A 57,671-nucleotide genomic window follows, 5' to 3' on the forward strand; every position below is an offset into this window, starting at 1 on the left:
TTAATTCAGGTAAAACCTTATTTTTCTTGGTTTTCATTATTTTTTTTAATAAAAATTGTTGCTATGCAAACTAGCACAGCAAATAAAGAAAAAGCTTGTTCTAACACTTGCATTTGATATCCTTTCATATTGCAGGATATCAAAAGCAAAAAGTATTCCTAATCTTGTATTTTAAAATCATTAGGGTGGTCTAGTGCGTAGCGGAATTTTTCCATATCTATTTGTTTATTCCATATAGCAACTATTAAGCAAGCAACAGAGTTACCGCATAAGTTTCCACACGCTCTCATCTCACTCATAAACTTATCAACTCCTAATAAAACGGTGATTGTTGCAACAGGGATTAAATTATCTCCTAATGAGCTAAGAGTTCCTGCTAAAACGATAAAGCCGCTTCCTGTTACTCCAACAGCACCTTTACTAGTAACCATTAATATAAGTAAAATTGTAATTTCTTGCCATAGGCTAATATCTATATTAAATGCTTGTGCTAAAAATATTACAGCCATAGCTAGATAAATATTTGTACAATCTAAGTTAAAGCTATATCCAGTAGGTAAAACTAAACCAACACAGCTTTTATCAATTCCTGCTTTTTCTAATTTTTTCATAAGTGGTAATAATGCACTCTCGCTTGAGCTTGTTGTAAATACGATTAATAATTCTTTAGCTATAAATCTAATGAATTTAAATATATTTACTTTAGCTACATAACAAATTATTCCTAAAACTCCAAATATAAATACACAACAAGCAGCAAGCATAACAAATAATAAATATCCCATATTTACAAGTGAGCTTAAGCCAAATTTTGATATTAGATAAGCCATAGCACCAAATGTAGCAAGTGGGCTAAAATACATAATTAAAGTAAGAATTTTAAATACAAATGATTGGAACACTTCTAAAGCTTTTTTGATATATTCTCTATCTTGCTCTTTTAAAGTTATTACAATAAATGCTGTAAATAATGCTATAAATAAAACTTGTAATGTTTTTCCATCTGTAAATGGGCTTACTAAATCTTGTGGAATTGCTCCTTTTAAAACTCCCCAAAAACTACTTTCACTACCTTGAGAAGCTTTTACATATTTATCAACACTTGACGCATCTAAAGCATTGATATCAAGATTCATACCAACTCCAGGTTGTAAAATTCTAGCCATAAATATACCTACGATTAGAGCAAGTGTGCTTACTACTTCAAAGTAAATTACAGCCTTAACACCAATTCCGCCGATTTTTTTAATATCTCCTAGTCCAACTATTCCTAGAATAATCATTACAAAAATGATAGGTCCAATTAAAAGCTTTAATGCTTTAATAAACATATCAATAAACACTTTAGACCAAATAGCTAGATTTTCTATTCCAAGTGCTTCTATTTTAATAGGAGGCATGGCTCCAACAACAATTCCTAGGATTAATCCTACAATAACCCAAAAAATAAGGCTTTTAAAATACCTGCTCATTTTTTTTCCTTTTTTAGATAATATTCACTCATAATAACCAAAAAAATATTTTTTTGATAATTTTTAATAATAAATTAGATAAAAAATGTTACGAATTTACACAAAGGATAAAATATGAATATAAATATCAATGCAAAAGATATAGATTTTGATAAACATTTAATAGTAGATATTAGAACTCAAGAAGAAATAGATGAATTTAGTTTAGAAGATACTTTACTTTATCCTATAGATTTTAATACAGCTGATGAAGAAACTATCAAAAAAGACTTTGATGAGATTATTAAAAATAATTCTAAAACATTAGTAATTATGTGTAGAAGCGGAGCAAGAAGTGCGTTTTTATGTGAGTTTTTAAATCAAAAAGAAAAAATCGCTCTTAATTTATCAGGTGGTATTATTGCAATGTGTCAAAATTACCCAGATAAAGTAAAAAATTAATTAAAATCATTACAATATGTAACATATTTGACTATTTATAATAATTATTATTAAAATAGTCAAATAATTAAAATTTTTAAAAAATTCTTATTTTAAATTCTTTTTATCAAAATCAAACAAAGTCCGATACGATAAATGTTTTAAATATTTTAAAATTATTATTAATTACTTTAAAGTTTCAGTTTGATTTTGGCTTAACTTAGTAGCAACTTTTCTTTAACTTTTAAAAATAAAATGAAAATATTCATTATAAAAAGGACAATCAAAATGATACTTAAAAGAAATGGATTAAAAGAAGTTTTTAAACCTTATAAGATAGAAAATGCTATCAAAAAAGCTTATGCAAGTTGTAATAAAGAAGCTTCAAATTCTTTAATATCTTTAGTTATTAAAGAGTGTGAGAATAAAGACTTAGTAAGCGTTGAAGAAATACAAGATAAAATTGAAAAAACACTATTTAATGAAAAAGAATTTGAAGTATTGAAAAGCTTTATGCTTTATAGACACACTAGAAAACTTCGTCGTGAAAAAGACCTAGAATATGGCACTTATATTAACTGCTCAAATACAATAAGCGAATATATAAACAAAAGCGATTGGAGAATTAATGCTAATTCAAACACAGGCTATTCTCACGCAGGACTTATAAATAATACTGCAGGAAAAGTCATTGCAAATTATTGGCTAGATAATGTCTATAGTGATGAAATGGGCTTAGCACATAGGAATGCTGATTTTCATATACACGATTTAGATTGTCTTAGTGGATATTGTGCGGGTTGGAGTTTAAGAGTATTATTAAATGAAGGATTTAATGGAGTAAGAAGTAGGGTTGAAAGCAAAGCCCCTAGGCATTTTAAAGAAGCTTTAGGGCAAATGGCTAATTTTTTGGGTATTTTACAAAGCGAATGGGCTGGAGCTCAAGCGTTTTCAAGTTTTGATACTTATCTTGCTCCTTATGTTTTTAAAGATAAATTAAGTGATTTAGAAATTAAAAAGGCTTTAATAAGTTTTGTTTATAACCTAAATGTCCCTGCTCGTTGGGGACAAAGTCCATTTACTAATATTACTTTAGACATAGTTTGTCCGCAAGATTTAAAAAATCAATTTCCAACCACTAATGATATTCATTTTTTTAAGGGCATAAAGGATGATGAATTAGAGCAAAAGGCAAAAATGCGTGGAAAAAACTCATTAGAAGAGCTAACTTATGGTGATTTTGAAGAAGAAATGCAAAGAATTGTTAGGATATTTTATGAAGTTTTAAGCGAAGGCGATAAAAATCATCAGCCTTTTACCTTTCCAATCCCTACTATAAATCTTACTGAAGAATTTGACTGGGACAATGAAGTAGCCGATGCGATTTTTGAAAATACAGCAAAAATGGGCTCATCATATTTTCAAAATTTCTTAGGCTCACAATATAAATTAGATGAGTTTGGCAATAAAGTAGAAGATGAAAATGCTTATAAACCAAATGCGGTTCGCTCTATGTGTTGTAGGCTTCAGCTTGATTTAAGAGAATTGTTAAAGCGTGGCGGTGGGCTTTTTGGAAGTGCTGAAATGACAGGAAGTATTGGTGTAGTTACTATCAATCTAGCTCGTTTGGGGTATTTGTATAAAGCAGATGAAAAGGGTCTTTATAAACGCTTAGATGAGCTATTAATTTTAGCCCGTGATAGTCTTGAATTAAAAAGGGCTTTCATTCAAAAAATGTATGATAGGGGGCTTTATCCTTATACTAAAAGGTATTTGCCAAGTTTTAATAATCATTTTTCAACTATAGGGATAAATGGGGCTAATGAAATGCTTAGGAATTTTAGCAATGATGCTTATGATATAAGTTCAGAAATAGGAAAAGATTTTTGCATTAAATTAGTAAATTATATTAGAGAAAAAATTAAGCAATTTCAAAAAGAAACAGGTAATTTATATAATCTTGAAGCCACTCCAGCAGAAGGGACGACCTATCGTTTTGCTAAAGAAGATAAAAAAAGATTTAAAGATATTATCCAAGCAGGAAATGGCGATGAGATTTATTATACAAATAGCACACAACTACCTGTAAATTACACTGATGATCCATTTTTTGCACTCAATATGCAAGATGATTTGCAGTGTGCTTATACGGGTGGAACTGTTCTTCATCTTTATATGAAAGAAAGATTAGAAAACAAAGAAATTTGTAAAAGATTGGTTAAAAAAATAGCGAATAATTATCGTTTGCCATATTTTACGATAACGCCTGTTTTTAGCGTATGTCCAATACATGGATATATTGCAGGAGAGCATGAGTATTGCCCTAAATGTGATGAATTATTAAAGGAGAAAGAATGAAAAATAACGACAAAAGAACAAAATGTATGGTTTATACTAGAGTAATGGGTTATCACAGACCCGTAGAAAGCTTTAATCTAGGCAAAAAAGGCGAACATAAAGAAAGGAAAATGTTTGTTATCAAATGATTTATGATATTACCCCTTTTAGTGTGATTGATTATCCTAATTATATCTCTTGCATAGTGTGGATTGCAGGTTGTAATTTAAGGTGTAAATATTGCTATAACGAGCATATTATCAATGGTTTTTCTAATGTAAGTAAGAATCAATTAAAAAGCTTTTTAGAAAGTAGGGTAGGTTTGGTTGATGGGGTTGTTTTTAGTGGTGGAGAATGCACTAATTCTTCTAATTTATTAGATTATATAAAATTAGCAAAAAGCTTAGGCTATTTAATCAAAATTGATAGCAATGGCTCAAATCCTAATGTAATTAAAAATATTTTAGAAAATGATTTAGCAAATTATTTTGCTATTGACTTTAAAGCCCCTAAAGAGAAACTAAAAGCTCTTACGGGGCTTGATTATTTTGATGAGTTTGATAAGACTTTAGATATTTTGCTAGATTTTAAAGCAGAATTTGAAATAAGAACTACTTGGCATTTTGATTTGCTTAGTGTTGATGAAGTGCTTAAGATGAATGAGTATTTAAGAAAAAAAGGTTATAAAAATAAATATTATTTGCAAAAATTCCTAGAAGTGCCAAATATTGCTAATCTAAAGCAAAGCATTAAAACGATTGATTTTGATAGACTTAATGATGATTTTGTGTTAAGGAATTTTAATTAAATAAAATTTAGGAATTAAATTCCTAAATCAAAGTGCATAGCTGCTTTCAAATAATCTTCTATACCAAGGAAGTCTTGGTTTTATATATTTAATATCATTTAAATCACTATCTTTAATCTTTTTATCATAGATTTCTTCGCTTATATCGTGTCCCATTCTTCTATATAAATTCCTAATATCAGTATCTAGCATAATTTGAGTAAGATTTAATTTAGTCTTAATGCTATTTACTAAAGGCGTATATTTTGAATTTTTATAAGTAGATAAGAAAATATCAGCATCTTTAATTGAGTCTAAAAGCAAATATTGATTTCTATTAGGCAATGAAAAAGCATAAAAATTATTTCTAATTTTAAGATAATTTAGCCATTCGTAATTTTGGCTATTACCATATAATTTTATGTATTCATCTATGTAATAATTTGCTAACAAATACTCGTGCTCATTTGCGTGTGCTTGTGATAAAATTAACATAGCACTTGCTAAAAGTGGGCTATTTATATGCTCACTATATAAAGATATATAATCACTATCTGCTTTTTCTAAATCATTCTTTTTTACGCTTTCAATGATTTTTTCTAACCAAGCACTATCGCTTAAATTATAATCATCAAACATATCTTTTTTATTGCTAGCACAAGCGCTAAAAAATATCGTTAAAATTAGTAAAAAAATATTAAGTTTTTTCATTTATTTTCCTTTAAAAAGGCGATTATAAGTTCTAATGTTAAATATTTATTATATACTTAGGATATTTTTTTAAAGGAGAAATAATGATATTTGAAGTTAAGTTTCCTATATTAGGTTTTGAAGATACTACAAAAGTAGAGTTAGAAAAAATGTATGATTGTTTCGCAAGATTAAAGAGTGTTGATGGTAGAGGTTTTACATTTACTATGTTAAATCCTTATGCTATTTGTAAAGAATACGAATTTGATATGCCACTTTCTTACAAAGCTTTACTTGAAGTTACAGCTAGTTCAAATATTGAAATTTATAATATTTTGATTTTAAATAAAAGTGTTGAAGAATCTACTATAAATATGTTAGCTCCGGTGATTTTAAACCACGATAATAACACTATGGCACAAATTATTTTAGACCCAACTCAATATCCATTCTATCATCCAACAGAAAAGATTAAAAATTTCTTACAACAAAATATGAATGAACTAAAGCAATGAATGAAAATATTTATATCCTTGGCAATGGCAAAATGGCGAAAGCTATTGCTAAAGGATTAGAGAATTCAAATTTTAATGTGGTTTTTGTAGTAAGAAATAAATTAAATGTAGGTATTAAAAATTGTATTTCTTATGAAGAATTTGATATTGCTAATAAGATTTGTATTTTATGCTTTAAGCCATATAATTTAGATGAAGTTAGTAAAAAATTTTTAGGTAAAACTGCAAAAATTATCATTAGTCCTTTAGCAGGAATTAGTATTGATAGTTTAAAAGTAATTTCAGCTGAATATTATTTAAAAATTATGCCAAATATTGCTGCTGAATACAATAAATCTTGCACTACTTATGTAGGAGATAAAACTCATAAATATTTTGATTTAGCTTTAAATATTATTAAAGGTTTTGGGGTGGCAATAGAATGTGAGAATGAAAATGAGCTTAATTTAGCTATGGCTATTAATGGTTGTGCCCCTGCGTTTTTAGCATTAGTTGCTGAAGCTTTAGCTAATGGTGGAGTTAGCATAGGGCTTAAAAACGATAAAGCTTATGAGTTGGTAAAATCATTATTTGCCAGTTTTGAGAGTTTAATTGCTAATAATCATCCAGCATTAATTAAAGAAGGCGTATGTTCTCCTGCTGGAGTTAGTATAAAAGGTGTTAATGTTTTAGAAGATGAAGCTGTTAGAAGTGCTTTTATAAAAGCTATAAAAGCTAGTGCAAGTAAAAATTAATTTACACACCTAAAAAAGGTGTGTAAAGTTTATTCAATATCAGGTGATTTTGTAATTCTATTTCTTATATCTCTTCTTACTATTTCCATTCCCCATAGCCATACAATATGTCCAAATATTTCTGATAAATGTTCATCAAATGGAATTTGTGATAAAGGAGGAACTTGTGCTATTAAAGGCATTACAATTACATGCGCGAATAAATATACGAAGAATCCAAATACAGCACCTTGCCACATTTTAATACGAGGCCAAATTTCTGCAATCATACAATACATAACACCAAATACGATTGAAAATCCAACATGAACAATGAAAATTGATAAAGGCATATCCATACCTGAAAACATATAAGTAAAATCAGTAGGCATACCAATTTGTTCTAAAAATATTTTAGGTGGAGTGGTTCTTTCTAATGCATCAAGAGGCCAAACAAAATTAGGATTTCTTGGTGGAAATGGCACTTCCCAGCCCCATTTAACAATAGCACCGAATATTCCAGCTAGAATTCCAATCCAAAAAGATAAAGTCAAACGCCTATCGCTAGGTTTTGTAAAAGTCATAAAATCTCCTTAAAAATAAATTAAAACTGAATTATACTAACTAATATTAATAATTAAATAAAATATATTATCTTTTAATAATATTTATTAATTAATTACCTAAATTATTAATTTTATTAAAATAAATTAATATAGTTTTTCATACTATTAATTTAAACAAATATATATTTTTTATATATTATTTTATAAAATTTTAAAAGTATTATTTTAAATTATTTATAAATAATATATAGATGATTATTTTAAGTATATGTTATAAATTAGAAAAGTATAGCGATAGTATTATAAAATAATGATAGGGTTTGTAGTATTTAATTTATAATATATGTTTTTTATTGGTAATAAAAGCTTTTTTTATTTCAAGTATTGCAACTGCTCTTATATTTATTTAAACTTATGGTATAAAGCTTTAATCTATATGCTAATAATTACAATATTATTTTCTCTATCTTGTTTACATTTAATAATCATAGTATTATCCGTGAATATTTAAGATTGTTGATAATCGCAAGTTTAGTTAATTGGAAATGATATATTTAAACATTTTAGAATTAAAATACATAAATTATACTGCATTAGCATTTGCAATTTTAGTATACAAATCAATATATTAGGCTTAAAATCGATTAAATATATTAGAATTAATATTTTAAAATATTAAGAGTATTTTTTAATAATAATTAATAAAGAGAATGCAAAATCACTTATACATTTAGTTAAATTATTAGATTGGTTATAGTTTGTTCTTACATATATACAATAGAAACGCTTTCTTTGTGCCTTTTAGGTTTTATGCTTTATCACTCGCTATTTATTTATGATTGTTTCTTAGTAATTTTTTAAATATTTTAAGTCTTATTATATGTTTTTATAAGTAAAGATAAAAATATATAATAATTATAAAAAATACTTTAGAAGCTTAAATATATTTTCAAATAAATATTAAGTGGTGTCCCCAACAGGATTTGAACCTGTGGCCTTAGAATTAGGAATTCTACGCTCTATCCAGCTGAGCTATGAGGACTAAAAGATTTGATTATTATTTTTTTGAAGAACTAGGGATTAAAATCCCTAGTTTAGATATTACATATTTCTTTTTTTGATGATTTCTTCAGAAACATTTCTTGGAACTTCACTATAGTGGTCAAATTCCATTGAATATGTAGCACGACCTTGTGTTTGGCTTCTTAAGTCAGTTGAATATCCAAACATTTCAGCAAGTGGGCAGAATGCTGCGATGATTTTATTTCCACCACGCTCATCCATACTATTTACTTGACCACGGCGTTTATTTAAATCTCCAATTACATCACCCATATAATCTTCAGGTGTTTCAACTTCAACTTTCATAATAGGTTCAAGTATTACAGCACCAGCTTTTCTAGCACCTTCTTTAAAGCCCATTGAAGCAGCTAATTTAAATGCCATTTCGCTTGAGTCAACTTCGTGATAACTTCCATCAAATAGTGTAACTTTTACGTCTTCTACAGGATATCCAGCTAAAACACCATTTTGTAATGCTTCTTGAATACCTTTATCAACTGCAGGAATATATTCTTTTGGAACAACCCCACCTTTAATATCATTAACGAATTCGTATCCTTTACCTGGCTCAAGTGGTTCAAGGCGTAAGAATACATGTCCATATTGACCACGACCACCAGATTGTTTTGCATATTTGTATTCTTGCTCAACACTTTGGCGGATTGTTTCACGATAAGCAACTTGTGGCTTACCTACTTCAGCATCAACTTTAAATTCTCTAAGCATTCTATCTACGATAATTTCAAGGTGTAATTCACCCATACCTGAAATAATAGTTTGTCCGCTTTCTTCATCAGTTGAAACTCTAAAGCTTGGGTCTTCTTGTGCAAGTTTATTAAGTGCGATACCCATTTTTTCTTGGTCAGCTTTAGTTTTTGGCTCAACTGCAACACTAATAACAGGATCAGGGAAATCCATTTTTTCTAAAATTACTTTATCTTTTTCACTTGCTAAAGTATCACCTGTTAATGTATCTTTTAGACCTACGATAGCACCAATTTCTCCAGCATAAAGTTCTTTAATTTCCTCACGCTTGTTTGAGTGCATTTTTAATAAACGACCAATTCTTTCTTTTTTATCTTTTGTTGCATTGTAAGCATAACTACCACTTTCAAGTTTTCCACGATAAACACGAACGAAAGTAAGTTGTCCAACGAATGGGTCAGTCATAATTTTGAATGCTAATCCTGCAAATTCGCCATCATCAGTTGATTTAACACTTGTTTCTGTGCCGTCTTCATATTGACCACGAATATCTGCAACTTCATCAGGAGCTGGTAAGTATTTTACAACAGCATCTAGTAGTGGTTGAACACCTTTATTTTTGAATGCAGTTCCACAGCACATAGGAATAATTGATAAGTCAAGGCAACCTTTTTTGATACCTTTGTAGATTTCATCGTTTGTTAATTCTTCTCCACCTAGGTATTTATCCATTAGTTCTTCACTAGTTTCAGCAACTGCTTCTACTAATTTTGTTCTATATTCTTCAGCTTTTTCTTTTAAGTCAGCTGGAATTTCAATTTCTGTATAATCTGTTGGTTTTTTATCATCATCCCAAACATAAGCAACCATTTTTACTAAATCAACTACACCACGGAATGTGTCTTCAGCACCAATTGGAATTTGAATTGGAACTGGATTAGCTTTTAAACGATTTTTAATTTGTGCTTCAACATTATAAAAATTTGCTCCAACTCTATCCATTTTATTTACGAATACTATTCTTGGAACATGATATTTATTTGCTTGTCTCCATACGGTTTCACTTTGTGGTTGAACTCCACCAACAGAGCAAAATACTGATACAGCACCATCTAAAACCCTCATTGAACGCTCAACTTCAATAGTAAAGTCAACGTGGCCTGGGGTGTCAATTAGGTTGATTTGGTGGTCTTTCCAAAAGCAAGTTGTAGCAGCTGAAGTAATTGTAATACCACGCTCTTTTTCTTGCTCCATCCAGTCCATTGTAGCTGTACCTTCGTGAGTTTCACCAATTTTATGACTCATACCAGTAAAGAATAAAATTCTTTCTGATGTTGTAGTTTTACCTGCGTCAATGTGCGCAGCAATACCAATATTTCTAACACGAGATAAAGGAGTTTGTCTTGCCATTTTAACTCCTTTTTACCATCTATAATGTGCAAATGCTTTGTTCGCTTCTGCCATTTTGTAAGTATCTTCTTTTTTCTTGAATGCTGCACCTTTGCTATTTGCTGCATCCATTAACTCACCTGCTAATTTTTCAATCATTGTTCTTTCGCTTCTTTTTCTAGCGTTTAGAATAATCCAGCGAATTGCTAGTGCTTGTTGGCGAACAGGGCGAACTTCAACAGGAACTTGATAAGTTGCACCACCAACACGGCGTGCTTTAATTTCTAAAACAGGTTTTACATTTTCAATAGCATCATTAAATATATCTATACCTTTAATTTCGCTATTTTTAGACGATATTAAATCAATCGCACCATATAAAATTTCAGTAGCAACAGATTTTTTACCATCATACATTAATGAATTAATAAATTTTGTAATTACTTTACTACCATAAATAGGATCAGCTAGAACTTCTCTAACTTGTGCTCTTCTTCTTCTCATTTTTTCCTCTTCAACTTTAAATTATAATTTACTCAAATTATGCCGCATATCTAAGCTGCAAATCTGTGAAACTCGTTTTTATTTTTTGCCTTTTGTAGGAGCTGCTGCTTGACCTGGCTTTGGTCTTTTTGTTCCATATTTTGATCTTGAAACTGTTCTCTTTGCAACACCTGCAGTATCTAAAGCACCACGAACGATGTGATACTTAACACCTGGTAAGTCTTTAACCCTTCCGCCACGCACTAAAACGATGCTGTGTTCTTGTAGGTTGTGTCCTTCACCACCAATATAACTAATAACTTCAAATCCTGTTGTTAATCTAACTTTTGCAACTTTTCTTAACGCTGAGTTAGGTTTTTTAGGAGTTGTAGTATAAACTCTTGTACAAACGCCACGTCTTTGTGGGCAATCTTTTAACGCTGGTGATTTTGATTTAACAATCACTTTTTTGCGTTCTTTTCTAACCAATTGATTTATGGTAGGCACGTTTCATCCTTTCAAAAAATTTATTAAAAAGTCGTGATTATATAATATTTTTCTTAAAAAAGTTTTAATACTTTTAACCTTAATTGAGAACAAGAAATAATTAAGTTTTTTTCACTATCATTTACGAATTATTTTTTAGTAAATCCAAAAAAATTTTGAAAGGAATTAAAATGTCTAGTTCAGATGTGGATATTCAGTATTTCGGCATTTTAGCAATGTTAGTTATTGCTACAGGCTTATTTTTTGGACTAGTTTTTTTAGCAAAAACAATAGGAAATTCTTTAGCTAGAAAAAATAGAAAAAAATTAGGCTTAGGACCTTATGAGTGCGGACCTTTACCGCAAAAACAAGCAGTTAAAATAAATTCACAATTTTTTATTTTTGCTTTAATTTTTATATTATTTGATATAGAAGTTGTTTTTATGTATCCTTGGGCTTTAATGTATAAGCAATTAGGACTTTTTGCATTGATTGAAATGGTTTGTTTTTTTGTTTTACTTTTAGTTGGTTTTATCTATGCGTATAAAAAAGGAGCGTTACAATGGCAGAGCATCAATTAAACACAAATGGAATGCCAATAGCTTTAACTTCGGTAGATAAGTTAGTTGGTTGGGGTCAAAGTAACTCTTTATGGGCATTTTCTTATGGTCTTGCTTGTTGTGCTATTGAGATGATGGCTGGTGGTGGTTCAAGGTATGATTTTGATAGATTTGGAACTATTTTTAGAGCAAGTCCAAGACATAGCGATGTAATGCTTGTAGCTGGAACTCTTAGTAAAAAACATGCAGAATTTACAAGAAGATTATACGATATGATGCCTGATCCAAAGTGGGTTATATCTGTTGGTAGTTGTGCAAACACTGGTGGTATGTTTAATACTTATTCAACGGTTCAAGGTGTTGATAGGATAGTTCCTGTTGATATTTATGTTCCTGGTTGTGCTCCACGTCCTGAAAGTTTTCAGTTTGCTTTAATGATACTTCAAAAGAAAATTAGAAAAGAAAAAATATCTAAAAAAATAGCAGCAAAAAGGTTGGTGTAATGAGAGAATATAAAGACAAGATTAATGCGCAAAAGCAAGACTACTACAAAGATAGATTTTATCACGCACCACAAACTACTAAAATTGATATAAAAGGTAGTGAATTTGAATATTTATTTGATGAGTTTAATAATAATTTTTCTATTTTAAATTCTTTTATTGAGCTTGATATTGCAGTTTTTATAATCAATAAAGAAGATAATTTAAAGGCTTTAAGAAAGGCTAAAGATTTAGGTTTTACAACTTTTACTGAATTGATTTGTTCTGATTATTTAGCTAAAGATAATTCTTATGAAGTTCAATATCTTTTATTAAATATGAATAAAAAGCAAAGGCTTAGAATAGTTACAACCTGTAAAGCAGATGAAACTATTGAAAGTGGAGTTTGTGTATTTAAGGGTTTAAATTGGTCTGAAAGAGAAGCTTATGATATGTTGGGTGTAAATTTTATTAATCACCCTAACTTAAAAAGACTATTAATGCCTGATGATTGGTTTGATTATCCACTTAAAAAATCTTATCCTTTAGAAGGAGATGAATTTGCCAAATGGTATGAAATAGATAGAATTTTTGGTAAGGAATATCGTGAAGTTGTAGGGCCTGAAAATCGTGATTCAGGAAGAGTTGATTGTAATGATACAAATAATTTTTCTAGAATTTATCACGAAGTTCCAAAAGGAGCTGAGCCTATTAGTATTGCTTATAAACAAGAATATCAAGAAGATGAAGGCGTAATGTTTGTTAAGAAAGTTAAGCGTGCTGATTCAAAATTCATAGAAGGAAGAAGATAATGCAAATACCATCAAAGTTAAAACCTTATTATGAAAATGTAGCCTTTAGTAAAGAAGATGGCAGAATGATTATAAATCTTGGTCCTCAGCACCCAAGCTCACACGGAAACTTAAGATTAGTGTTAGAGCTTGATGGGGAAAAAGTAGTTAAATGCACTCCAATGATTGGTTATATGCATCGTGGTATGGAAAAAATGGCTGAAAATATGATTTATCAAGAATTTATTCCAACTACTGATAGAATGGATTATGTAGCAGCAAGTGCAAATAACTATGCTTATGTAGCAGCTGTTGAGAAGCTTTGTGGTTTAGAAATTCCTAGAAGAGCTCAAATCATTAGAATGATGTTATTAGAATTAAATAGACTTGCTAGTCATTTATTATGGCTTGCAACTCACGCACTTGATATTGGAGCAATGACTGTATTTTTATATTGCTTTAGAGAGCGTGAATATGTTATGGATTTAATAGAAAAATATTGTGGTGCAAGACTTACACATTCATCTATGAGAATAGGTGGTGCAATGCTTGATTTACCAGCTAATTTTACTCAAGAATTATTAGCATTTTGTGATAAATTCTTAAACGATGTAAAAGATTATGAAACCTTACTTGATGATAATAGAATTTGGCGTCTTAGAACAGAAGGCGTTGGGGTTGTTACAAAAGAACAAGCATTAAGCTGGGGTTGTAGTGGCGTAATGCTTCGTGGAAGTGGAATTGAATGGGATATTAGAAAAGAAGAGCCATATTTACTTTATAATGAAGTTCAATTTGGTGTTCCCGTTGCAAACCAAGGAGATACTTACGCAAGATATAAATGCTATATGCAAGAGTTTCGTGAGAGTGTAAAAATACTTAGACAATTAGTGCCTATGTATAGAGAGAGTTCTCCTGAATTAATTTGCAACAATAAAGAATTTGTAAGTGCAAGTAAAGAACAAATTATGACCCAAAATTATTCTTTAATGCAGCATTTCGTATTAGTTACTCAAGGTCTTCGCCCACCTGTTGGAGATGTATATGTGCCAACAGAAAGTCCTAAAGGAGAGCTTGGATATTTTATTAAAAGTGATGGTTCAACTAGACCTTATCGTCTTAAAGCTAGAACTCCTAGTTTTTGGCATTGTTCGTTTTATGAAGAGCTTTTGGTTGGAACTTATGTGGCTGATGTTGTGGCTATTATGGGTTCAACAAATATTGTTTTAGGGGAGATTGATAGATGAGAAGAATTGACCTTAGAAAAAGTAAAGATTTATTTGCTGATTTAAAAACTCATATTGATAATGCTAAAGCTAATGAAGTTTTGGTTGTTTTATTTGAAATCGGAGATTTTTCTAATATTGATAAATCTTATGAATTTGTAGCTAATAATAATTGTAAGATGATGAACTCACTTAAGTTTAATCAAAGTGATTGGACTATAGTTATTAAAAAGGAAGCAAAATGAAAATATTAAGCTTCTTAAATTATGCAAGTAAAGAAGTCTTAAGTCATTTTAGCCAAGATGAAATAGTAAATATCGGTAGTTTTTACGATGAGAGATTAAAACAAAAATTTTATAAATGCGAACTAGGAACCGAAAGCTATGTTTTAGCATTGTTTTGCACTATGCTTAATTTAAGCGAATTTGATATAGGCGAACTTAGTGCTGAGAGTTGTTTTGGAGAAGAAGAAGCTAGTGAGATTTTAGAATTTTTAAAGAGTGCTGATTTAATTTTATTAGATAGTAATTTGCTTTATCATAAAGACAAAAATATATATTATTTTGCAAGTAAATTGGCTAAACATTTTGATTTAAAACTTATGTTTGATTATGAATTAAAAGATGTTGAGTTGGTTGAATTAGATGATAATAATGGGCTTATTTTATATGAATGTTTAGATAATGATGATTTTATAGTAAGTCCAGCTTTTGCAAATCTTGCAAAAATTAAAGAATTTGATTTAGTAGAAATTAAAACAAAAACTAAAACATTAAAAAAGAAAGTAAAAATTGATAATAGTTTAAAAGGATTATTTGCATTAAGTAAAAAAGATAATGCTTATGCGTTTAGTCCTTGTGTGGTTAAAGGAGTAAGCAATGAAAATTAACATTAATGGTAAAGAATGCTTAGCTAATGATGGCGATTATGTTTTACAAGTTGCTCGTGCTAATGATATTTTCATACCTGCAATTTGCTATTTAAATGATTGCAGCCCAACTTTAGCTTGTAGAATGTGTATGGTTGAAATTGATGGCAAACGCTCATACGCTTGTAATACTAAAGTAAAAGATGGAATGCAGGTATTAAGCAATACTAAAGAATTATGGGACGAAAGAAATGCTATTATGCAAACTTATTGCATAAATCACCCATTACAATGCGGAGTTTGTGATAAAAGTGGAGAATGTGAATTACAGAATTTCACGCATAAAGCACAAGTAGATACTCAAAATCATTGGATAAAAGAAATAGATAGAAGACATCAAGATTGGGGTGCTTTACAATATGACCCAAGTCTTTGTATAGTTTGTGAAAGATGTATTACCGTATGTAAGGACAAAATCGGAGATAGTGAGTTAAAAACTATAGCTCGTGGTGGAGATGCACCTGATAAAGATTTTAAAGATACTATGAGTAAAGATGCTTATGCAGTTTGGACAAAATTTCAAAAATCACTAATAGCTCCACAAAATGGAACGACTTTAGATTGTCAAGAATGTGCTGAGTGTGTTAGCGTTTGTCCGACTGGTGCAATTATTAATAAGAATTTTCAATATCGCTCAAATGCTTGGGAACTTACTCGCATACCTGCTAGTAATCCACATAGTAGTGATTGTGAGCTTATGTATTATGATGTTAAACAAAAAAGTATTAAAGATAATACTAAGATGGTTTATAGAGTTTCAAATGATTTTCATTTTACTACTTTAAATAAGGCTGCAAGATTTGCTTATGATATAGCAAGCGATTGTAAAGGTAAAGATGAAGTAGAGTTTAATCGCTTAGTATCGTTGTTTAAAGATAATAAAATTAAAAATGTGAAATTTAATAGCTATATAACAAATGAAGAAGCATATATTTTAGAATTACTTAGACAAAAATATGGCTTTAATTTAGTAAATAATGAAGCTTTATGTTTTCAAGATTTCTTAAAGACTTTTTGCGCTCATTCAGGTAGTTTTTATAATGCAAGTAGTGATGATGTTAAAAAATCTGATTTTATCGTAATTGCAGGAAGTTTTTTAAGACACGATAATCCTACTTTATCTTATAAAGTAAATAATGCAATTGTTATGAATAAGGGTGCTGGGCTTTATTTTCATCCTATTAAAGATACAAAATTTTCAAAAATTGCTAAGAATTTCGTAAGTGTAAATTGTGATTATGGTAAAGAAGCTCAAGTTTTAGAATTTATTTTACAATATTTTGCAAAAGACTTGCCGCAGGATTTAGCATATATCAAAGACGCTTTTTATGAAGAACAAATTGAAGTAGAAGTTAAAAGTAAAGATGCTGAAGGCAATGAGATTAAAGAGAAAAAGCAAGAAACAATCAAAAAATCAAGCCTAGCTAAAGAATTAGGATTTGATGAAGATAAATTAAAAGATTTATTACTTAAAAAAGCTAATTTTACTTTAATTATCGGAAATGATTATTTTTACCATGAAAATGCAAAATATTTAGCGTATTTACTTGCAAATATTCAAAAATTAACTGATTTTAAAGTTATGTTAATCCCACCACGCACTAATACTTTAGGTGTAAGTTTATTGTGTAAATTAAGTAAAGCTAGTGATGGTTTTACTCTAGGATATAATGAGCGTGGAGATTTTTCGTTTTCAAATGATGAGCATAATAATCTTGCTAGTTCAAATCTACTTGAGCAAGAAGGAACATTTGTAAATTATGATAAAAGGCTTGTTCCTACGAATGCTGCACTTAAATTTAAAGGATATTATTTAAATGATTTAGCAAATGCTCTTGGATTAGATGCACTTTATACGATTGAATATACAGAGCAATTACCTAAAGATAAAGGCTTTTTAAATATTGCTTTTGATGATTTGACAAATCATTATGATAATGCAGGAAATAATCATCGTGGGTATTTAATTGATACTTGTGAGTTTGTAAAGAATTTAAAACAAGATAATCAAATTCCACAAAATATAAAATCAACTTGCGAATGTAAAAAAGATGATATTGTAATACTTGCAAATCCAATTGGAAATTTATCAAAATACACCAATAAATCAAGCTTTTTTAACGAATGTGCTTCACTTTACGCAAGTAAAGATTATCTAGCTAAACATAATTTAAAAGAAAATTCTATGGTTAAGATTTATGATGATAAAGATGAAATTATTATAAAAGTAGTTTTAGATAAGAATATTGAAAATGGTGCTTATTTACCTACTTTTGATGATAAGATTAATCCTTATAAATTCTTTAAAACAAGACGCTACTATGCGTTAAATATAAAGGAAATTAGCTATGAGTGAGACTATGTTTTTTATAATCGTTACGCTGATTAAATGTCTTTTAGTAATTGCAATTTTTGCTTCATTAGCTGGATTTGCAACTTATTTAGAAAGAAAGGTTTTAGGTTATGTTCATAGAAGACTTGGGCCTGATATGGTAGGACCTGCTGGTGTTTTACAAATTGTTCCTGATATGATTAAATTATTTACAAAAGAAGATTTAATCCCATATATGACAAATAGTAAAGTATTTAAAGTAGCTCCTTTAGTATCAGCAATTTGTGCTTTTATGGCTTTTGCTGCTGTGCCGATTTTTCCTGAATTTACATTATTTGGGCATACGATAAAACCAATTATTGCTGATGTAAATATAGCGGTTTTATACATTGCTGGATGCTCATCACTTTGTGCTTATGCTATATTTTTAGGTGGTATGTCAAGTTCTAGTAAATATCCTTTAATAGGTGGTGCTAGGGGGCTTGTTACTATCATATCTTATGAAGGTGTTAGTGGTCTTTGCTTATTAGCTGTTGTTTTATTAACTGGTTCTATGAGCTTAGTTGATATTAACGCTTATCAAGAAGGTGGAATTTTATCTTGGTTAGTATTTAAACAACCAATTGCATTTGTTTTATTTACAATAGCAATTTTTATTGAAACAAACAGAACTCCTTTATGTCTAGCAGAAAACGACCCTGAATTAGTTGCAGGTTATGGCACTGAATATAGTGGTCTTCGCTGGGGAATGTTTTTTATAGGCGAATATGCTAGTATGATTTTAGGCTCAATTTTGATTACTTTATTATTTTTAGGTGGATATAACGATTTTTATTTCATACCAGGCGCTATTGCTATGATTTTAAAAATATGCTTTGTATTTTCTTGGTATTTTTGGGCTAGGGGGACTTTCCCACATTTAAGGGCTGATCAAGTTATGAGAATGAGTTATTTAATATTATTACCTGTTGCGGGTGCTAATTTAATTATAACTGCGTTATTGGCTTTATAAGGAGAATATATGAAAAAATATTATGTAGTAGATGAAAAAAGAAAATTAATTCTTACTCCTTATGAAAAATTTATAAGAAGTGTTAAAAGATGTTTAAATACTGATTTAATCAGCGGTTTAGCATTTATAATTAATGAAACCTTAAAAAGGGGTAATTCAGCAACTATTAAATATCCAATGGAAAAAATCAAATTAGATAATCGTTATCGTGCTGTGCATAGATTGCAAAGATTTATTGAAAGCGAAAATGAACGCTGTATTGGTTGTGGGTTGTGTGAAAAAATTTGTATTTCAAATTGTATTAGAATGGAGACAAAATTAGGCGATGATGGTAGAAAATTAGTAAGTAATTATTCTATTAATCTTGGTCGTTGTATTTATTGTGGATTTTGTGCTGAAGTTTGTCCTGAACTTGCTATCGTGCATGGTGTTGAATATGAAAATGCAGCAGAGCAAAGGTCATATTTTGCACATAAAAAAGATATATTAACTCCAATTGATAATCTAATTAATCAAGTTGAATTTGAAGGTGCTGGAAGTTTAAGAGCTGATGCTGATGACTTTGTAAAAGTTACGCCAAATTATTATGATGTAATGAAGGCAAGAGAAAGTGAAGCTTCAGTTTCAAATTCTAGCGATACAAAAGAAGATAAAACGAATAAAGAGGCAAAAGATGTTTGAGTTAATTATATTTTATATTTTCGCTGCTTTAGTTGCGGGATTTTTTATAATTGCGGTAAGTTCTAAAAATATTTTATATTCTCTTAGCTCTCTTGCTTGTGGAATGGTATTTTTAAGCGCTCATTATTTTTTATTAGGAGCAGAGTTTTTGGGTGCTGCTCAAATTATAGTATATAGTGGGGCTGTTTTAGGGCTTTATAGTTTTGCTATGATGTTTTTTGATTTAAGCAAAGAATTAAAAGAAAAGCTAAAACATAAAAAAACTTTTTTTAGTTTAAGTATTTTAGCGAGTGTTCTTATGATAATTATGACTTTAGGATTTAAGTTAAATTTATCTCAATCAAGTTTATTGGTTAGCGAAGAGCTTGAAAATACTCGTAGTTTAGGGATTATTTTATTTACAAAATACCTTTTAGCTTTTGAGATAGTTGCAGTGGTTTTGCTGATGGTAATAATAGCAGCTATCGTGCTAGTAGCAAAGAAGATAAAGGAAGAACAATGAATTATTTATTATTATCAATTGTATTGTTTTTGATTGGTTTAGTAGGAGTATTAAAAAGACAGAATTTAATAATGTTTTTTATATCTACTGAAATAATGTTAAATGCTGCAAATTTAGCTTTTGTAGCAATTTCAAAAATGCACAATGCTTTAGATGGGCAAGTTTTTGCTATTTTTATTATGGCAATAGCAGCTTGCGAAGTAGCTATTGGGCTTAGCTTTTGTGTGATTAAATATAGACGCGATAAAAGTCTAGATTTTGGAGAGTGCAAATGAGTTTATTATGTGTTTTATTTTTACCATTATTAAGTGCAATTTTTGCAGGAATTTATTCTTTTTCTCCAAAAAATAAAGTAATAGGTTATTTTTGTTCTTATTTAATGCTTTTAGCTTGTATTTTTGCTTTTATATCTTTATATTATTTAGCAGATAAGAATTTGTATATTAGTTTGGGTCATTGGATAGGAATTTTAAATGTTAATTTCGGCTTTTTAATAGATTCTGTTAGCCTTACTATGATGTGTGTTGTAACATTAGTTGCTACTTGTGTGCATTTTTATAGTATTTATTATATGGAGCACGATGAAGGTTTTAATAAATTCTTTGCATTTTTAGGCTTATTCGTATTTTGTATGCTAATTTTAGTAATGAGTGATAATTTCTTATTACTATTTGTTGGATGGGAAGGCGTTGGTCTATGCTCTTGGTTATTAATCGGCTTTTGGTATCAAAATGAAAAATTCTCATTAGCAGCAAATGAAGCTTTTATTATGAATAGAATAAGTGATTTTGCAATGCTTTTAGGAATATTTTTAATATATTTTAATTTCGGAACTTTAAGTTATAAAGAAGTATTTGCTATATTAAGCTTTCACGAAATGTTAAATCCTAATTTATTAACTTTAATTGCTGCTTTACTATTTGTTGGTGCTATGGGTAAATCAGCTCAATTTCCATTCCATACTTGGCTAGCAAATGCGATGGCAGGTCCAACACCAGTTTCAGCATTAATCCACGCTGCTACGATGGTAACTGCTGGTGTTTATTTGGTAATTCGCTCTCACGATTTATTTTCGCAAGTTCCAAATGTAAGTTATTTTATAGCTTGTTTAGGTGCTTTTGTAGCTTTATTTGCTGCTTCAATGGCAATTGCTGCAAAAGATTTAAAAAGAATTGTGGCATTTTCTACACTTTCTCAACTTGGATATATGTTCGTAGCTTGTGGTTTAGGAGCTTATAAAATAGCATTATTTCATTTAGTAACTCACGCATTTTTTAAAGCATTATTATTCTTAGGTGCTGGAAATATTATGCACGCAATGCACGATGAATTAAACATTTACAAAATGGGTAAATTATATAAACCTATGAAAGTTACAGCAGTTTTAATGATAATTGCAAGTTTAGCTTTAAGTGGTATTTATCCATTCGCAGGATTTTTCTCAAAAGATAAGATTTTAGATTTTGCATTTGTAACAGAGCATTTTGGCTTATATTCTGTTTTATTATTTACAGCGTTTTTAACAGCATTTTATAGTTTTAGACTATTAATGATGGTATTTTTTGCTCCAAAAAATCACACAATCCATCCACACGAAGCAAAACCTATAGCATTAATTGCAATGCTACCTTTAGCAATATTAGCAATTATTGCAGGTTTTTGGGATAGTAAATTCTTTGAATTTATCAGAATTCCTATGCAAGAATTACACCATAATTATGTATTAATTGCTATTTCTTTAGTGGTTGCTATAGTAGGAATTGTTTTAGCTATAGTAGTTTATAAAAATGGTGCAAAAGAAACTTGCAATTGTAAATATAAAAAGCTTTTAGAAAATGAATATTACATACCTAAATTATATGAGATTATTTTCATACAACCTTATAAATGTTTAACTAAAGTATTAACAGGATTTGAAGAAGGTCTATATTCATTTATTTTTGAATGTCCTAAAAAGCTTTTAAGTCTTGTTTCTTGTGAGAACAAAAACAATAACTTAACTCTTCACATTGTGTTTATTTGTGCATTTTGTGTGTTTTTACTTTTAACAATGGTGGTGATATATGCTTAGTTTATTGATATTTTTACCTTTAATTTTTGGGGTTAGTGCATATTTTATAAATGATAAGGCTTCTAAAATTAGCGGAATTTTATTTTCTTTTATAATTTTATGCCTTAATTATTATGTGATAATTGATGAAATTCATACATTTAATTATACTTTAATAAAAGCTTTTAATTTTGGGATTAATTTAAAAGCTGATGAGATAGCATTTACTTTAGCTTTTGTTGCAAATTTAATGCTATTTTTGTCAATGTGCTTTTTTTCTAAACAAACAAAAGACTTTTTAATAAGTGCTATGATTTTAAGTGCTTGTATGAATGGTTTATTTTTAGCAAATGATGCTTTATTATTTTATATTTTTTGGGAAGTTTCATTATTTCCACTTTTATATTTAATGGTTAAAAACAATGAAGCAAAACTAGCTAGGTCATTTTTTGTATTTGCATTTTTAGGCTCAATTTTTATGCTACTTGCTATGATTTATCTAGCTTATAATGCAAGAGTTAATGATGCGATTTTAAATTTTGATATTAGTTATTTCTCAACTACAAATTTAAGTCCTATTGAAAATACTTTATTATTTATAGGATTTTTCCTAGCATTTGCTATAAAAGCTCCTATTTTTCCATTTCATAGTTGGGCTATTAAAACTTATTCAAAAGCACCTAATTTTGTTTCTGTAATGCTTGCAAGTTTTAAAATGGCGCCTTTTGGAATGATTAAGTTTTGCCTTCCTTTATTTGCTGTTAGTATTAATGAATTTAGTGGGATAATTTATACATTATGTATAATTTCAGCAATTTATGCAGCGCTTCTAGCAAGCAATGCGAAAAATTACAAAGAATTAAGTGCAATGAGTTCAATATCACACTTAGGAATTATTTGTTTAGGTATTTTTTCTATGCATCCAATTGCTTTAAGTGGAGCTGTTGTTTATATGGTAGCTCATGCTATTGTAAGTGGGGCAATGTTTTTTTACGCTGAAATTTTAAAAGATAATTACAAAACTTATAATCTAAGTGAGTTAAAGGGCTTAGCTAAACATATGCCTTATTTGACATTTATTTTTGGAGTTTTATTATTTTCATCAATTTCTTTACCACTTACTATAAGCTTTGCAGGTGAGTTTTTGGTTCTTTATGGAGTATTTGCAGCTAGTAAGATGGCTGGAATTTTTGCTACTTTAGTTGTGATACTTGGAGCTGTTTATATGCTCAATATGTTTAGAAATAGCTTTTTAAGTAAAGAAAATGAAGCTAAAGACATAAAGGTTAGTTTATCTAAGATAATAATTTTATCTTTCATAGCTTTGATTATAATTGTATTTGGAGTAAATCCTAATATAATTTTAGATTATATCAACTTTGCGGTATAAGGAGATAGAATGCAACTTGATTTAAATGTATTACTTATTTTACCTGAACTTGCTTTGATAGTTTTTGCTTGTTTTATATTGGTTGCTAATTTATTTTATAAATTTGATTTAAGAGCTTTAAAAGGGCTTAGTATTGTGGCTTTAATAATTGCTATTATTTGCCAATTTAATTGCCCTTATGATGAGAGTTTTTTTGATTTATTTATATTTGATAATTTAGCAAAATATTCAAGTATATTAATCAATCTATCAGCTATTTATTTTCTACTTGCTAATAAAAGAGCTGATGAAGGTGAGTTTTTTGCATTATTTTTAATGATGATAGCTTGTTTAAATTTTATGGTAAGCACTAATAATTTAATAGTAGCTTTTATAACTCTTGAAGGCTCTTCTTTAGCACTTTATAGCTTAATAGCGTTTAAGAAAAAAGCAATTGAAGGTGCTATTAAATACTTTAATTACGGAATGTTAGGTTCAGCATTTTTTGCTATGGGTTCTGCAATGTATTATTTTGATAGTGCAAGTTTAGAACTAAACTCATTAGCTACAATCAGCACGGCTAGTATTTTAGCCTTTGTTATGATAGGAATTACAATATTATTTAAATTATCAGTAGCACCACTTCATATGTGGCTTAAAGATGTGTATTTAAAGGCTGATTCAAGTTTGGCTGGATTTATTTCAATAGTTCCAAAAATAGCTATGATGGTATTTGCATATAGATTTATGATTTCATTTGAAAATTTCTTCAATGTAAGTGAGATTATTTTAATTATTGCTTGTGCTTCTATGCTTTTTGCTAGTGTTATGTCATTAAAGCAAGATAATGCAAAATCAATGTTAGTATATAGCTCTGTTTCACATTCATCTTTTGCTTATTCAACCCTTGCATTTTTTCATTTATCAAGCCAAATGTTTTTATATTATTTTTTAACATTTGCATTTGTAAATATCGCATTATTTATGTTTTTAGGTGCGTTTAAAGACACAAATTATGAGAATTTAAAAGGGGTGTTTAAGAAATATCCTTTATTAGGAATTTGTATTGTTGTATTGTTGTTAAATCTTGCAGCATTGCCACCATTTGGCGTATTTTTTGCTAAGGTTGGTGTAATTAATATAGCTTTAAATGTTAATATTTATGCAGCAATTTGTATGGCACTTAGCTCAATTATTATGCTATTTGCTTATTTAAGATTTATAAAAGCAATTTTTGCAGATAAAGAAATAGGATTTTTATATTTTAATAACGCTCAAAAAATAGTTTTAATTTTAGCAGTTATTGCTTCTTTTGTTGCAAGCGTTGGATTAGATTATATTAAATAATGAAAAAAATATTATTTCTTTGCTTTTGCGTTTATTTATATTCTTTTGAACTATATATAAACTCTGGCAAGGAAATAAATAAAAATATATCAGTTTTACATATTAAAAACAATACTGATATAACTTGTGATAAATTACAAGATGAGAATTTAAAACCTTATTTTAAATGTAGTGTGAAGGGTAAATCAAGGTTATTATCAAATCAAGATTTAACCTTATTCAAATTAGAATTTAAAAATTCAAAAGATACTTTAGATATATATATTTACCCTAAAACAAATGTTAGTATTGTTGATAGCGAGCAAAAATTATATGATACTAATGTGGTTTTTGCATCTAGCAAAAAAGTTTCTAAAAATTTTACTTTTATATTTTTTCCATATACTCAAGGAGTGTTAAGTCCTAATGGACTTGATTTTGATGTGATTTTTCCTGATTTGCAAACTCCTTTTATAGAAGGACTTGATTTAGACCAAAATCCTGTAAATATTAGCGATAATAGTGATATTAATTCTTATTTGAGTATTAAAAAATATTACGATAATAAGCAATATAAAGAGCTATTAGATTTATGCAATATGTCTTTAGAAAAATATAAAAATAGTATTTTTATAAGCGAGTTTTATTTGTATAGAATTAGAGCTATGTTTAATTTGCTAAATGAAAATACCACTTTAAGCGAAGAAATTATTTCAAGTGCAAAAGATTATGTAAGGGTTTTTCCAAGTGATGAGAATTACACTGAAATATTGCAAATGATGGTAAAAACTTATTTAAAATTAGAACAAAGAAGTGATGCTGAATATTTTATAGATATTTTAAATAACGAGCATCCAAATTCTTATTACACAAAATTAGCAAGTTTAAACTATGCTGATTTTTTACTATCTCACGGCAAAAGAGATGCTGCTACTATTATTTATAATAATATTTTATTTAGTTCAGATGATGCGATTTTGGCTAGTAAAGCTGCAATATCTTTAGCAAAAATCAATATTAGTCATAATAAAGCAAAGGAAGCTAAGGAATTTGTATTAAAAGTCTTTAATGCAAATGAGCAATATTTATTAGAAGATAAGGATAAGACCTTAGGTTTAGCTGATGATTTTTTCAAGGAAAAAATGTATGACATTAGTGCTCCTATTTATGAGTTTTTATTTAAAAATTCAAATAAATTAGACCCTTATTATGAAAGAGTGTTAAAAAATTTAGGGGTTTCTTTAGCTAAAAATAATGATTATAAAAAGGCTGATGAATATTTAAATGAATATAAAAAGCTATTTCCAAATGGCGAATATATGAATATTATTGATGAGACTATTGATAGTTTATATTTTGAAAAAGATGAACAAGATAGCTTTAAATTGCACGAATATTATAATTTTTTAATGGCTAAATATGATAATAACATATCAAAAAGAGCTCTTTATGAAGAAGTAAAATTATTATTTAAAGAGCAAGATTATGAAAAGATTTTAAAACTAGAAAAGAAAATAAAAGATAGTGAAAATGAAGAGCTAATTTCTTTATATGATAGTAGTTTGATTAATTTATTAAATATTGCATTAGATGATGATGATTGCGATGAAGTTTTAGGATACATAAAAAATAATAATTTTATAAGTGATGAAAAAGTTATTAATAAAATGAAATATTTAGAGTGCTTAGAGAGAAAAAAAGAAAATAAATTAGCTTTAGATTTTGCAATTAAGTTTGAAAATGAAGATTTGGTGTTTTATAAAATCAAACAAGCAAAACTTTTATATTTAAATAAGCAGTATAAAGATGTGGAAAATATAATCAAATCTATTTTAAATAAACGATTTAATATTAAAAAACCAGAATATTTTGAGATATATTATTATTTATCATTATCATTAATTAAGCAAAACAAATACAATGATGCTATTTTTTCATTAAAACAGCTTGAAAAATACGGCAATGGATTAAGATTAGTTGAGGTTTATGACGAATTTTTAAATTACTTTAAAAACAATAATCTTGATATTTCAGCTATTACTTATGGTAAAAAAGCAATTAATATACAAAATTATTTAGGTATTAATTTATATAGTCCTAAGATAGAGTTAATTACTTTAAATGCTTTAATTAATAAAAATAATATAAAAGAAGCTAAAGAAATATTTATAGATTTATATAAATTAAAATTAAGCGAAGAAGAATACAGCAATGCAAAATATTTAGAAGCTAGTATGCTAATTAAAAATAAAGAATTTGAAAAAGCAAAAGAAACTTTAAAAGAATGCAAAAGTGGTGATTGGAAAAATTTATGTGATGAAAAATTACAACTTTTGGAATAATTTAAGCTAAATCTAATTTTTAAAATATATAATATGCGTTTTACTTATTGGACAGATGGGTGAGTGGCTGAAACCACACCCCTGCTAAGGGTGCAGCTCTTAATCGGGGCTCGAGGGTTCAAATCCCTCTCTGTCCGCCACTTTATTTCAAAAACTTATTTTATGCGCTCGTAGCTCAGCTGGATAGAGCATTTGATTGCGGTTCAAAAGGTCAGGGATTCGAATTCCTTCGGGCGCACCATTCATACTCATTGTTAATATATAGTTTTATAATTTGTTTTTAATACTTTAAAAGGAGTTATAATGAGAAAATTACTTTCTTCATTGGTAGTTGTTGGTGCGATTAGCACTTCTTTATTTGCAGGTGCAAATACTCAAACAGGTTGCGGACTTGGAACTATAATTATTAAAAACCCTGATTCAGCAATTATGTATGCTTTACAAGCTACTACAAACGGAACTTCAGGTAATCAAACTTTTGGTATTACTACAGGAACACTAAATTGCCAAGAAACAAGATTAGTTCATAATGAAAAAGCAATTAATTTCGTAAATGCAAATCTTGACGCTTTATCAAATGAAGCTGCTTTAGGAATGGGCGAGCATTTAGATACTTTAGCTGAACTTTTAGAAGTAAAAGACGCTGATTTATTTAAAGCTAATTTAAGAGCAAATTACTTAGCTATTTACAATTCAAGCGATGTTGTAGGTGCTCAAGTTTTAGATAGAGCTTCTGCTTTATAATTGAAAAAGTTTTTATTTTTATTGTGCTTTTGTATTTTTGCAAAGGCACAAGATAATGAATTATTAAATCTTGATTTTTCTAAATTAAGTATTTCTAAAGATGAGTTTTTAGAAATTATTCAACAAGCTAATCAAAAACAAGTTTTTAACACAATAGAATGGAAAAATCTCCTTCACTTTACAAACAACAAAAGCGAGATAATCAATAAAGAATTTTTTTATTCAAATAAAAGGAATTTAAAATCAGAATTTGAGCTTAATTTATATATGTATTTTTTAAAAAAAGAAATATATTTAGGCAAAAAAGAAGAGTTAAATCAAAAAGATTCTGCTATAACTTTTAGCAACGATAATGATAATTTGCACTTTATTTGCAAGTTTCCTTTAAGGGCAAAATACATAGAAAAATCTCTAAAACTTACTAAAAATCAGGATTTAAATTGTTCTGATTTGAATAATTTCTTAGAATATATTAGCCCTAAATCAATTAGCATAGTTTTTCCAGCTGCTTATTTAAATTCCCCAGCGTCAATGTTTGGGCATACATTTTTGCTAATTAATTCTAATTACAATTCAAGGCTTTTATCTTACGCTATTAATTATGCTGCCGATGTTGATGAAAAAGATGAAAATGGCTTAATGTTTGCCTTTAAAGGTTTGTTTGGCGGATACATTGGCAAATATTCTTTAAAGCCTTATTATGATATGTTAAAAACATACAAAGATAGCGAAAATAGAGACCTTTACGAGTATGATTTAAAATTAAATGAAGAAGAAGTAAATAGACTGATTTTGCATTTATGGGAGATTAAGGATAGTAGTTCGGTTTATTTGTTTTTTGATAAAAATTGCTCTTATAATATTTTGTGGTTACTTGAGAATGCAAATCCTGATATTAAATTAAGAAATAAATTTATTTATAGCGTAATCCCAAGCAATACTATACAAAAAATCAACGACATTAATCTAATTAGTGATTATCACTATAGAGCATCAAAGTTAAATACCATTTTAAATCAAGCAAAAGATTTGAGTTTTGATGAGATAAATCTAGCAAAAAATATAGCTTTAGGTAAAATTGAGCCAAATTATGATTATTCTATTTTAGCCTTAGCGAACGAGCTTAGTCAGTATTATGCTAGTAAAAATGAGCTTAGTGTAGATGAATACAAAAAAATAACTCATAAAATATCTAGTAATTTATCTCAAAGCAAAATAGCAAAGCTTCCTTTAAAAACTCCAAAGGAAAGCATAATTAAGGCTAATTATCCTAGCAAAATATCATTTGCTTATGATACAAAAAAGAAAGCTTTATTATCAATTAGACCAGCCTTGCACGATATTTATGAAGATGATTTGGGTTTTGATAAAGGTATAGGGATAGAATTTTTAAGCACTACTATTAATTATGATAAAAAGCCTAAATTAGATGAGTTTGTCCTGCTAAGACTTGCAAGTTTAAGTGATTTTAACTATATAAATCATAAGCCAAGTTTTTTGTTTAAATTAGCTTATGATGATGTATTAGATGATAAATTAGCAAATATGGAGCTTTTAGGTGGGATTAGTTTTGTTAATGAGTATTTTTTATTATCATTTTTAAGTGGTTTTAGAGTTTATAAAGATGGTTTGAGCTTTAATAATCAAATAATTACAAGCCTATCTTATAAAGCAAATAAGCTTAGTTTAAGTTATCATAAGAATTTTTATAAGCACGGCTTATTAGAAGATATTTTAAGTATCAAAACTCATTTTAAGATTTATAAAAACACTGCGATTTTTGCTGAATTTCAAAAATATTTTCACAAAAACGAAACATTTAAAATAGGTATAAATTATTATTTTTGATATTTTTTTGGATTTGGAATTTAATTTGATTTTTTTTAAATTTTAAGTATTTGGGTTAGCAACTATTTTAAAAATCTATAAAAAGCTATAAATAAATATAAAATATTTTTAGTTTTTATATTAATAAAATTATTTAATTTTTATTATAATTACTTAAAATCTATATAAGGAAAATTTATGATAAATCAACCTATAGTTACTATTTTTGCTGGTGTAAATGGTGCAGGAAAAACCACTTTATATTTTTTAGCACTAGAAAAAGGAATAAATTTAGGCTATCGTATAAATGTAGATGAAATAGCTCAAAGTATTGGAGACTATAGAGATAGACAAACTCAAGTTCGTGCCTCAAGAATAGCTATAACAATGCGTAAAGTTTATATAGATGATAAACTTAATTTCAATCAAGAAACTACACTTTGTGGAAAATCTATATTAAATCTATTTGATGAATTAAAAGAGAATAATTACAAAATAAATTTACGCTTTGTAGGGCTTGATAGCCCACAAACAGCAAAAGAGCGTGTAAAAATACGAGTTAGTAAAGGTGGACATGATATAGAACCGCATTTAATAGATAAAAGATATTACGAAAGTATGCAAAATCTTTTAAAAATTATGCCGTTGTGTGATGAGATTTTGGTTTATGATAACACTAAAAATTATGAATTAATTGCAAAAATAACAAATGGAAAAGTAGATATACAAAAAAATATTGAATGGTTCAATGATTTAATTTCAGAAAAAATAAAACTTCAAAATTATTAATTTATGAATATTAGTTATGATTTAAAAAACCACAAAGGACAAAGATGAAAAAACTCACATTATTTTTATTTAGTGTATTTTTATGGGGGGGGGTATTTATTAAATAACAAAGATATAAATTTTACTTATTTAACCAAACCAACCAACCACAAAACCCAAATAATCCAAGAATTAAAAAGCATTTCTATACCAATGAAACAAGGTGTATTATCAGCACATTCTTCAAGCACAATATCTCTTAATCATGATTATTTGCTTAGCGTATTTTTTGCAGGTTCTAAAGAAGGTGCAAAAGATGTAGCAATTTATGCGAGTATTTATCAAGGCACAAATTATTTAGAGCCTTTTGCATTAATTACTAGAGAAAAGCTTATGAAAGATAGCAAAGAATATATTAAAAAAATCGGAAATCCAACCTTAGTCAAAACAGATAATAAAATCCATTTATTTGTTGTAGGAGTTAGTTTTGGTGGCTGGGCAAATAGCAAAATATATCATTATATTAGTAGTATTGATACTATTGATTTTAAATTCCAAAAAGCCCTTCATTTAAGCCCTTTTGCAAATATTAGTAATCTTGTAAGAGCCAATGCTATTTATATTAATTTAGGTAAAGAATTTGGCTTTTTACTCCCGATTTATCACGAATTAGCCAATAAATATCCCTTAGCTTTAGTATTTAATAATTCAGGCGAACTTTTAAAAATCAAAAAACTCACTAATGCTAAAGATTTATTTCAGCCAAGTGTCGTTGCTATTAATGATAAACTAGCTTTATTTGCTTTTAGGTCTAGCAAAAGTGCTAATTATGATTTTTATACTATGACTTGTGATAATCTTTTAAACTGCAATGATTTAGCAAAAACAAATCTAAAAAATTATGATAATTCTATTAATTTATTCAAAGTAAATAATGATATTTTCTTGCTTTTTAATAGTGATAAAGATGGTTCAAGAAATACTTTAAGCCTTGCTATTATGAAAGATTATAATGATTTTCATAGGATTTTAGATATTGATAAAGGTAAAGAAATGAGCTACGCAAGTGTATTTGTTAGCGATAATAAAGCTCATATTACATACACACATAATCGTGATTTTATTCAATACAAACAATTTTTATTTAACAAAAAGGATTAAAAATGCACTTTATTTATACTTTACTTTATTTATCAATTTTTGCAAGTATTTTTCAAAAACTTACAATTAAGAAGAAAATTTTTATATATTTAGTGATAATTTTTTTGACAAATATATCTATATTTAATGGTTTGAGTTTGAATGATTATACTTATAGTATATTTTCTAATCTTAGTATTTTTAGTGTTTTAATTTTGCTATTAATAATTTTTAATCAAGGCAAATTGCTTGATTTTAGGGCTTATGTTTATATTTTTGTTATCAATCTTTTATTTTTTCTATCATTTTTAAATATTATTACTTTTGATATTTATTATGAAAATGGTTTTTTAAATTATTTAATAATTTTTGTAATTTTTATAATTTCGTATTTGCTAAATCAAATTCTATCAATTTTATTTTTGCTATCTTTAGCAATATCTTTTATCTTAGGCATTGATAATATAAATGATTGTTTTTTTGATATTTTTATTTTGATATTTTCATTTTTTCAAGTAATTTTAAAAGCAATTAAAAAGAATTTAAATAAGTCTAGTTAACTAGACTTATTTGACCTTTACAGGATATAAGCTTGGGTATTCATAGATTTTCCACTCGCCATTTTCGTTGTGTAAAATCACATCTTTACTGAATTTATGTTGCTGGATTTTGTAGTTTGTATCTACTTGAACTATTGCTATTTCGCTACTTTTGTTCTTTTTAGTAAAGTTCATTTCTATAGTATCATCATTACCTTTATAATCATAATCTATAAAAATCATATCCTTACCTTTATCTTGAAACTTCTTAAAATAATCCACATTATTTTTACTAGCAAGTAATTTAGCAGCATCACTCATTTTCCCAGCTTCACATAAAAGCACAAAGTCTTTAACCACAGCTTCAGGCTCTTTAGCTTCATTGCCGCAAGCACTAAGAATTAGTGCTGCAGCAATTAAACTTGATGCCGTAAAACTTAAAATCATATTAGCATCTTTATTTTTCATACTCTTATCCTATCAACATATCAGCAAAGGCATAAATTATTAAGAACAGAAAAATTAGTCCAGTAAATAACATTAAAAATCCAACAACTCTTGCAAAATAAAAATACTTAGCAAAAGAATTGCTTTCGTTTTTAAGTTCGTCTAATTTTCCACTAGCTTTAAGCCTTGCATACCATTCAGGTCTATCGTGCTTTAACTCTTCTTCGGTTAGTTCTCCACTAAAGATAACCATATCCATAGGGAATCTATCAGCTCTAAAGTGAGTATTGAAAAAATGCACCGCAAAAATAAATCCTGTAGCTAAAAGTGCTTCATCAGAATGCACAAGCGTTGCAAGATTTAGCATAAAGCCAGGTAAAATCTTCGTAAATTCAACCGGAAACCATAATACTAAACCACTAAAGCCAATGATAAACATACCCCAAAATACTGCTATATAATCAAATTTTTCCCAGTAAGTAAATCTATCAAACTTAGGTCTTTCGCCTTTTCCAATAAACCATTTAAAATGAGCTACAACATCTCTTAAGTCTTGCATTCTAGGCATTAAACTATCAGGTCCAAATAATTTTGCTAAGAATAATTTAAAGCTTAGCTTTCCATTATTATCACGAATAGCATCACGCTTAGTCCAAGAATTATAAACTACTTCAGCAATGTGGCTTAAGAATACTGCAATCATAATAAACGCACTAAAATGGTGTATTTTAGTAGCCATTACAATTCCGCCCATTAAATCAATCATAGTTTGAGCCCAAGGAGCGGTATAGAATTTTTGCGGTAAGCCAGAAAAACTTAATCCTAAAAAGCTTGAAGCTACAAAGAAATGCTGAATTCTATGCAAGGTGCTAAAGCGTTTAATATTTACCTTGTCATTATGCATTTTTTCTTTTGCTGCACGCCACTCATCTTTATATTTAATACTCATATAAATTAGTTTCATACTCCACAAGAATGTGTGTAAGCCAAAGAATGCAAATACTGATATTACAAGCCCTGTCATAAACACATAAGCCCAATAAAGTAAAGGGAAATTCTCTTTATCAGTATGGTCAGCATGAGCTATAAAATCACTAAAGTTATCATTAGCTCCTTCGTGGCATTTTTCACAAGTTTTTATTCTAGTTTCACCATATAAAGTTGATTTTTCATCTTTTGGTTTATGAATGTTATGAGCCCCGTGACAATCAAAACAAGCAGCTATTTTTTTGCTTTCACCATCTTTTGCTAAAACCATAGCCTTTCCGTGGAAAGTTTCGTGATAGTGTTTTTGCTCTTTTTCATGGCAACTTCCACATTTTACATCGCTTAGTTTTTTAACAGCTAAAGAGGTTAATTGTTGTTTATCATGCACATTATGGCAATCCGAGCATGATGGAGATTTTTCTCTTGGATTTGTGAATTTATCATGCACACTTCCGCTAAATTCAGCCTTAACTTCTTTATGACAACTAGTGCAGTTTGCATTTACATTGTCTTTGTCGTTTGCTAAATCATTGATAATTCCACTAGCACCATGACAATCTCTACAAGCAGGAAGGTTACCAAATCTTAAATTCTTATGTAATTCATCTTTAAAACTACTTATTTCATTTCCTTCGTGCCAACTATTAATATCATGGCTTTTTACAAGTGGTTTTATGCCGCCTTTTTCAATAGGTCTTGCACTAAGAATCCAGCTTTCAATTCCATCTAGCATTACACGAACATTTGTATATCCTAGTTTTTGTGCTTTTAATGCAGCATCGCTACTTGCATAGCACATTCTATTTAAGCAATAAAAAATAATCTTAGCGTCTTTATTGCTAGGTAATAAACTTACCCATTCAGGTGTATTAATAAAAATAGAGCCTTTTAAATAGCCGTATTTTATTCTTTCTTCTTTTGTATTTGCGTCAAATATATATACATCTTTTTTACCTAATTCTTTTTCTACATCAGCCATAGATATAGGAATTACTCCTTCAACTACTGCAAAATCGCCTTCCGATGCAAAAAGGTTAAAGCTTAAAAAGATGGCAAAAATAAGTCTTAGCAACATATTTTATCCTTTCACTAAGGTTAGGATTTTTCCTAACCTTTTATTATTTCTTACCATCTAATAAATCTTGAGCTTGTGCTACATAAACTAATGCTTCATTTATTAGTTTTAGAGCATATTTTGGACCATGAACGCCCCAGCTTCCATCTTTTTCAATTTTTTCATAAATTGCTCTTGCTTCTTTTGTAAGTAGGATAATTTCTGATTTAGTTTTTGTGCTTAGATTATCCATTTTTGCTTGTTCTCTATCAATTTTGCGAATTGCAAGTTCTAGTTTTTTAAAGCCTTCTTTAACAGGTAATTGCCATTCCATAACTTTATCATAGATTTGCTCTTGGTCTGTGAAGTGTAATTCTTTTGGTAAAGTTGATTGCACAGCACTATGGCAACCACTTGCCCCAGGTCCTACTAGATTTACATCACTCCAGCTAGTTCTTCCGCAACTCCACATTAAATCCACAAAGAATTTGCCATCTTTTCTAGCAATTGTCCAACCTTTAGTTGTTTGTGGGTCTCTTGGTTTTCCTTCTGGTGGGTTTAGAGTTTTTGCATCTTTATCTACATAAATTTTCCATATATGACTTGCACGAACATTGTCAAATCCACCTTTATCAGGGTTTTGAACGCTTGCAAAGTTTTCACAACTCATCATATTTGGCATATGACAGCCTGTGCAATTATCTTTAGCGTGTGCTCCGCCGTATTTAAACATTTCAGCTTGAGTTTCGTGACAATCACTACAAGTTTTTTTAAGTCCTACTTTTGTATAAGGGTCTTTCCAATCATTTGCAGTAACTTCGTGTGGGTCGTGGCAAGTTGAACATCTCATACCTTTATCATAGTGCATAGTATTATACATTTGTGAGCCTTCAGTTCCACAAGATGGGCAAGATGATTTAAAGTAGCTATTAAATGGCTTTCTTGGGTCAATCTTCGCATCTTCGCTATCATAAGCAAATCTTTGGTGGCATCTTTCGCAATTACTTGGCATACCAGCACCCCTTGCACCATAAAGGTGAGCTCCTGCTCCGTGGCACTCTTCACAGCTAATTCCTTTAGAAATTGCGTGTTTTCTAAGCTCATCTTTATTTCCAATTGCTGCTAAGAATTCTTCTTTAGATTTAAAATCAAATTTAAAGCTATGGCATACTTCACAATATGCAGATGCAGGTTGAAACATCATATTTTCTTTATAAGTAGAACCATAAGAATTAATTCCCCAAACACTTGAAGTTTGTTTGCCAAAATCTTCTAATTTTGTAGGAAAGCCAGGTGAGAATTCAGCGATTTTTTTCGCAACTTCAGGTGTAAGTGATTCAACCCAAAGGCGTGAGAATTGATTACCCCCAGCAACCATTTTACCTGTTCCATCGGCTAATTTTCCATCTTCAATGTGATAAGTTCCACGAACTAACCATTTATCAATAAAACCATATTTTGTTCTAGGTGTTCCAATTACTACAAATACATCATCAGCTTCAACACCTTTTGGTAAAATTGTAGCTTCGCTGCTTCCATACATAGGCTTTTTAGGGTCTCCCCCAGCTTCTTCTAATTCATCAGGAAAACGAATAACTTTTGAATGGCGTGAGCGATTCCAAGCTTCGTATTGAGCAGGGTGGCATTCACCACATTTTTTAGGTCCTACGAATTTATTTGGATAATCCAAAATACTTTCCATACCTAGACGATATGTAATTGATGCAGAACGACCTGTGTCTTTTTCGTAATTTCCGTGCCCTCCAAATTCTACAAACTCTTCTTGGCGATTAGAAATAGAATATTTTCCAACTAAATTTCCTTCTTTTTCGTATTTAAACATTGGATGGCGTTCTTTTAAAAACTCTATAAAATCAGTTTCTTGATTTACATAATCGTGAAGAGTTCTAGGTTTTATACCATCAGCTTGAGGTGTTATATTATTAGCATATAACATAATACAGGCACTACCTAGTGCTAACAAGCGTTTCATAGCTTTCTCCTTAAAATTAAAATTACAACAATTAAGTTTAATCCAAATTAATTTAAAGCTTTCTTAAAAAAATATAAAAAATAAAATATAATTTAAATAATTCAAAAAGGAGAAAAAATGTATTAAATAATTTTAATTAATTTTCTTATTTTTTAAGGCTTTTATTATAAAATATAGCTTTAAGTTTAGATAATAAATTTTATCAATTAAGAATGATTTTAAAAGAAAGTAGTTTTGACAATAATGTTTTTAAATAAATTTTTAAATTTAAAGATTTCTTTAGTTTATATGCTAATTTTTGCTATTTTTTGTGGGGTTGCTACATTTATTGAGAGTGCAAAAGGCACAAGTTATGCTATGAGTTTAGTTTATAATGCTTGGTATTTTCACTTGATTATGGTTTTATTGTTTTTAAGTGTGATTTATGCGATTTTTAAATACAAACTTTATAAAAATATTTCATTATTTTTAATTCACATTTCTTTTATTTTTATATTTATTGGTGCTGTTTTAACTCATTTTTTTGGTTTTGAAGGAATTATTCATTTAAGGGTTGATAATAAAGCAAATGAGATAAAAAGCACAAAAACTGAATTAGTCTTAAAACACAATGATAAAATCAGTAAAACTAGTAATTTAAATGAGATTATAAAACTTGATAATGCAAGTTTAAGGTTTGTTGATTTTAGTAATGAAGCAGGGATTACTAAGGTAAAAAGTGATGATTTAAACGACCCTAGTTATTTAAAATTAAGATTTAATTTTGATAGTGGATATAGTGATGTTGAGATTAATTATAATGAATGCGTTAGTGTTGCTAATATTGATTTTTGCTTTAACAAAACAAGCACTAATTATGTTAATTTTTATATAAAAGATAATGAGTTTTATATAAACACTAATCAAGCAATGAAATTCTTAAATCAAATTTTAAGCAGTGATTTTAAATTAAAAGATGGTATATATTTGCTAGATGAGTTTTCTTTTTCGGCTTTAAATTATTTAGTTCATTCAAAAGACGCACTTAGTATGAGTGGGGGTAATTTACAAGCGATTAGAGTGGAATTTGAATCAGGAATTTTAAAAGAAAAACTAATCCTTGCATTAAACGATAATATTAAGATAAACGATTATGAGATTTCTTGGAAGCAAGAGAGTTTAAAGCTTGATTTTGATATTTATCTAAAACGATTTAATTTAATAACCCACGCAGGTAGCAAGAGTGCAAAAGATTATGAAAGTGAGTTATTAATCTTAGATAATAATCAAAAAATAGATGTAAAAATAGCTATGAATAAAGTGCTTGATTATAAAGGTATTAGGTATTTTCAGCATTCTTATGATGAAGATTTAAAAGGCACGATTTTAAGTGCTAATAAAGATTTAGGCAAAACTCCTACTTATATTGGCTATGCTTTATTATTTATTGGGTGTTTTTTAAATTTATTTAGTCTAAAAACTAGAAAATATTTTAAGGCTTTAAGTGTTGTTTTTATAATAATTCTTAGTCCAAATTTAAAAGCAAATGATTTTAACTCTCATATAAATGAATTAAATTCTTTAATTATTCAAGATTTAAATGATAGATTTTTGCCATTTTATACTTTTTCACTAGAGCTATGCAATAAAATTGGTTGTCCTAATAAAAACGCTGCAAGTGAAGAAATATTTAGATTAATTACTGATGTTACTTATGTAAATGAAGCTAGATTAATTAGGGTCAAAAATCCTAAATTAAGAGAATTTTTAAATTGTGAAAAACAAGCAAAATTTAGTGATTTTTACGATGGTTCAAGCTATAAATTAAAAGATGAAATTAAAAAAACCTATGCTAAAGGAGAAGCAAATTTTAATGATTATGATAAGGATTTGATTAGAGTTGATGAGAGTGTGAATATTTTATATTTAATTTTTACAGCAGAATTATTTAAGATAATTCCTGATGAAAACCACTTGCAAAGCCCATTTGCAAATAATATAAGCTTGGATAATCAAAAGCTAATTAATGAATATTTAAGCTCTTTAGTAATTGCTAAAAAAACTAATGATTATAGCAAGGCTAATGAGATTTTATCTAAGATTAAAAACTTGCAAAATCAGTTTGATTTTTTACCTAGCCAAGCACAGATTAAAACTCAAATATTTTTAAGCAAATATGATGCTTTTTATAGTTTGTGTTTTGCTTATTTAGTGCTTTTTATACTTTCTTTATTTGTGATAAATAAAAATACTAAAATTATTTTTTATCTTACTTTAATACTATTTTTAATCCATTTAATTCTCATTGGATTAAGGGGTTTTGTAGCAGGATTTACTCCGCTTACTAATACTTATGAGAGTTTAATTTATATTGCTTTAAGCTCCGTTTTTGCTGGACTTGTTTTTAGAAAAAATCTATTACTTAGCTTATGCTTATTATTTAGCGTTGCTACATTATTTACAGCACATCTTAATGATATTAATCCACAAATTACAAATCTAATGCCTGTTTTAAATTCTCCTTATCTTAGTATTCATGTAAGCTTAATTGCTGCTTCTTATGGATTTTTTGGCTTAAGTGCTTTAATTAGCTTTTCTTATTTATCGTGCGTAATATTTAAAAAACCTTACGATAAGGCAAATATTCAAATATATTTAGCAAATCATTTAGGCTTATTATTATTAATTTGTGGGAATTTTTTGGGCGGAATTTGGGCTAATGAGTCTTGGGGAAGATACTGGGGCTGGGATAGCAAAGAGACTTGGTCTTTAATAAGCATATTAATATATGCAATTTTAGTGCATTTAAAATTAAAATCAAAACTATTATACGCGCTTCTTAGTATGTGGGGATTTGGCGTTATTTTGATGACTTATTTTGGAGTGAATTATTATTTAGTAGGTAAGCATTCTTACGCAGGAGAAAAGAGCAATTTTGAAAGTCCATTATGGCTAATAATTAGCGTAATTATCCTAACAATCTTTAGTTTAGTTGCTATTAGAAGGAATTTAAAATGAGAGTTGTGTTAATATTTTTAGCTTTATTTTTCATAGCTTGTGATGATGAAAAAATTGATGAAAATTATTTAAACACTCCACTTAAATGCTCTATTAATAAAGATATATGCGAAAAAGATTTCAAAGGTAGAAAAATTAGTTTTGAAATTATTAATCGTCCGATAAGATTTATGGAAGAAACTAAATTAATAATTAAAGGCTTACCTAAATACGATAATCTAAATCTTAAATTATATGGGCTTAATATGGATATGGGTGTTATAAATGCCGAGCTTATTAGACTTGATAACGGAGATTATGTAAGTGAGTTTGTGGTAAGCACTTGTTTATTAAGCACTATGAGATATAGATTAGAATTATTTAATAATGATAAAAAAATAAAATTATTTATAGATTTTGATATGAAAAGGTAAAAATGAGAATATTATTAACCAATGATGATGGGTATGATGCAGCAGGTCTTCTAGCACTTAGAAAAAGGCTTAAAAAGATTAAAGATTTAGAAGTTTTTGTGGTTGCTCCTTGGAGCAATAAGAGTGCTTGTGCGCATTCGCTTACACTAAATCATCCACTAAGTTTTGTAAAAATTAAGAAAAATTATTATGCCTTAAAAGACGGCACTCCAAGTGATTGTGTAAATCTTGCATTTTGCACTATTTTTAAGGATAAATTACCTGATTTAGTAGTAAGTGGGATTAATAATGGAGCAAACTTAGCTGAAGATATAACCTATTCAGGCACGGCGGCTGCTTGTATGGAGAGTGTGCTTTGTGGAGTGAATGCGATTGCTTTTTCTCAACTTTATGAAAAAGATATAGATTTTAAGCGTTCAAGTAAACTTGCTGTTAAACTAATCTTAAAATTACTTAAGCTTAATCCACTTAAAAAAAGAAGATTTTTAAATGTAAATTATCCAAGTTGTGAGAGTGATTATAAAGGTTATAAAGTTTGTAAAATGGGTAAAATGAGATATGAATTCTCAAGTAAAATATGTAAAAACCCTAGAGGATTAGAGTATTATTGGCTAGATAGCTTGTATGATTTAAGCAAGGTAAAAGCAAAAGATGATGATATTGATTATGTAAGACAAGGTTATGCAAGTATTACTCCAATTAAGCTAAATCTAACGGCTAAAAAAGAATTAAAAAAAGTAAAGAAATGGTTAGAAAATGAGTGAGAGATTTGCAAGAGCTAGATTATTATTTCAAGATAATTATGATAAATTGAGTTCAAAAAAAGTGCTAATTTGTGGGCTTGGCGGAGTTGGTGGTATGTGCTTTAGCTCACTTGCTAGAGTTGGTATTAATGTAAGTGGAATTGATAAGGATTATTTTGAAGCTAGTAATCAAAATAGACAATTACATTCTGAAAATATTGGACTTAGTAAGGCTAGCGTTTTTGCTGAATTTTATAAGGCAAATTGCTATGAGTTATTAATTACTAAAGAAAGTTTTTTAGAGTTTTTAAAAGATAAAGAATTTGATTTAATAATTGATTGTATTGATGATGTTAAAGCTAAATGCGATATAGCTGAAATTGCTTATGAAAAAGGTATTAGTTTTATTAGCAGTGGTGGAGCTGCAAAAAGAATTGACCCTTTAAAATTAAAGGTTGCAAATTGGGATAAGACTAAAATGTGTGCTTTAGCAAAAGCCGTTAGGCTTGAGCTTAAAAAACGCAGATTTAAGGGTAAATTTAAAATGGCTTATAGCGAAGAAGAGCCAATGTGTGTTGGGCTAGGGTCTTTTATGGGAATGACTGCTTCTATGGGGCTTTTATTATCATCTTTAGCGATTAAGCAATTATTGAAGAATTAAAGCCTAAAAAATTAGGCTTTTTTTAATATTTATAAGAGTTTTTTAAAGCTTGTTTTTGTCTTTTATATTCGTCTTTTATACGATTTTTTTCAGCTTTTAATTCTGCTTTTCTTCTTTTGTATTCGTCTTTACTCATACTATTTTTCATATCATTTAATTCATCAAGCTTGTCTTCAATCCTATCAATCTTACGCTCAGCTTCATCTTCTAATCTTTCAATAGTGTCTTTAATCTCATTTTTTCTAGTGTAATAATCATTATTATAAACACTACCGCCACCACAATGTGCTCTTACATTTGCTAAAGCGTTTTCTAGACCTCTAACTCTATTAAAATTGCCATATTGTTTTGCATAGCTTAATTCACGCTCTAATTTGTTGATTTTATAAGAGCAATCTGCCATTGCAATACTTGAAATTATGCTTAGTAAAATTAATTTTTTCATATCTTCTCCTTATAATACTTTAAATCCGATTAATTCAATTTTATTGCTTAAAAATCTTTCTTCATCTTGCATATTTAACATTAAATCAGTGCTTAGATATTTTTTATTATCATCAGCAAATACACTAACGCTTACGCAATCTCCAAAAAGCTCCTTAGCCTTAATACAACCTAAGAAATTAGCCCCACTAGAAATTCCAACTCCAAGTCCGATTTTAGCTAGTTTTTGTGCCATTATAACGCTATCTATATCATTTACTATGATGATATCATCTAATTCATTTAGCTTTACAATATCAGGCACAAAACCATCTCCTATGCCTTGAATTCTATGCTCTGAATTTTCTCCAGGATTACTCATACTAGCGCAACCTTCAGGCTCTAATGGGCATATTTTTACTCCAAGTGGTCTTAATACCTTGCCAATTCCCATTATAGTCCCACCTGTTCCAACTCCTGCTACAAAGCAATCTGGTTTTAGGTTGTGTTTTTTTAGAGTGTTTAGAATTTCATTTGCAGTTTTTTCATGGGCTTTTACATTGCTTTCGTTTTCAAATTGATGAGGTAAAAATACATTGCCATTTTTTGCACTCTCATCAGCAAGTCTTACGCTACCACTAAAGCCACCTTCGCAAGCACTAACTTCTCTTAATTTTGCTCCGTAACTTCTAATTATTTTCTTACGCTCTTCACTCATCCAGCAAGGCATAAAAATCTCAACACTAGCACCTATAAAAGCACCTAAAGCAGAAAAAGCTATACCTGTATTTCCACTAGTTGCTTCGGCTATACTCATACCAGCTTTAAATTCATTATTATTAACAGCATTTTGCATAATTTCTAATGCCATTCTATCTTTAATAGAGCCACTTGGATTAAAATATTCTAGTTTAAAATAGCTTTTTGATTTTTTATTTTTATATAAATATTCAACTTCAACTAAAGGCGTGTTGCCAACTAATTTTGCATATTCTTTTAGTTTATTTTGCATATACTTTCCTTAATTAAAAAAACGCTTATTTTAGTAAATTAAAGTTAAAAATGAATTTAAAAATAATTTCAATAAAGATTATGAAAAATAATATCACTTTATTAATCAAAAATAATTATAATTTGTAAAATTATTATCAATAAAGGTTGGAAAATGTTTTCGTTTATTAAAAGAATTGCAAAATCAATTTTTGCACTTTTTAAAAAACCTAGAAAAGCTACAAAAACTCAAGTAATTGTAAGCAAGGCAAGTGAATTAGTGAATAAATTTATGCCTAAAAAAGAAGTAGAAGTTAAAGAAGTAAAACCTGATATTTTAAAAGAAATATCATTGTTTATTTTAAAAGAATTTGGATTTGGAAAATATATTAATTTTGCTTTAAGCTTTGCTAAGTTTTTAAAATAAATCATTACAATGCCCTTAAAGGATAGTAATGGTAGGGCAGGATAAAGTAAGAGAAATTTTTGATGAGTTTATAAAAGCAAAAGAAATTCCGCATAGTGTTTTCTATGGTCCAAGTGGAGTTGGCAAGACCACTTTTGCAAGATTTATAGCAAAAGAATTAAAAACTAATTTTTATGAGTTTGATGGTGCTAGCTTTAGCGTTGAAGAACTTAGAAAAGTTATTAAAAAAGATAGCCTTTTTAAGCCTGTTGTATTTATTGATGAAATTCATCGCTTAAATAAAGGCGTTCAAGATGTGTTATTAAAACCTTTAGAAGAAAATAATTTTTATTTTTTAGCTGCAAGCACTCATAATCCTTTGTATTCACTAAATAAGGCTTTATGCTCTAGGTTATTGTTTTTTGAGTTTATGCCATTAAGTTATGATGAATTAAAAGAGATTTTAGAACAAGCTCAACCTAATTTAAGCACAGAAATAAAAGATTATTTAATCAAATCAAGCTCAAACGATGCAAGAGCAATGCTAAATCTTTTAAGATACGCAAATGTTTTTAAAAATATCAGCCTAGAAAAGCTAAAAGCACTAAGACCAAATTATATTAGCAATAAAGAAGATGAGTTTTTACTAACTTCAGCCCTTATTAAAAGCTTAAGAGCAAGTGAAGTAAATGCAGCAATTTTATATCTTGCTAGAATGATAAATGCAGGTATTGATATTTTATACATTGCTAGAAGGCTTTGTATATTTGCTAGTGAAGATGTAGGCAATGCAAATCCAAATGCTTTAGTAATGGCCAATTCGTGTTTGCAAATATGTAAAGACATTGGCTTACCTGAAGCAAGGATTACACTTTCTCAATGTGTAGTTTTTCTAGCTAATTCTAAAAAATCAAATTCATCTTATAAGGCAATCAATAAAGCCTTAGAATTTGTAAATAGCAATGAAGCCTTACAAATACCAACATATTTAGACAATAATCATCCTGATAAAGAAAAATACTATATTTATCCACACGATGAGCCAAACAAAACTCAAGAAATGGCTATTAATTGCCCTAAATTTTACGAAGATTACGGCATAGGATATGAAAAAAATTTCGCACTATGGAGAAAGGAAGGACTTTATAAATGTTAATAATTTCAACCGCAGGTCATATTGACCACGGCAAAACTTCATTAATTAAAGCTTTAAATGATTTTGATGGAGATAATACACCTGAAGAGCAAAAGCGTGGGATTACTATTGATTTGAGCTTTTCACACTTAGAGCATATCTCATTTGTTGATGTGCCAGGTCATGAAAGCTTGGTTAAGACAATGATAGGTGGTATTCAAAGTGAATACGCAATGCTTGTTGTAGATATTAATGAAGGGCTAAAAGCACAGACTTTAGAGCATATTTTTATCTTAAAAATTATGGGTGTAAAAAATATAATTTTAGTTTTAAATAAAATTGATTTATGCCAAGATATTGATGCTAAAAAGCAAGAGATTTTAAAACAACTTGATTTTACGCCTATTAGAGTATTTTTAGTAAGTGCTAAAAATAAATTAGGCATAGATGAGCTTAAAAAATATTTATTGAGTTTAAAAGTTCCAAATTATGAAGATTTTGCTTTAAAAATCAATGTTGATAGAGTATTTAATGTAAAAGGCATTGGTCTTGTAGCAACGGGTATTTTAAAAAGTGGCAAATTAGAATGCAAAACTTATTTAAGCGATGAATTAGAAAATATTCAAATAAAATCAATTGAAGTTCAGCATAAAAATGTAGAAAGTGTAGTAGCACCTGCTAGGGTTGCTTTTGTCTTTAAAGGGAATTTAAAAGTAGGAAATATCATTTATTCTAAGGGTTATTTAAGAAGTGCAAATGAGATTTATACTACTTTAGAAGGTGAATTAAAGCACGATGAAAATGTATTGTTTTGTGCTGCTAATAAGCAAATTGAAGCGAAATTTTTACAATACGATAGATTTGCAAAATTTGTATTAAAAAAACCAATTGCTCTAAGTTTTAATGAGCCTTTTATAATCTTAAAAAATGCTCGTGCTGTTGCTGGTGGAGTGGTGTTAAATCCACTTACAGAGCCACTTAAAAAATCAAAAATGATTGAATTATTAAACGCTTTAGAGCAAAAAGATTTTAAAAGTGCTTTTGCTTTATTAAATCAAAATCATAGTTCAGGTTTTGGGCTTTTTTGTGCGCCGCAAAGATTTAATCTAAGCACGCAAAAAGCCTTAGAATACGCTCAAGAAGTAGGCGAGATAGTAGATTTAAATGGTGCTTGTGTATATTCAAAAAAAGCCCTAGAAGATACAAAAAATAATATAAAAGAGCTTTTTACTAAAAACCCTTATTCATTACAAAGTGCAAAAAGCTTAGAAAAATCATTAGGAATTGATGAGTTTTTGTGTGATTTGGCTTTAAAAGATTTAGATTTTTTAGAATTTAATAATGGTCTTTTTTATAAAAAAGGTGAAAAATTAGAAAAATTATTAGAAAATAATGAAGAAAAAATATATGATGAATTAAATTGCCTAACCCCAAAAGCTCCTTATAATATCTATGATGAGCTTAATTTAGATAGAAAAAGTGGCGATGATATTATGAAGAAATTATGTTCTCAAAATAAGGTAAAAAGACTAGCACATAATTATTTTATTAGCACACAAGCACTTGAAGAATTTGTAAAAAACATAAGCCCTATTTTAAAAATAGGTGTAGGAGTGCAAGAACTTAAAAATGAATATGACTTAAGTAGAAAATATGCCATTGCTTTACTTGAGTATTTAGACACTTTAAAGGGTGTAAAAAATATTGACAATAAACGCTATTTAATGCAAAATTAAACTTTTATTTTTTTAAGGAGATTAGTATGAAAAAAATAATATTAGCAATGTCGGTTGTAAGCGCTTTAAGTGCTAGCAAAATTAGTGATAAAGTTATAGAATTTGTAAAAACAATTACACCAGAAAATATTCAAGTAGAATTAGTAAAAGTTGATAAAGTTCCTGATTCAAAATTTGAAATGGTAGAGTTTAATTTATTAAAAGATGGAGTTGTAGTTGGCTCTGATGTTTTCTTTAGTGATGGAGTTTATGGAACACCAACTATGCTTAATATGAAAGAAAGTATAGATTTAAAAGCTAGTTTTATGGCTAAAAAAGAAAAAGAAAAACAAGAGAAATTAAGCTTATTATTAACAGATTTTGTTAAAGAAAATCCTGATATGATTATTAATCTAGGAAAGCAAAATAGCAATACTGCAATGGTAGTATTTAGCGACCCTGATTGTCCTTATTGTAGAGAACATTTAAAAAATATAGAAGAAGATTTGAAAAAAACTAATATTAAATTTGTTTTAACTCCACTTCCAATGCACGAGAATGCTTTAGATAAATCGCTTAATATTTTTGATGAAATCAAAACAGCTAAAACTGATGAAGAAAAAATCGCAATATTAAGAAAATATTATCAAGATGGTGTTGAATACAAAAAAATTGACCAAGATAGAAAAAATGAATATGCTAAAAAGGTTGATGAGAAAGTATTTAATATGGGTGTAAATTATACTCCAGCAATTTTTAGTAATATAAAAGTTAAATAATTTTTAGAATTTGAAACGAGAGTTTCAAATTCTTTTTTTTAGTTCTTCTTAAATTTTGTGAAAATATTTGAAGCTAATTTTTTTACATCAAATTCATTATAAGCTTTTTCTAAAGTATTTAATTCTTTTTTGATTTTTTCGTTTAGTTCGCTATTTTGAAATTTAATTAATTTTATATTTAGTAGTTGCTTGTTTTCTCTTACTAATCTTGCAAATTTAGCAAAATTATTATCAAGTTTATTATTTAAAATATTTTCAAGAGCCTTACCTGAAGCATCGTTATTTAGATTTGTCTTAATCATAGCTATAAAATCACTCTCAAGGCTTAGAAGAGATAATTTCATATTATCAAGTTCATTATCACTTAAGCTAACTTCTAAATCCTTTTTAAGCCTTTCTAAGATAGCAAATATACCTTCTAAAAGTCCATTTAAAACTCCAGTTAAAAGCTCTTCAGCATAGCTTTGCCATTCATTTGCTAGTTCAAGTGCTGCTTTTAAGATAAGTTCAGCTGCATTAATTATTTTATCCTTATTAAACTTAGCATATTCAAGTGCATTAATTAACATAAAATTACTTATTAAAAAGCATCTTTCTTCTATCATTATATTTGTTTCAAGAACATTTATAAAAGCATTTTGAGAAGTTTCGTAAAGAATTTGTAACGAGTTTGCTTCATTTAACATAAGTTCTTCAAGGTATTCTTTTTGAATATCATTTTGAACTACCTTACTTAGCTCATTAAAACTTGATTTTGTAATATTATAAAGCTCTAATTCTTTTGATTTTATCTCTTTTCTAATCATCTCAAGCTCATTTGTAAGAGTATAAATCTCTTGCTCTTTTATAGACATTTTTGCTCTTAAAAGGGCTTTTAAAACTATATTTTTATTCTCATTTGTAAGTGCTTCTAAATTCTCTAGCTCTTCACAATATTTAGTATATAATCTAGCTATTAATCCATCATCATTTGAATTAATAAATTCTTTTTTTGCTTTTTCTTGTATTTCATTAAATAATATATTTTTCATAGTTTTTCCTTATAAAACAAATTTAGAATGTTTTTTAAGAGTAGAAAATAATTCTAATCTATAAGCTTCATTTGGCACTTCTAGGCTTAGGTTATAGCTTTTATAATTACTTGTAGATTTTGAACTTTCAATTTTTGCATTTTTAATATCTAGCTTTTTTACTAATTCATTTATATCATCATCTTTATCAAGTATTACTTTATAGCTCCAGTTGCAAGGATATTCTATCTTTAAATCAGCTTTAATTTCTTCTAAATTGACCACTTTTGCCTCCGTCTTTTTCTAATAATTTTATATCATCAATAACCATTGTTTTATCAATTGCTTTAACCATATCATAAATCGTTAATAAGCCTACACTAACAGCATTTAATGCTTCCATTTCTACACCTGTTTTTCCTTCGGTGATTACCACTGCATTTAGTCTAAAAGCAAATTCATTCTCAATTGGTTCAATATCTACTTCAACTTTACTAATTGGTAGTGGATGGCACATTGGGATTAGATTTGATGTTTGTTTAGCTCCCATAACAGCTGCAACAATAGCTGTATTTATTACCGCTCCTTTTTTAGCATTTCCGTTTAAAACTGCTTTAAAAGCTTCTTCGTTCATTGTGATTTTGCCACTTGCTAAAGCTCTTCTTTTAGTAATTTGTTTATCACTAACATCAACCATAGTAGGATTATTTTGCTCGTTTATGTGTGTAAGTTGCATTTTTTTCCTTTATTTTTGCTTAGATTTTAACAAATAATATAAATAAAATGGTATATTAGCGTTTTTAATTTTATTAAGGAAAATTATATGGCTTACGATGATGATGAGTTTTTAGATTATGAAGATGATGAATTAGATGGCTTTAGTGAATATGATGACTTTGATGATGAATTAGACGAATTTGATGATGAGTTAGATGAATTTGATGACGAATTTGAGCAAGATTTTGATGATGAATTAAGCAGTCTTGATGAATATAACATATATGATGAAGATATGTATGATGACGATGATTATAGTTATGACGAGGCATAATGCGAGAATACGATAGTCAAAAAGTAGAATTTATACAAGAACTTTATGATACTTATGAAGATATAAAAAACCATAATATTACCCTAAAAAGAATTTATGTAATTTTAATACTAACTATTATTGTTACATTTGGCTTTTTAGGTATTACTATGCTTTTTGCCAAAGAATTTTTTATATCAAGTCTATATATTATTTGTGCTTGTTTGTTTTATGCTTTACTTTTAAATAGAAAGAAAAAATCAGTAGCAAGGTATCTTGACTGGTTTAGCTTTATGGGTGGTGGAGTATGTATAATCATTGCTATTTGTTGTAATATATATTTATATTCTATGGCAGGCGGGGCTCATTTATACATTATTTTGTTAGCTACCTTAATTTATATAATGTTTATTAATGATTCTAAAAAGAGATTATTAATAGCAAATATAACCTATGTTGCTTTAATTTTGACATTTGTAATTGTATTTTTAATTGATTATTATTTTTGGCATTCTTATCATAAAGAAAGCTTTTTTTCTAATTTATTATTTGTAATTTCTGTTGTTGTTGTGTTTTCTAGTATTGTATTTAGCAATTATGTAGTAGGTCTAAAATCAATTGAAGATATAGAAAAATTATCAGCTAATAAAAATAATGCCAAAATCACAAAACAAGTTCATACTAAATTTAATTTAATTGATAAAAAAGATTTTACTCAATTGCTTTTACAAAGACAGCAAAATTATTATAATAATCTTAATGTATGTATTTTTGAAATAGCTTTTTTTCAAAAAGACCAAGATTCTTTTTTTAGAACGGATTATTACTATCAAAACAAAGTAATGAAAGAGTTTTTAAGTCTTTTAAGAGCTTATTATCCTAATGATGAAATTATAATTAAATGGGATTTAAATACTTTTGTATTAATTTTAGAAGAAGAAAGTTCTAAGTTTTATTTTTTACTTGAATCAATAAGCAAAGATTTTGATAAAATGATTAGAAAGAAAAAGGATAATTTTGACATTTATTTAAAAATTGTTGCAAAATATCATAAGTTTATTGATACTCAAAAACGACCTAAAGTTTTATTAGAAAAAATAAACGAAACTATTAAATTAAAGTATGAAACAAAAACAATGGGTCGTGAATATATTTTATACAAAAGTGGATATGACGATATAATTTAAAAGGTTTAAAGTGGTTAAATATGAGGTTTTAATATTAGTAAATAGTCTTTTTTTATTTTTCGCTAGATTTTTTACTGGATTAGTTTTTTATTATAATAATTTTACAAGCACTGCTTATGAATTTTTCCTTTTAGCTATATTTTATTTAGCTTTTTTAATTTTATTATACATAGGTAGGAAACTTTATAGAAGTTTTGGAGAGAAAAATTATTTTTATAATAAATATAGAAAAATTTTAAATGGTAAAAAATCTTTTAAATCATCATTATTTAAAAAAATTATTAGAGTTAATTTTATTAGTGTAAGGCATTATGTTTGGTATTTATTTCAATTAGAATCAATTTTTACAGCTACTTATTTTTCTTTAAGTATAGGTTGGGGCTATGGATTTGATTTATATTTAATAATGCTTACATCGTATTATTATCTTAACTTAAGAAAATATTCCCCTTTAATTTTTCTTTTCCCTTTTGTTTATTTTGTAATATATTTATTTATATTCTTTTATAGCAGTAAGGTTTATCAAGAGCCAGGTCAAGTAATTATTTATGTTATTAATATTATTTTTGTAATTAGTGCTATATTTTTTACTCAAATTATTATGGAATTAGGTCAGGTTATTAGGTTTGTAAACGATGAAAACAGAAAAAATCATTTAAAAAGACTTACCAGTTTTGATACCTTGACAGAGACTTATCATAAATATTCTTTCTTAGAAATTATGAATGCAAAACTTGAACATAATGCTGATGAAGATGTAATTACTCAAGCTAGTGTAATAGTAATAGAGATTAATAACTTAAGAAAAATTAACGAAGAATATACAACAGAATTAGGTAATGAAGTTTTAAAAGAATTTGCATACATTCTTAGAAAGCATAGCGAAAACTACGAAAAATACATATCTCGTTGGAGTGGTAATGAGTTTTTGGTTTTTATTATTAATGAAGATGAGGTTGTTGTTAAAAGTTATATAGATGAAGTTAAGCAAGAAGCTATGAAAAATCGTTTTGGAGTAAAAGGTGCTAAAGTTCAAGTAATTGTAGGTTTATCTCATACTTCATCATTTGATTATCAAATAAATAAATTTATTAGCGAAGCTTATGAAGAATTGGCTATTAATAGAGATAAATTAAATTACGAAAAAGGAGATATATGACAAAAAAATTAAACAAAGAAGAAGTAAAAACTCTAGCCTTAAGCTCACTTGGTGGCACTCTTGAGTTTTATGACTTTATTATATTTGTATTTTTTTCATCTTATTTTGCACATCATTTTTTCCCAAATACGCTTAGCCCGTTTTGGCAAGAGCTAAATACTTATGGAGCATTTGCAGCAGCTTATCTAGCTCGTCCTTTAGGCGGTGTTGTGATGGCACATTTTGGAGATAAATTTGGTAGAAAAAATATGTTTATGCTAAGTATTTTGCTTATGGTAATTCCTACTTTTGCACTTGCTATTATTCCGACCTATGAGACAATTGGATATGCAGCCCCTATTGCACTTTTATTTGTTCGTATTTTTCAAGGTATGGCAATAGGTGGAGAGCTACCTGGTGCTTGGGTATTCGTAAGAGAACATAGTGAAGATAACAAAAAAGGTCTATTTATAGGCTTATTAACTTCAAGCGTTGTTGGTGGAATTTTACTTGGTTGTTTGGTTGCACTTATTATGCAGCTTAATTTTACGACTGAAGAGTTAAAGGATTGGGGTTGGAGAATTCCATTTGCTTTAGGTGGTGTTTTTGGAATAATCTCTTTATATCTTAGACGCTATTTAAATGAAACTCCTGTATTTAAAAAGATGAAAGAAAGCGATTCTTTAGTAAAACTTCCTATAAAAGATGTTATAGAAAATCATAGATTTGGGATATTTATTTCTATTTTAGTTACTTGGGTTTTAACTGCTTGTGTGGTTGTATTTTTATTAATTGCTCCAAATTTCGTAAAAGCTGTTATGAAATTAGACCCTGTTGATAATACCCTTCTTCAAATGTATGGAATACTTGCTATGATGATTGGTTGTGTTTTAACAGGATTTTTAAGTGATAAATTTGGAATTAGTAGGATTTATAAGATTTTTGCCATTCTTTGGGGTGTTTTTGGTGCGTTGTATTTTTATGAGTTGTATATAGGCAAGGATATTAATTTACTTGTGAGTTTTTATTTATTAGCAACTCTTAGTGCAGGACTTATGAACTTTACGCCTTTAATTATGGTTGAGATTTTCCCTGCAAAAATTCGTTATAGTGGAATTAGCTTTAGCTACAACCTAGCTTACGCAATAGCAGGATTTATAACTCCTATATTATTGCCGTTTTTAAACAAAGTTGCAATTGGTGAAAATCCACCATTTTTATATCAAATCGGTGGTGGAGCTTATATAGTTTTAGTAGCATTTGTTGCCTTTATTACGGCTTGTTTAGTATCAAAAAGAATGTAGAATTTAAAATAGGAATTTAAAATGAGATTTTTGTTTTTAATGTTTTTTAGTATATTTGCAAACGCAGCTGATACAAGCGTTAGCAATATGCAATTGTATGGCGTTTTAACACTTTTACCGCCTTTAATGGCTATTATTTTAGCTTTTATTACTCGTGAAGTAATTTTATCTTTATTTATAGGTGTTTTTACGGGGACTTTTCTTCTAGCTTTTGCTAATTTTTACACAGCAAATATTGTAAATGATACTTATACATTTACTTATAATAATCCATCTTTTATGGATTGGGTAAATTTATTTTTAGCGTCATTTTCAAATATAGTAAAACATTTGCTAGATGCTATGATAGATAGCGATGATGCAGGAGTAATCTTGCAAGTATTTTGTATAGGTGGTGTGGTTGCATTAATTACTAAAATGGGTGGAATAAACGCAGTTGCACTTGCGCTTACTCGTTTTGTAAAAGGTCCTGTTTCAGCTCAAGTTAGCACTTGGCTTATAGGGCTTTGTATTTTCTTTGATGATTATGCAAATAGTTTAACCGTTGGTCCTATTATGAGACCAATTGCTGATAAGTTTAAAATCTCTCGTGAGAAATTAAGCTTCATACTTGATAGCACCGCTGCACCTGTTGCAGGAATTGCAATAATTTCTACTTGGATAGGTATTGAAGTTGGACTTATTAAAACTGCTTATTCTTTAGTAGGAATTAGCGATGTAAATGCTTTTGGAGTATTTATGCAAACAATTCCTTATAGATTTTATAATATCTTTATGCTAATTTTCGTTGTTTTAACAGCTATTCAGCAAAGAGAATTTGGCTCAATGTATATAGCTGAAAAAAATGCTCGTGCAGGAATAGTAAGTGAAGCTGCACTTGATGTTGGAGCTGAACTTGAGCGTGAATTAAAACCAAATGATGGAGTAGAGCATAAAATTAGTGATGCTTTAATTCCTATTTTAACTCTTATTATTACAGCTTTAGCAAGTTTTTATTTTAGTGGTTTAAATGCAATTATAGATGACCCTGATAAAGCAGACATTTTAAGCAAGATTGAAGAAAATTATTTAAGTTTTTATGCGATAAGAACTACTTTAGGTGAAGCAAACTCAAGCTTAGCATTATTTCAAGCTGCATTATTTGCTAGTGTTGTAGCAGTTATATTAGGTCTAGTTCGCAAAAAAATTAATCACAAAGAAGCAGTAGAGACTTGGCTACATGGCTGGAAGAGTATGATATTTACAATTGCAATGCTACTTTTTGCTTGGAGCTTAGCTGCAATTGTAAAAGAATTAGGCACTCATAAATACATAGTTCAATTACTATCAGGTTCAACTCCGCATGTATTACTTCCTAGTTTAATTTTCTTAATCGGCTCGGCTATGAGTTTTGCAATAGGCACAAGTTATGGAACTATGGGTATTTTAATGCCTTTAGCAATCCCACTCGCACACGCAGTTGGTCTTGAAGCAGGTATGAGTGGAAATGAACTTCATGAATATATGGTTATAAATATTTCTTGTGTTTTAACAGGTGCTATTTTTGGAAACCATTGTTCTCCGATAGCTGATACCGTAATTTTAAGTGCAATGAGTGCAAAATGCGAATTAAGTGCGCATGTTAAAACTCAAATGCCTTATGCTCTTTTAGTATGTGCTATTAGCGTAATTTTTGGATATATTCCTGTAAGTCTTGGCTTAAATGTGTATTTAACAATTATTTTAGGTGTTGTTATGATGAGCTTAGCACTTCGCTTAATAGGAAAAAAAGTTGAATAAATTTGACTTAGTTTGCAAGGAATTTCAAATTCCTTGCGAGAAGATTTATAAAGATGGCTTAAGAACTAGGGTTAATTTTGCTTTATACAAAAATAACGGCGAAATATCTTATGCTATGTTTAAAGATAAGGTAAAAATAACTGATTTTGATACTTCTTTTATATGTGATGAGATAAGAGAATTTATGCCTAAATTGCTTAAGGCTTTAGATGAAGTTTTAAAAGATAAATTATTTGAGATTAGATTTTTTAAGAGCTTTTATACTTTAAATGTTTTACTTTTATATCATAAAGACATAAAAGAATTTAAAATAGAAAATTATTACGAAAAATTAAGCAAATTAACTAATTTAAAGCTTAATTTAATAATGCAATCAAGAAAACAAAGAATATCATATCCAAGCGATATTTTAGAGCATTTTAGCAATGGTATTAAGTATGAGTTTAATGATGAGTGTTTTATCCAACCTAGCTTAAGTATGAATGAAAATATGCTTGAGTTTGCAAAATCTTGTCTTAAAGATAAAAAATGCGATGATTTATTAGAGCTTTATTGTGGATATGGTAATTTTACCTTAGCACTTGCACCATTTTTTAAAAAAGTTTTTGCAACAGAACTTAGTAAAAAAAATGTGGCATTTTTAAATAAAAATTGCAAATTAAATAATGTAAATAATATTTTTACAGCAAGGCTAAAAGATAGTGAAGTAAAAGACGCTTTTAATAAGGTAAGAGCTTTTAATAGGCTAAAAGATTTAAATTTAGATGATTTTTGTTTTTCACATATTTTAATAGACCCTCCAAGATGCGGTTTAGGCGAATGTGTTAATTTAGTAAAAAACTATGATAATATAATTTATATTTCGTGCAATCCATTAACGGCTAAAATAGATTTAGAAAAATTATGCAAAACTCACGAGTTAAAAAGATTTGTTTTGTTTGACCAATTTATAAATTCAGAGCATTTAGAGTGTGGATTTTACCTAGAAAGGAAGAAAGATGATAGAGCTTAGCAAAATATATGCGGCTAAAGAAAAAGTATATGATGTGGCAATTAAAACGCCTTTTAATTATTCAAGATTTTTATCAAATGATAAATATAATATATATTTAAAATGTGAAAATCTTCAAACAATTGGAGCTTATAAAATAAGGGGCGCTTATAATAAGATTGCAAGTTTAAATGAAGAGCAAAAAAAACTAGGAGTAGTTGCAGCAAGTGCAGGAAATCACGCTCAAGGAGTAGCATTTTCTGCTTCAAAGTTTGGTATAGCAGCTCATATCGTAATGCCAGAATCAACACCAGTAAATAAAGTAAGCAGCACAGCTAATTTAGGTGCTAATGTAATACTTAAAGGCGATAATTTTGATGAAGCTTATGCTTACGCAAAAGAGTTAGAAAAGACTAAAAATCTGACCTTTATTCACCCATTTGCTGACCCGTTTGTAATGGCAGGACAAGGGACTATATTTTTAGAACTAATTGAAGAATTAAACAATATTTCTTATATCATCGTTCCAGTAGGCGGTGGCGGTTTAATTAGCGGTATTGTTAGTGCAGCAAAACAAATTAATCCAAATATTAAATTAATAGGAGTGCAAAGCAAGGGCGCTAGTGCTATGCTAAATAGCTTTAATGAAGGTAAAATCATAAACTCAAACAAGGTAAAAACAATAGCTGATGGTATAGCTGTAAGAGATGTTAATGAAGATAGCTTTAATATAATTAAAAATAATGTAGATGATATGGTTATGGTTAGCGATGAAGAAATAGCTAATGCGGTTTTATTTTTATTAGAGCAACATAAACAAGTAGTTGAAGGTGCAGGAGCAGCAAGTGTAGCTGCTGTAATGCACGGTAAAATTCCTAATCTAAGTGGCAATGTAGTTTGTATTTTAAGTGGTGGAAATATAGATATTACAATGCTAAATAATATTATTGAAAAAGGTCTTATTAAAAGTTATAGAAAAATGCAAATATGCGTAACTTTAATTGATAAAGCAGGGGCATTACTTGATTTAACTAAGGCTTTAAAAGACGCACAAGCAAACATAATAAAAGTTGATTATGATAGATTAGGCACTGATTTTGGTGATGCAAATATTACAATCACACTTGAGACTAAAGGCAAAGCTCATCAAGAAGAAGTTGGAAAAATTCTTAAAGAGCAAGGTTTTACATTTAAGGAGATAAAATGAGAAAGTTTTTAATAGAAATAACTACAGAAGAATTACCTGCAATTCCTTTTTTAAAAGAAGAACCAAATATAAAAGATAAATTAGAAGTGGTTTTAAAAGCAAATAATATTGAATTTAGTAATTTAGAGTTTTTATATACTCCTAGAAGATTTGTTTTTACATTTAAAGCAAACGAAAGAGCAAACGATAGCGTTATAGAATTAATCGGAGCTCCTAAAGAAGTAGCCTATAAAGATGGGAAATTAAGTAAAGCTGGTGAGAGTTTTTTAGCAAAAGCAGATATTAGTGAAAACGAACTTAGCTTTAAAGAAATTAAAGGAAAAGTTTGTTTATATGTAGAAAAAATAGAAAAAGGTAAATTATTTAGCGAATTAATAAATGATATTTTAGAAAGCTTTATTACAAGTCTTAATTTTGGTAAAAGTATGCGTTGGGGTGCAAATACTTTTAGTTTTATTCGCCCAATTACTGGACTATGCGTTATGATGGATGATGAATTAATTAATGCGAGTTTGTTTAATATAAACTCAAGTAAAAGCACTTTCGTTCATAGAAATATTAGTATGGATAAAATCTCTTTTAATACCCAAGATGAGTATTTTAAGACTTTAAAAGAAGGCAAAGTTATATTAAATCCTAAAGATAGATTAGAAATCATTTTAAGTGAGATAAGAAATATTGAAAAATTATGGAATTTAAAAGCTGAAATTGATGAAGAATTATTAGCAGAAGTTGTAGCAATTACTGAATATCCATCAGCGCTTTTAGGTAGTTTTGATAAAGAATTTTTACAAGTTGCACCTGAAGTAATAATTACTTCAATGAAAGAAAATCAACGCTATTTTGCAGTATATAAGGATAATTCTTTAAGCAATAATTTTATAACAATTACAAATTCATTCAATCCTGATTTAGAAACTATAAAAAAAGGTAATGAAAAGGTGTTAAGAGCAAGGCTTAGTGATGCGTTGTTTTTCTGGGAAAATGACTTAAAACTTGGCTTACAACCTGAATTATTAAACAATACAATTTATATGC

Annotated in this window: 56 protein-coding genes and 3 tRNA genes (1 of these 59 running past the window's edge); 44 read left to right on the forward strand and 15 right to left on the reverse strand. The window is 28.4% G+C overall.

Going from position 1 to position 57,671, the window contains the following annotated elements:
* Positions 1-158: 158 nt before the first annotated feature.
* Entirely contained in the window at positions 159-1,472 is a 1,314-nt protein-coding gene (locus AVBRAN12642_RS05160) for a cation:dicarboxylate symporter family transporter (RefSeq protein ID WP_214150246.1), read from the reverse strand.
* Between the two features lie 114 nt (positions 1,473-1,586).
* Here AVBRAN12642_RS05160 and AVBRAN12642_RS05165 point away from each other — a divergent pair, with 114 nt between their 5' ends.
* From AVBRAN12642_RS05165 to AVBRAN12642_RS05180, 4 genes are all read left to right on the forward strand, one after another.
* Entirely contained in the window at positions 1,587-1,913 is a 327-nt protein-coding gene (locus tag AVBRAN12642_RS05165) for a rhodanese-like domain-containing protein (RefSeq protein WP_336607178.1), read from the forward strand.
* 267 nt (positions 1,914-2,180) lie between these two features.
* The gene (locus tag AVBRAN12642_RS05170) at positions 2,181-4,250 is read left to right on the forward strand and encodes a ribonucleoside triphosphate reductase (RefSeq protein ID WP_442862360.1); all 2,070 of its coding nucleotides are present in this window, start codon (positions 2,181-2,183) and stop codon (positions 4,248-4,250) included.
* Entirely contained in the window at positions 4,247-4,378 is a 132-nt protein-coding gene (gene nrdD / locus AVBRAN12642_RS05175) for an anaerobic ribonucleoside-triphosphate reductase (RefSeq protein WP_214149684.1), read from the forward strand. The genes AVBRAN12642_RS05170 and nrdD overlap by 4 nt, the downstream gene beginning before the upstream one ends.
* Positions 4,375-5,037: an anaerobic ribonucleoside-triphosphate reductase activating protein gene (locus tag AVBRAN12642_RS05180; protein ID WP_336607177.1), complete on the forward strand. Its 663-nt coding sequence runs from the start codon at positions 4,375-4,377 to the stop codon at positions 5,035-5,037. The genes nrdD and AVBRAN12642_RS05180 overlap by 4 nt, the downstream gene beginning before the upstream one ends.
* Before the next feature lie 27 nt (positions 5,038-5,064).
* Here the strand turns inward: AVBRAN12642_RS05180 and bamD are convergent, their stop codons facing one another.
* Positions 5,065-5,727 carry an outer membrane protein assembly factor BamD gene (gene bamD, locus AVBRAN12642_RS05185; RefSeq protein ID WP_214117493.1) on the reverse strand — a complete coding sequence of 221 codons (663 nt, stop codon included), beginning with the start codon at positions 5,725-5,727 and terminating at the stop codon, positions 5,065-5,067.
* Between the two features lie 83 nt (positions 5,728-5,810).
* On the opposite strand from bamD, the gene fliW reads away from it, so the two are divergent.
* Both fliW and AVBRAN12642_RS05195 read left to right on the forward strand, forming a co-directional pair.
* Entirely contained in the window at positions 5,811-6,221 is a 411-nt protein-coding gene (fliW, locus tag AVBRAN12642_RS05190) for a flagellar assembly protein FliW (RefSeq protein WP_214117492.1), read from the forward strand.
* A complete protein-coding gene (locus AVBRAN12642_RS05195; protein WP_336607176.1) occupies positions 6,218-6,955 on the forward strand; it encodes a pyrroline-5-carboxylate reductase in 738 nt (245 codons plus the stop codon). The genes fliW and AVBRAN12642_RS05195 overlap by 4 nt, the downstream gene beginning before the upstream one ends.
* A gap of 29 nt (positions 6,956-6,984) precedes the next feature.
* Here the strand turns inward: AVBRAN12642_RS05195 and AVBRAN12642_RS05200 are convergent, their stop codons facing one another.
* The 5 genes from AVBRAN12642_RS05200 to rpsL form a co-directional block, all read right to left on the reverse strand.
* Positions 6,985-7,518 carry a YagU family protein gene (locus tag AVBRAN12642_RS05200; protein WP_336607175.1) on the reverse strand — a complete coding sequence of 178 codons (534 nt, stop codon included), beginning with the start codon at positions 7,516-7,518 and terminating at the stop codon, positions 6,985-6,987.
* 947 nt (positions 7,519-8,465) lie between these two features.
* A tRNA-Arg gene (locus AVBRAN12642_RS05205) sits at positions 8,466-8,542 on the reverse strand.
* A gap of 59 nt (positions 8,543-8,601) precedes the next feature.
* Entirely contained in the window at positions 8,602-10,677 is a 2,076-nt protein-coding gene (gene fusA, locus AVBRAN12642_RS05210; RefSeq protein ID WP_214117489.1) for an elongation factor G, read from the reverse strand.
* Positions 10,678-10,689: 12 nt separating this feature from the next.
* Positions 10,690-11,160: a 30S ribosomal protein S7 gene (gene rpsG, locus AVBRAN12642_RS05215; protein ID WP_336607174.1), complete on the reverse strand. Its 471-nt coding sequence runs from the start codon at positions 11,158-11,160 to the stop codon at positions 10,690-10,692.
* Between the two features lie 78 nt (positions 11,161-11,238).
* On the reverse strand, positions 11,239-11,646 hold the full coding sequence (rpsL, locus tag AVBRAN12642_RS05220) for a 30S ribosomal protein S12 (protein ID WP_214117487.1): 408 nt from the start codon (positions 11,644-11,646) through the stop codon (positions 11,239-11,241).
* A 170-nt stretch (positions 11,647-11,816) separates the two neighbouring features.
* Between rpsL and AVBRAN12642_RS05225 the strand changes: the two genes are divergently transcribed.
* The 22 genes from AVBRAN12642_RS05225 to AVBRAN12642_RS05330 all read left to right on the forward strand — a co-directional run bounded on the left by AVBRAN12642_RS05225 (position 11,817) and on the right by AVBRAN12642_RS05330 (position 32,265).
* On the forward strand, positions 11,817-12,206 hold the full coding sequence (locus AVBRAN12642_RS05225; RefSeq protein ID WP_214117486.1) for an NAD(P)H-quinone oxidoreductase subunit 3: 390 nt from the start codon (positions 11,817-11,819) through the stop codon (positions 12,204-12,206).
* A complete protein-coding gene (locus AVBRAN12642_RS05230; RefSeq protein ID WP_214117485.1) occupies positions 12,188-12,688 on the forward strand; it encodes a NuoB/complex I 20 kDa subunit family protein in 501 nt (166 codons plus the stop codon). Before AVBRAN12642_RS05225 ends, AVBRAN12642_RS05230 begins: the two co-directional genes overlap by 19 nt.
* Positions 12,688-13,479, forward strand: a complete 792-nt coding sequence (locus AVBRAN12642_RS05235; RefSeq protein ID WP_214149681.1) for an NADH-quinone oxidoreductase subunit C — start codon at positions 12,688-12,690, stop codon at positions 13,477-13,479. The genes AVBRAN12642_RS05230 and AVBRAN12642_RS05235 overlap by 1 nt, the downstream gene beginning before the upstream one ends.
* Positions 13,479-14,705 (forward strand): NADH dehydrogenase (quinone) subunit D, encoded by a 1,227-nt coding sequence (nuoD, locus tag AVBRAN12642_RS05240; protein WP_214149680.1) that lies wholly within the window; start codon positions 13,479-13,481, stop codon positions 14,703-14,705. The genes AVBRAN12642_RS05235 and nuoD overlap by 1 nt, the downstream gene beginning before the upstream one ends.
* The gene (locus AVBRAN12642_RS05245; protein ID WP_214117482.1) at positions 14,702-14,929 is read left to right on the forward strand and encodes an NADH-ubiquinone oxidoreductase subunit E family protein; all 228 of its coding nucleotides are present in this window, start codon (positions 14,702-14,704) and stop codon (positions 14,927-14,929) included. Before nuoD ends, AVBRAN12642_RS05245 begins: the two co-directional genes overlap by 4 nt.
* Positions 14,926-15,573, forward strand: coding sequence for a hypothetical protein (locus tag AVBRAN12642_RS05250; RefSeq protein WP_336607173.1), 648 nt, complete (start codon positions 14,926-14,928; stop codon positions 15,571-15,573). The genes AVBRAN12642_RS05245 and AVBRAN12642_RS05250 overlap by 4 nt, the downstream gene beginning before the upstream one ends.
* A complete protein-coding gene (locus AVBRAN12642_RS05255; protein ID WP_214117480.1) occupies positions 15,563-17,968 on the forward strand; it encodes an NADH-quinone oxidoreductase subunit G in 2,406 nt (801 codons plus the stop codon). The genes AVBRAN12642_RS05250 and AVBRAN12642_RS05255 overlap by 11 nt, the downstream gene beginning before the upstream one ends.
* Positions 17,961-18,956, forward strand: a complete 996-nt coding sequence (nuoH, locus tag AVBRAN12642_RS05260; protein WP_214117479.1) for an NADH-quinone oxidoreductase subunit NuoH — start codon at positions 17,961-17,963, stop codon at positions 18,954-18,956. The genes AVBRAN12642_RS05255 and nuoH overlap by 8 nt, the downstream gene beginning before the upstream one ends.
* A 9-nt stretch (positions 18,957-18,965) precedes the next feature.
* Positions 18,966-19,637, forward strand: a complete 672-nt coding sequence (gene nuoI / locus AVBRAN12642_RS05265) for an NADH-quinone oxidoreductase subunit NuoI (RefSeq protein ID WP_336607172.1) — start codon at positions 18,966-18,968, stop codon at positions 19,635-19,637.
* Entirely contained in the window at positions 19,630-20,139 is a 510-nt protein-coding gene (locus AVBRAN12642_RS05270; protein WP_214117477.1) for an NADH-quinone oxidoreductase subunit J, read from the forward strand. The genes nuoI and AVBRAN12642_RS05270 overlap by 8 nt, the downstream gene beginning before the upstream one ends.
* Positions 20,136-20,414, forward strand: coding sequence for an NADH-quinone oxidoreductase subunit NuoK (gene nuoK, locus AVBRAN12642_RS05275; RefSeq protein ID WP_214117476.1), 279 nt, complete (start codon positions 20,136-20,138; stop codon positions 20,412-20,414). Before AVBRAN12642_RS05270 ends, nuoK begins: the two co-directional genes overlap by 4 nt.
* A complete protein-coding gene (nuoL, locus tag AVBRAN12642_RS05280) occupies positions 20,405-22,210 on the forward strand; it encodes an NADH-quinone oxidoreductase subunit L (RefSeq protein WP_442862361.1) in 1,806 nt (601 codons plus the stop codon). Before nuoK ends, nuoL begins: the two co-directional genes overlap by 10 nt.
* The gene (locus tag AVBRAN12642_RS05285; protein WP_336608061.1) at positions 22,203-23,579 is read left to right on the forward strand and encodes a complex I subunit 4 family protein; all 1,377 of its coding nucleotides are present in this window, start codon (positions 22,203-22,205) and stop codon (positions 23,577-23,579) included. Before nuoL ends, AVBRAN12642_RS05285 begins: the two co-directional genes overlap by 8 nt.
* A gap of 9 nt (positions 23,580-23,588) precedes the next feature.
* On the forward strand, positions 23,589-24,905 hold the full coding sequence (locus AVBRAN12642_RS05290) for an NADH-quinone oxidoreductase subunit N (protein WP_214117473.1): 1,317 nt from the start codon (positions 23,589-23,591) through the stop codon (positions 24,903-24,905).
* Positions 24,905-27,226, forward strand: a complete 2,322-nt coding sequence (locus AVBRAN12642_RS05295; RefSeq protein ID WP_214117472.1) for a tetratricopeptide repeat protein — start codon at positions 24,905-24,907, stop codon at positions 27,224-27,226. Before AVBRAN12642_RS05290 ends, AVBRAN12642_RS05295 begins: the two co-directional genes overlap by 1 nt.
* A 49-nt stretch (positions 27,227-27,275) precedes the next feature.
* Positions 27,276-27,366 (forward strand) — tRNA-Ser (locus AVBRAN12642_RS05300).
* A 24-nt stretch (positions 27,367-27,390) separates the two neighbouring features.
* Positions 27,391-27,467, forward strand: a tRNA-Arg gene (locus AVBRAN12642_RS05305).
* A 62-nt stretch (positions 27,468-27,529) separates the two neighbouring features.
* Positions 27,530-27,970, forward strand: coding sequence for a DUF3015 family protein (locus tag AVBRAN12642_RS05310; protein WP_214117471.1), 441 nt, complete (start codon positions 27,530-27,532; stop codon positions 27,968-27,970).
* Entirely contained in the window at positions 27,971-29,818 is a 1,848-nt protein-coding gene (locus AVBRAN12642_RS05315; protein ID WP_336608062.1) for an Lnb N-terminal periplasmic domain-containing protein, read from the forward strand.
* 177 nt (positions 29,819-29,995) lie between these two features.
* Positions 29,996-30,586, forward strand: a complete 591-nt coding sequence (locus tag AVBRAN12642_RS05320) for a zeta toxin family protein (RefSeq protein ID WP_336608063.1) — start codon at positions 29,996-29,998, stop codon at positions 30,584-30,586.
* A 192-nt stretch (positions 30,587-30,778) separates the two neighbouring features.
* The gene (locus AVBRAN12642_RS05325) at positions 30,779-31,726 is read left to right on the forward strand and encodes a sialidase family protein (protein ID WP_336608064.1); all 948 of its coding nucleotides are present in this window, start codon (positions 30,779-30,781) and stop codon (positions 31,724-31,726) included.
* Positions 31,727-31,728: 2 nt separating this feature from the next.
* Positions 31,729-32,265 carry a hypothetical protein gene (locus AVBRAN12642_RS05330; protein ID WP_336608065.1) on the forward strand — a complete coding sequence of 179 codons (537 nt, stop codon included), beginning with the start codon at positions 31,729-31,731 and terminating at the stop codon, positions 32,263-32,265.
* A 6-nt stretch (positions 32,266-32,271) separates the two neighbouring features.
* Here the strand turns inward: AVBRAN12642_RS05330 and AVBRAN12642_RS05335 are convergent, their stop codons facing one another.
* The 3 genes from AVBRAN12642_RS05335 to AVBRAN12642_RS05345 are packed head-to-tail and all read right to left on the reverse strand — an operon-like array spanning position 32,272 to position 36,725.
* Positions 32,272-32,712: a DUF4878 domain-containing protein gene (locus tag AVBRAN12642_RS05335; protein ID WP_214117466.1), complete on the reverse strand. Its 441-nt coding sequence runs from the start codon at positions 32,710-32,712 to the stop codon at positions 32,272-32,274.
* A 4-nt stretch (positions 32,713-32,716) separates the two neighbouring features.
* Positions 32,717-34,753 (reverse strand): rhodanese-like domain-containing protein, encoded by a 2,037-nt coding sequence (locus AVBRAN12642_RS05340; RefSeq protein WP_336608066.1) that lies wholly within the window; start codon positions 34,751-34,753, stop codon positions 32,717-32,719.
* Positions 34,754-34,796: 43 nt separating this feature from the next.
* Positions 34,797-36,725, reverse strand: coding sequence for a cytochrome C (locus tag AVBRAN12642_RS05345; RefSeq protein ID WP_442862362.1), 1,929 nt, complete (start codon positions 36,723-36,725; stop codon positions 34,797-34,799).
* 243 nt (positions 36,726-36,968) lie between these two features.
* Here AVBRAN12642_RS05345 and AVBRAN12642_RS05350 point away from each other — a divergent pair, with 243 nt between their 5' ends.
* The 4 genes from AVBRAN12642_RS05350 to AVBRAN12642_RS05365 are packed head-to-tail and all read left to right on the forward strand — an operon-like array spanning position 36,969 to position 41,539.
* Positions 36,969-39,722 (forward strand): cytochrome c biogenesis protein, encoded by a 2,754-nt coding sequence (locus AVBRAN12642_RS05350; RefSeq protein ID WP_336608067.1) that lies wholly within the window; start codon positions 36,969-36,971, stop codon positions 39,720-39,722.
* The gene (locus tag AVBRAN12642_RS05355) at positions 39,719-40,135 is read left to right on the forward strand and encodes a hypothetical protein (protein ID WP_214119757.1); all 417 of its coding nucleotides are present in this window, start codon (positions 39,719-39,721) and stop codon (positions 40,133-40,135) included. The genes AVBRAN12642_RS05350 and AVBRAN12642_RS05355 overlap by 4 nt, the downstream gene beginning before the upstream one ends.
* A gap of 2 nt (positions 40,136-40,137) precedes the next feature.
* Positions 40,138-40,899: a 5'/3'-nucleotidase SurE gene (surE, locus tag AVBRAN12642_RS05360; protein ID WP_214119758.1), complete on the forward strand. Its 762-nt coding sequence runs from the start codon at positions 40,138-40,140 to the stop codon at positions 40,897-40,899.
* Positions 40,892-41,539, forward strand: a complete 648-nt coding sequence (locus AVBRAN12642_RS05365) for a tRNA threonylcarbamoyladenosine dehydratase (RefSeq protein WP_214117460.1) — start codon at positions 40,892-40,894, stop codon at positions 41,537-41,539. Before surE ends, AVBRAN12642_RS05365 begins: the two co-directional genes overlap by 8 nt.
* 22 nt (positions 41,540-41,561) lie before the next feature.
* On the opposite strand, the gene AVBRAN12642_RS05370 is transcribed toward AVBRAN12642_RS05365, so the two are convergent.
* Positions 41,562-41,984, reverse strand: a complete 423-nt coding sequence (locus tag AVBRAN12642_RS05370) for a DUF1090 family protein (RefSeq protein WP_214117459.1) — start codon at positions 41,982-41,984, stop codon at positions 41,562-41,564.
* A 9-nt stretch (positions 41,985-41,993) separates the two neighbouring features.
* Positions 41,994-42,974 (reverse strand): PLP-dependent cysteine synthase family protein, encoded by a 981-nt coding sequence (locus AVBRAN12642_RS05375; protein ID WP_214149664.1) that lies wholly within the window; start codon positions 42,972-42,974, stop codon positions 41,994-41,996.
* Between the two features lie 153 nt (positions 42,975-43,127).
* Here AVBRAN12642_RS05375 and AVBRAN12642_RS05380 point away from each other — a divergent pair, with 153 nt between their 5' ends.
* Genes AVBRAN12642_RS05380 through AVBRAN12642_RS05395 form a run of 4 tightly spaced genes read left to right on the forward strand, consistent with a single transcriptional unit; the run spans position 43,128 to position 46,987 of the window.
* Positions 43,128-43,379 carry a hypothetical protein gene (locus tag AVBRAN12642_RS05380; protein WP_336607162.1) on the forward strand — a complete coding sequence of 84 codons (252 nt, stop codon included), beginning with the start codon at positions 43,128-43,130 and terminating at the stop codon, positions 43,377-43,379.
* A gap of 28 nt (positions 43,380-43,407) precedes the next feature.
* Positions 43,408-44,514 (forward strand): AAA family ATPase, encoded by a 1,107-nt coding sequence (locus AVBRAN12642_RS05385; RefSeq protein WP_336608068.1) that lies wholly within the window; start codon positions 43,408-43,410, stop codon positions 44,512-44,514.
* Positions 44,508-46,229 carry a selenocysteine-specific translation elongation factor gene (gene selB / locus AVBRAN12642_RS05390; protein ID WP_336608069.1) on the forward strand — a complete coding sequence of 574 codons (1,722 nt, stop codon included), beginning with the start codon at positions 44,508-44,510 and terminating at the stop codon, positions 46,227-46,229. The genes AVBRAN12642_RS05385 and selB overlap by 7 nt, the downstream gene beginning before the upstream one ends.
* 26 nt (positions 46,230-46,255) lie before the next feature.
* Entirely contained in the window at positions 46,256-46,987 is a 732-nt protein-coding gene (locus AVBRAN12642_RS05395; RefSeq protein WP_214117454.1) for a thioredoxin fold domain-containing protein, read from the forward strand.
* A 38-nt stretch (positions 46,988-47,025) separates the two neighbouring features.
* Here the strand turns inward: AVBRAN12642_RS05395 and AVBRAN12642_RS05400 are convergent, their stop codons facing one another.
* From AVBRAN12642_RS05400 to moaC, 3 genes are read right to left on the reverse strand one after another with little or no spacing between them, the layout of a single operon-like run.
* Positions 47,026-48,018, reverse strand: a complete 993-nt coding sequence (locus AVBRAN12642_RS05400) for a hypothetical protein (protein ID WP_336608070.1) — start codon at positions 48,016-48,018, stop codon at positions 47,026-47,028.
* Between the two features lie 9 nt (positions 48,019-48,027).
* The gene (locus AVBRAN12642_RS05405) at positions 48,028-48,282 is read right to left on the reverse strand and encodes an HP0495 family protein (protein ID WP_214117452.1); all 255 of its coding nucleotides are present in this window, start codon (positions 48,280-48,282) and stop codon (positions 48,028-48,030) included.
* Positions 48,260-48,733, reverse strand: coding sequence for a cyclic pyranopterin monophosphate synthase MoaC (gene moaC / locus AVBRAN12642_RS05410; RefSeq protein ID WP_214117451.1), 474 nt, complete (start codon positions 48,731-48,733; stop codon positions 48,260-48,262). Before moaC ends, AVBRAN12642_RS05405 begins: the two co-directional genes overlap by 23 nt.
* An 87-nt stretch (positions 48,734-48,820) precedes the next feature.
* Between moaC and AVBRAN12642_RS05415 the strand changes: the two genes are divergently transcribed.
* The 8 genes in view from AVBRAN12642_RS05415 to glyS are tightly spaced (at most 21 nt apart) and all read left to right on the forward strand, a layout consistent with a single transcriptional unit that may run on beyond the window.
* Positions 48,821-49,048: a hypothetical protein gene (locus tag AVBRAN12642_RS05415; protein ID WP_214117450.1), complete on the forward strand. Its 228-nt coding sequence runs from the start codon at positions 48,821-48,823 to the stop codon at positions 49,046-49,048.
* Positions 49,048-50,214, forward strand: coding sequence for a hypothetical protein (locus AVBRAN12642_RS05420; protein ID WP_336608071.1), 1,167 nt, complete (start codon positions 49,048-49,050; stop codon positions 50,212-50,214). Before AVBRAN12642_RS05415 ends, AVBRAN12642_RS05420 begins: the two co-directional genes overlap by 1 nt.
* A gap of 10 nt (positions 50,215-50,224) precedes the next feature.
* Positions 50,225-51,373 carry a GGDEF domain-containing protein gene (locus AVBRAN12642_RS05425; RefSeq protein ID WP_336608072.1) on the forward strand — a complete coding sequence of 383 codons (1,149 nt, stop codon included), beginning with the start codon at positions 50,225-50,227 and terminating at the stop codon, positions 51,371-51,373.
* Positions 51,370-52,656, forward strand: coding sequence for an MFS transporter (locus AVBRAN12642_RS05430; protein WP_336608073.1), 1,287 nt, complete (start codon positions 51,370-51,372; stop codon positions 52,654-52,656). Before AVBRAN12642_RS05425 ends, AVBRAN12642_RS05430 begins: the two co-directional genes overlap by 4 nt.
* A gap of 21 nt (positions 52,657-52,677) precedes the next feature.
* Positions 52,678-54,435 (forward strand): Na+/H+ antiporter NhaC family protein, encoded by a 1,758-nt coding sequence (locus tag AVBRAN12642_RS05435; RefSeq protein WP_214117446.1) that lies wholly within the window; start codon positions 52,678-52,680, stop codon positions 54,433-54,435.
* On the forward strand, positions 54,428-55,447 hold the full coding sequence (locus AVBRAN12642_RS05440; protein ID WP_336607159.1) for a tRNA (uridine(54)-C5)-methyltransferase TrmA: 1,020 nt from the start codon (positions 54,428-54,430) through the stop codon (positions 55,445-55,447). Before AVBRAN12642_RS05435 ends, AVBRAN12642_RS05440 begins: the two co-directional genes overlap by 8 nt.
* Positions 55,434-56,633 (forward strand): threonine ammonia-lyase, encoded by a 1,200-nt coding sequence (gene ilvA / locus AVBRAN12642_RS05445; RefSeq protein WP_336608074.1) that lies wholly within the window; start codon positions 55,434-55,436, stop codon positions 56,631-56,633. Before AVBRAN12642_RS05440 ends, ilvA begins: the two co-directional genes overlap by 14 nt.
* Positions 56,630-57,671, forward strand: partial view of a glycine--tRNA ligase subunit beta gene (gene glyS / locus AVBRAN12642_RS05450; RefSeq protein WP_214117443.1) — the 5' portion only. It continues 956 nt past the right edge of the window; 1,042 of the gene's 1,998 nt are visible here — the first part of the coding sequence; the start codon lies at positions 56,630-56,632; the stop codon falls past the right edge of the window. The genes ilvA and glyS overlap by 4 nt, the downstream gene beginning before the upstream one ends.

Origin of the sequence: Campylobacter sp. RM12642, assembly GCF_020137635.1 — a bacterium.
Lineage (GTDB): Bacteria > Campylobacterota > Campylobacteria > Campylobacterales > Campylobacteraceae > Campylobacter_E.

What these genes read in the sequence shown, in the direction of transcription:
- moaC (WP_214117451.1), bottom strand. Translation starts at nt 48,733, where the DNA reads ATGCAACTTACACACATAAACGAGCAAAATAATCCTACTATGGTTGAT.
- AVBRAN12642_RS05285 (WP_336608061.1), top strand. Translation starts at nt 22,203, where the DNA reads ATGCTTAGTTTATTGATATTTTTACCTTTAATTTTTGGGGTTAGTGCA.
- AVBRAN12642_RS05270 (WP_214117477.1), top strand. Translation starts at nt 19,630, where the DNA reads ATGTTTGAGTTAATTATATTTTATATTTTCGCTGCTTTAGTTGCGGGA.
- AVBRAN12642_RS05400 (WP_336608070.1), bottom strand. Translation starts at nt 48,018, where the DNA reads ATGAAAAATATATTATTTAATGAAATACAAGAAAAAGCAAAAAAAGAA.
- AVBRAN12642_RS05385 (WP_336608068.1), top strand. Translation starts at nt 43,408, where the DNA reads ATGGTAGGGCAGGATAAAGTAAGAGAAATTTTTGATGAGTTTATAAAA.
- AVBRAN12642_RS05310 (WP_214117471.1), top strand. Translation starts at nt 27,530, where the DNA reads ATGAGAAAATTACTTTCTTCATTGGTAGTTGTTGGTGCGATTAGCACT.
- AVBRAN12642_RS05420 (WP_336608071.1), top strand. Translation starts at nt 49,048, where the DNA reads ATGCGAGAATACGATAGTCAAAAAGTAGAATTTATACAAGAACTTTAT.
- AVBRAN12642_RS05320 (WP_336608063.1), top strand. Translation starts at nt 29,996, where the DNA reads ATGATAAATCAACCTATAGTTACTATTTTTGCTGGTGTAAATGGTGCA.
- AVBRAN12642_RS05435 (WP_214117446.1), top strand. Translation starts at nt 52,678, where the DNA reads ATGAGATTTTTGTTTTTAATGTTTTTTAGTATATTTGCAAACGCAGCT.
- AVBRAN12642_RS05195 (WP_336607176.1), top strand. Translation starts at nt 6,218, where the DNA reads ATGAATGAAAATATTTATATCCTTGGCAATGGCAAAATGGCGAAAGCT.
- AVBRAN12642_RS05415 (WP_214117450.1), top strand. Translation starts at nt 48,821, where the DNA reads ATGGCTTACGATGATGATGAGTTTTTAGATTATGAAGATGATGAATTA.
- AVBRAN12642_RS05180 (WP_336607177.1), top strand. Translation starts at nt 4,375, where the DNA reads ATGATTTATGATATTACCCCTTTTAGTGTGATTGATTATCCTAATTAT.
- bamD (WP_214117493.1), bottom strand. Translation starts at nt 5,727, where the DNA reads ATGAAAAAACTTAATATTTTTTTACTAATTTTAACGATATTTTTTAGC.
- AVBRAN12642_RS05330 (WP_336608065.1), top strand. Translation starts at nt 31,729, where the DNA reads ATGCACTTTATTTATACTTTACTTTATTTATCAATTTTTGCAAGTATT.
- AVBRAN12642_RS05375 (WP_214149664.1), bottom strand. Translation starts at nt 42,974, where the DNA reads ATGCAAAATAAACTAAAAGAATATGCAAAATTAGTTGGCAACACGCCT.
- AVBRAN12642_RS05380 (WP_336607162.1), top strand. Translation starts at nt 43,128, where the DNA reads ATGTTTTCGTTTATTAAAAGAATTGCAAAATCAATTTTTGCACTTTTT.
- AVBRAN12642_RS05290 (WP_214117473.1), top strand. Translation starts at nt 23,589, where the DNA reads ATGCAACTTGATTTAAATGTATTACTTATTTTACCTGAACTTGCTTTG.
- AVBRAN12642_RS05345 (WP_442862362.1), bottom strand. Translation starts at nt 36,725, where the DNA reads ATGAAACGCTTGTTAGCACTAGGTAGTGCCTGTATTATGTTATATGCT.
- rpsG (WP_336607174.1), bottom strand. Translation starts at nt 11,160, where the DNA reads ATGAGAAGAAGAAGAGCACAAGTTAGAGAAGTTCTAGCTGATCCTATT.
- nrdD (WP_214149684.1), top strand. Translation starts at nt 4,247, where the DNA reads ATGAAAAATAACGACAAAAGAACAAAATGTATGGTTTATACTAGAGTA.
- nuoH (WP_214117479.1), top strand. Translation starts at nt 17,961, where the DNA reads ATGAGTGAGACTATGTTTTTTATAATCGTTACGCTGATTAAATGTCTT.
- AVBRAN12642_RS05230 (WP_214117485.1), top strand. Translation starts at nt 12,188, where the DNA reads ATGGCAGAGCATCAATTAAACACAAATGGAATGCCAATAGCTTTAACT.
- fliW (WP_214117492.1), top strand. Translation starts at nt 5,811, where the DNA reads ATGATATTTGAAGTTAAGTTTCCTATATTAGGTTTTGAAGATACTACA.
- AVBRAN12642_RS05340 (WP_336608066.1), bottom strand. Translation starts at nt 34,753, where the DNA reads ATGTTGCTAAGACTTATTTTTGCCATCTTTTTAAGCTTTAACCTTTTT.
- AVBRAN12642_RS05365 (WP_214117460.1), top strand. Translation starts at nt 40,892, where the DNA reads ATGAGTGAGAGATTTGCAAGAGCTAGATTATTATTTCAAGATAATTAT.
- AVBRAN12642_RS05325 (WP_336608064.1), top strand. Translation starts at nt 30,779, where the DNA reads ATGAAACAAGGTGTATTATCAGCACATTCTTCAAGCACAATATCTCTT.
- AVBRAN12642_RS05350 (WP_336608067.1), top strand. Translation starts at nt 36,969, where the DNA reads ATGTTTTTAAATAAATTTTTAAATTTAAAGATTTCTTTAGTTTATATG.
- AVBRAN12642_RS05165 (WP_336607178.1), top strand. Translation starts at nt 1,587, where the DNA reads ATGAATATAAATATCAATGCAAAAGATATAGATTTTGATAAACATTTA.
- AVBRAN12642_RS05295 (WP_214117472.1), top strand. Translation starts at nt 24,905, where the DNA reads ATGAAAAAAATATTATTTCTTTGCTTTTGCGTTTATTTATATTCTTTT.
- AVBRAN12642_RS05355 (WP_214119757.1), top strand. Translation starts at nt 39,719, where the DNA reads ATGAGAGTTGTGTTAATATTTTTAGCTTTATTTTTCATAGCTTGTGAT.
- AVBRAN12642_RS05395 (WP_214117454.1), top strand. Translation starts at nt 46,256, where the DNA reads ATGAAAAAAATAATATTAGCAATGTCGGTTGTAAGCGCTTTAAGTGCT.
- nuoK (WP_214117476.1), top strand. Translation starts at nt 20,136, where the DNA reads ATGAATTATTTATTATTATCAATTGTATTGTTTTTGATTGGTTTAGTA.
- AVBRAN12642_RS05245 (WP_214117482.1), top strand. Translation starts at nt 14,702, where the DNA reads ATGAGAAGAATTGACCTTAGAAAAAGTAAAGATTTATTTGCTGATTTA.
- AVBRAN12642_RS05170 (WP_442862360.1), top strand. Translation starts at nt 2,181, where the DNA reads ATGATACTTAAAAGAAATGGATTAAAAGAAGTTTTTAAACCTTATAAG.
- AVBRAN12642_RS05255 (WP_214117480.1), top strand. Translation starts at nt 15,563, where the DNA reads ATGAAAATTAACATTAATGGTAAAGAATGCTTAGCTAATGATGGCGAT.
- nuoD (WP_214149680.1), top strand. Translation starts at nt 13,479, where the DNA reads ATGCAAATACCATCAAAGTTAAAACCTTATTATGAAAATGTAGCCTTT.
- fusA (WP_214117489.1), bottom strand. Translation starts at nt 10,677, where the DNA reads ATGGCAAGACAAACTCCTTTATCTCGTGTTAGAAATATTGGTATTGCT.
- selB (WP_336608069.1), top strand. Translation starts at nt 44,508, where the DNA reads ATGTTAATAATTTCAACCGCAGGTCATATTGACCACGGCAAAACTTCA.
- ilvA (WP_336608074.1), top strand. Translation starts at nt 55,434, where the DNA reads ATGATAGAGCTTAGCAAAATATATGCGGCTAAAGAAAAAGTATATGAT.
- AVBRAN12642_RS05200 (WP_336607175.1), bottom strand. Translation starts at nt 7,518, where the DNA reads ATGACTTTTACAAAACCTAGCGATAGGCGTTTGACTTTATCTTTTTGG.
- AVBRAN12642_RS05430 (WP_336608073.1), top strand. Translation starts at nt 51,370, where the DNA reads ATGACAAAAAAATTAAACAAAGAAGAAGTAAAAACTCTAGCCTTAAGC.
- AVBRAN12642_RS05235 (WP_214149681.1), top strand. Translation starts at nt 12,688, where the DNA reads ATGAGAGAATATAAAGACAAGATTAATGCGCAAAAGCAAGACTACTAC.
- AVBRAN12642_RS05250 (WP_336607173.1), top strand. Translation starts at nt 14,926, where the DNA reads ATGAAAATATTAAGCTTCTTAAATTATGCAAGTAAAGAAGTCTTAAGT.
- AVBRAN12642_RS05335 (WP_214117466.1), bottom strand. Translation starts at nt 32,712, where the DNA reads ATGAAAAATAAAGATGCTAATATGATTTTAAGTTTTACGGCATCAAGT.
- nuoI (WP_336607172.1), top strand. Translation starts at nt 18,966, where the DNA reads ATGAAAAAATATTATGTAGTAGATGAAAAAAGAAAATTAATTCTTACT.
- AVBRAN12642_RS05160 (WP_214150246.1), bottom strand. Translation starts at nt 1,472, where the DNA reads ATGAGCAGGTATTTTAAAAGCCTTATTTTTTGGGTTATTGTAGGATTA.
- AVBRAN12642_RS05370 (WP_214117459.1), bottom strand. Translation starts at nt 41,984, where the DNA reads ATGAAAAAATTAATTTTACTAAGCATAATTTCAAGTATTGCAATGGCA.
- surE (WP_214119758.1), top strand. Translation starts at nt 40,138, where the DNA reads ATGAGAATATTATTAACCAATGATGATGGGTATGATGCAGCAGGTCTT.
- AVBRAN12642_RS05225 (WP_214117486.1), top strand. Translation starts at nt 11,817, where the DNA reads ATGTCTAGTTCAGATGTGGATATTCAGTATTTCGGCATTTTAGCAATG.